The sequence below is a fragment of the Campylobacter sp. RM12637 genome (assembly GCF_020137645.1).
GTDB lineage: Bacteria > Campylobacterota > Campylobacteria > Campylobacterales > Campylobacteraceae > Campylobacter_E.
On record NZ_JACGAV010000010.1, the window covers coordinates 1 to 57,671 of the forward strand.

General features: G+C 27.3%; 59 protein-coding genes. 16 read left to right on the top strand and 43 right to left on the bottom strand.

Annotation, left to right across the window (positions count from 1 at the left end; all coding sequences use genetic code 11):
* The first annotated feature begins 292 nt into the window (after positions 1–292).
* Genes AVBRAN12637_RS06180 through AVBRAN12637_RS06195 form a run of 4 tightly spaced genes read left to right on the top strand, consistent with a single transcriptional unit; the run spans position 293 to position 3,666 of the window.
* Positions 293–670, top strand: a complete 378-nt coding sequence (locus AVBRAN12637_RS06180) for a winged helix-turn-helix transcriptional regulator (RefSeq protein WP_239803535.1) — start codon at positions 293–295, stop codon at positions 668–670.
* Between the two features lie 59 nt (positions 671–729).
* Positions 730–1,512: an MBL fold metallo-hydrolase gene (locus AVBRAN12637_RS06185; protein WP_336615515.1), complete on the top strand. Its 783-nt coding sequence runs from the start codon at positions 730–732 to the stop codon at positions 1,510–1,512.
* Positions 1,513–1,522: 10 nt separating this feature from the next.
* Complete coding sequence (locus AVBRAN12637_RS06190) at positions 1,523–1,711, top strand: heavy metal transport/detoxification protein (protein ID WP_214120494.1); 189 nt, start codon at positions 1,523–1,525, stop codon at positions 1,709–1,711.
* Positions 1,708–3,666, top strand: coding sequence for a heavy metal translocating P-type ATPase (locus tag AVBRAN12637_RS06195; protein WP_336615516.1), 1,959 nt, complete (start codon positions 1,708–1,710; stop codon positions 3,664–3,666). The genes AVBRAN12637_RS06190 and AVBRAN12637_RS06195 overlap by 4 nt, the downstream gene beginning before the upstream one ends.
* A gap of 17 nt (positions 3,667–3,683) precedes the next feature.
* Here the strand turns inward: AVBRAN12637_RS06195 and AVBRAN12637_RS06200 are convergent, their stop codons facing one another.
* From AVBRAN12637_RS06200 to AVBRAN12637_RS06305, 22 genes are all read right to left on the bottom strand, one after another.
* Positions 3,684–4,151 carry a tRNA (cytidine(34)-2'-O)-methyltransferase gene (locus AVBRAN12637_RS06200; RefSeq protein ID WP_336615517.1) on the bottom strand — a complete coding sequence of 156 codons (468 nt, stop codon included), beginning with the start codon at positions 4,149–4,151 and terminating at the stop codon, positions 3,684–3,686.
* The gene (locus AVBRAN12637_RS06205; protein WP_336615518.1) at positions 4,144–5,205 is read right to left on the bottom strand and encodes a CCA tRNA nucleotidyltransferase; all 1,062 of its coding nucleotides are present in this window, start codon (positions 5,203–5,205) and stop codon (positions 4,144–4,146) included. The genes AVBRAN12637_RS06200 and AVBRAN12637_RS06205 overlap by 8 nt, the downstream gene beginning before the upstream one ends.
* Positions 5,205–5,573: a CiaD-like domain-containing protein gene (locus tag AVBRAN12637_RS06210; protein WP_214117842.1), complete on the bottom strand. Its 369-nt coding sequence runs from the start codon at positions 5,571–5,573 to the stop codon at positions 5,205–5,207. Before AVBRAN12637_RS06210 ends, AVBRAN12637_RS06205 begins: the two co-directional genes overlap by 1 nt.
* A complete protein-coding gene (locus AVBRAN12637_RS06215; protein WP_214117843.1) occupies positions 5,570–5,812 on the bottom strand; it encodes a hypothetical protein in 243 nt (80 codons plus the stop codon). Before AVBRAN12637_RS06215 ends, AVBRAN12637_RS06210 begins: the two co-directional genes overlap by 4 nt.
* Complete coding sequence (leuB, locus tag AVBRAN12637_RS06220; RefSeq protein WP_336607318.1) at positions 5,812–6,849, bottom strand: 3-isopropylmalate dehydrogenase; 1,038 nt, start codon at positions 6,847–6,849, stop codon at positions 5,812–5,814. The genes AVBRAN12637_RS06215 and leuB overlap by 1 nt, the downstream gene beginning before the upstream one ends.
* A complete protein-coding gene (locus AVBRAN12637_RS06225; protein WP_214117845.1) occupies positions 6,846–7,322 on the bottom strand; it encodes a 3-isopropylmalate dehydratase small subunit in 477 nt (158 codons plus the stop codon). Before AVBRAN12637_RS06225 ends, leuB begins: the two co-directional genes overlap by 4 nt.
* 9 nt (positions 7,323–7,331) lie before the next feature.
* Complete coding sequence (locus AVBRAN12637_RS06230) at positions 7,332–10,295, bottom strand: S8 family serine peptidase (RefSeq protein ID WP_336615519.1); 2,964 nt, start codon at positions 10,293–10,295, stop codon at positions 7,332–7,334.
* Positions 10,285–13,041: a S8 family serine peptidase gene (locus AVBRAN12637_RS06235; RefSeq protein ID WP_336615520.1), complete on the bottom strand. Its 2,757-nt coding sequence runs from the start codon at positions 13,039–13,041 to the stop codon at positions 10,285–10,287. The genes AVBRAN12637_RS06230 and AVBRAN12637_RS06235 overlap by 11 nt, the downstream gene beginning before the upstream one ends.
* Positions 13,042–13,050: 9 nt before the next feature.
* Positions 13,051–13,368 carry an AzlD domain-containing protein gene (locus tag AVBRAN12637_RS06240; protein ID WP_214117848.1) on the bottom strand — a complete coding sequence of 106 codons (318 nt, stop codon included), beginning with the start codon at positions 13,366–13,368 and terminating at the stop codon, positions 13,051–13,053.
* Positions 13,353–14,009: an AzlC family ABC transporter permease gene (locus tag AVBRAN12637_RS06245; protein ID WP_336615521.1), complete on the bottom strand. Its 657-nt coding sequence runs from the start codon at positions 14,007–14,009 to the stop codon at positions 13,353–13,355. Before AVBRAN12637_RS06245 ends, AVBRAN12637_RS06240 begins: the two co-directional genes overlap by 16 nt.
* Complete coding sequence (locus tag AVBRAN12637_RS06250) at positions 14,006–14,164, bottom strand: hypothetical protein (protein WP_214117850.1); 159 nt, start codon at positions 14,162–14,164, stop codon at positions 14,006–14,008. The genes AVBRAN12637_RS06245 and AVBRAN12637_RS06250 overlap by 4 nt, the downstream gene beginning before the upstream one ends.
* A gap of 154 nt (positions 14,165–14,318) precedes the next feature.
* The gene (rmuC, locus tag AVBRAN12637_RS06255) at positions 14,319–15,878 is read right to left on the bottom strand and encodes a DNA recombination protein RmuC (RefSeq protein WP_336615522.1); all 1,560 of its coding nucleotides are present in this window, start codon (positions 15,876–15,878) and stop codon (positions 14,319–14,321) included.
* Positions 15,868–16,578: a 3-deoxy-manno-octulosonate cytidylyltransferase gene (gene kdsB / locus AVBRAN12637_RS06260; RefSeq protein WP_336614770.1), complete on the bottom strand. Its 711-nt coding sequence runs from the start codon at positions 16,576–16,578 to the stop codon at positions 15,868–15,870. Before kdsB ends, rmuC begins: the two co-directional genes overlap by 11 nt.
* The gene (gene thrC, locus AVBRAN12637_RS06265; protein ID WP_336615523.1) at positions 16,575–17,951 is read right to left on the bottom strand and encodes a threonine synthase; all 1,377 of its coding nucleotides are present in this window, start codon (positions 17,949–17,951) and stop codon (positions 16,575–16,577) included. Before thrC ends, kdsB begins: the two co-directional genes overlap by 4 nt.
* Entirely contained in the window at positions 17,951–18,241 is a 291-nt protein-coding gene (cutA, locus tag AVBRAN12637_RS06270; RefSeq protein ID WP_214120292.1) for a divalent cation tolerance protein CutA, read from the bottom strand. Before cutA ends, thrC begins: the two co-directional genes overlap by 1 nt.
* Entirely contained in the window at positions 18,213–19,154 is a 942-nt protein-coding gene (locus tag AVBRAN12637_RS06275; RefSeq protein ID WP_214150325.1) for a tetraacyldisaccharide 4'-kinase, read from the bottom strand. The genes cutA and AVBRAN12637_RS06275 overlap by 29 nt, the downstream gene beginning before the upstream one ends.
* Entirely contained in the window at positions 19,154–20,281 is a 1,128-nt protein-coding gene (locus AVBRAN12637_RS06280; protein ID WP_214117856.1) for a DegT/DnrJ/EryC1/StrS family aminotransferase, read from the bottom strand. Before AVBRAN12637_RS06280 ends, AVBRAN12637_RS06275 begins: the two co-directional genes overlap by 1 nt.
* Before the next feature lie 2 nt (positions 20,282–20,283).
* Positions 20,284–20,991 carry an NAD(+) synthase gene (nadE, locus tag AVBRAN12637_RS06285; RefSeq protein WP_214117857.1) on the bottom strand — a complete coding sequence of 236 codons (708 nt, stop codon included), beginning with the start codon at positions 20,989–20,991 and terminating at the stop codon, positions 20,284–20,286.
* Between the two features lie 38 nt (positions 20,992–21,029).
* Positions 21,030–22,820: a penicillin-binding transpeptidase domain-containing protein gene (locus AVBRAN12637_RS06290; RefSeq protein ID WP_214117858.1), complete on the bottom strand. Its 1,791-nt coding sequence runs from the start codon at positions 22,818–22,820 to the stop codon at positions 21,030–21,032.
* 3 nt (positions 22,821–22,823) lie between these two features.
* Positions 22,824–23,123, bottom strand: coding sequence for a flagellar hook-basal body complex protein FliE (gene fliE, locus AVBRAN12637_RS06295; RefSeq protein WP_214117859.1), 300 nt, complete (start codon positions 23,121–23,123; stop codon positions 22,824–22,826).
* Positions 23,124–23,134: 11 nt separating this feature from the next.
* Positions 23,135–23,626: a flagellar basal body rod protein FlgC gene (flgC, locus tag AVBRAN12637_RS06300; protein WP_214117860.1), complete on the bottom strand. Its 492-nt coding sequence runs from the start codon at positions 23,624–23,626 to the stop codon at positions 23,135–23,137.
* Positions 23,627–23,636: 10 nt separating this feature from the next.
* Positions 23,637–24,107: a flagellar basal body rod protein FlgB gene (locus tag AVBRAN12637_RS06305; protein ID WP_214117861.1), complete on the bottom strand. Its 471-nt coding sequence runs from the start codon at positions 24,105–24,107 to the stop codon at positions 23,637–23,639.
* A 138-nt stretch (positions 24,108–24,245) separates the two neighbouring features.
* Between AVBRAN12637_RS06305 and AVBRAN12637_RS06310 the strand changes: the two genes are divergently transcribed.
* The 6 genes from AVBRAN12637_RS06310 to AVBRAN12637_RS06335 all read left to right on the top strand — a co-directional run bounded on the left by AVBRAN12637_RS06310 (position 24,246) and on the right by AVBRAN12637_RS06335 (position 29,468).
* The gene (locus tag AVBRAN12637_RS06310) at positions 24,246–24,746 is read left to right on the top strand and encodes a Rieske 2Fe-2S domain-containing protein (RefSeq protein WP_214117862.1); all 501 of its coding nucleotides are present in this window, start codon (positions 24,246–24,248) and stop codon (positions 24,744–24,746) included.
* A 2-nt stretch (positions 24,747–24,748) separates the two neighbouring features.
* Complete coding sequence (locus AVBRAN12637_RS06315) at positions 24,749–25,969, top strand: cytochrome b (RefSeq protein ID WP_214142682.1); 1,221 nt, start codon at positions 24,749–24,751, stop codon at positions 25,967–25,969.
* Positions 25,969–27,039 (top strand): c-type cytochrome, encoded by a 1,071-nt coding sequence (locus AVBRAN12637_RS06320; protein WP_336608612.1) that lies wholly within the window; start codon positions 25,969–25,971, stop codon positions 27,037–27,039. The genes AVBRAN12637_RS06315 and AVBRAN12637_RS06320 overlap by 1 nt, the downstream gene beginning before the upstream one ends.
* A 197-nt stretch (positions 27,040–27,236) precedes the next feature.
* Positions 27,237–28,298 carry a hypothetical protein gene (locus tag AVBRAN12637_RS06325; RefSeq protein ID WP_336615524.1) on the top strand — a complete coding sequence of 354 codons (1,062 nt, stop codon included), beginning with the start codon at positions 27,237–27,239 and terminating at the stop codon, positions 28,296–28,298.
* A 201-nt stretch (positions 28,299–28,499) separates the two neighbouring features.
* Complete coding sequence (locus AVBRAN12637_RS06330) at positions 28,500–29,078, top strand: hypothetical protein (RefSeq protein WP_336615525.1); 579 nt, start codon at positions 28,500–28,502, stop codon at positions 29,076–29,078.
* A 12-nt stretch (positions 29,079–29,090) separates the two neighbouring features.
* Complete coding sequence (locus tag AVBRAN12637_RS06335; RefSeq protein WP_336608609.1) at positions 29,091–29,468, top strand: hypothetical protein; 378 nt, start codon at positions 29,091–29,093, stop codon at positions 29,466–29,468.
* Positions 29,469–29,783: 315 nt separating this feature from the next.
* On the opposite strand, the gene AVBRAN12637_RS06340 is transcribed toward AVBRAN12637_RS06335, so the two are convergent.
* The 4 genes from AVBRAN12637_RS06340 to AVBRAN12637_RS06355 form a co-directional block, all read right to left on the bottom strand.
* Positions 29,784–30,674 carry a radical SAM protein gene (locus AVBRAN12637_RS06340; protein ID WP_336615526.1) on the bottom strand — a complete coding sequence of 297 codons (891 nt, stop codon included), beginning with the start codon at positions 30,672–30,674 and terminating at the stop codon, positions 29,784–29,786.
* An 84-nt stretch (positions 30,675–30,758) separates the two neighbouring features.
* Entirely contained in the window at positions 30,759–31,385 is a 627-nt protein-coding gene (locus AVBRAN12637_RS06345; protein ID WP_214117868.1) for a helix-turn-helix transcriptional regulator, read from the bottom strand.
* Positions 31,386–31,454: 69 nt separating this feature from the next.
* Positions 31,455–32,648: a dicarboxylate/amino acid:cation symporter gene (locus AVBRAN12637_RS06350; RefSeq protein ID WP_336607311.1), complete on the bottom strand. Its 1,194-nt coding sequence runs from the start codon at positions 32,646–32,648 to the stop codon at positions 31,455–31,457.
* Between the two features lie 5 nt (positions 32,649–32,653).
* On the bottom strand, positions 32,654–33,856 hold the full coding sequence (locus AVBRAN12637_RS06355; RefSeq protein WP_336607310.1) for a MalY/PatB family protein: 1,203 nt from the start codon (positions 33,854–33,856) through the stop codon (positions 32,654–32,656).
* Between the two features lie 155 nt (positions 33,857–34,011).
* On the opposite strand from AVBRAN12637_RS06355, the gene AVBRAN12637_RS06360 reads away from it, so the two are divergent.
* The 4 genes from AVBRAN12637_RS06360 (at position 34,012) to AVBRAN12637_RS06375 (ending at position 38,377) form a co-directional block, all read left to right on the top strand.
* Positions 34,012–34,368, top strand: a complete 357-nt coding sequence (locus tag AVBRAN12637_RS06360; protein WP_214117879.1) for a RidA family protein — start codon at positions 34,012–34,014, stop codon at positions 34,366–34,368.
* A gap of 109 nt (positions 34,369–34,477) precedes the next feature.
* On the top strand, positions 34,478–35,467 hold the full coding sequence (locus tag AVBRAN12637_RS06365) for a GMP reductase (RefSeq protein WP_214117880.1): 990 nt from the start codon (positions 34,478–34,480) through the stop codon (positions 35,465–35,467).
* Positions 35,468–35,813: 346 nt separating this feature from the next.
* On the top strand, positions 35,814–36,302 hold the full coding sequence (locus AVBRAN12637_RS06370; RefSeq protein ID WP_336615527.1) for a hypothetical protein: 489 nt from the start codon (positions 35,814–35,816) through the stop codon (positions 36,300–36,302).
* Positions 36,303–36,733: 431 nt separating this feature from the next.
* Entirely contained in the window at positions 36,734–38,377 is a 1,644-nt protein-coding gene (locus tag AVBRAN12637_RS06375; RefSeq protein ID WP_214117882.1) for a methyl-accepting chemotaxis protein, read from the top strand.
* A 42-nt stretch (positions 38,378–38,419) separates the two neighbouring features.
* Here AVBRAN12637_RS06375 and AVBRAN12637_RS06380 read toward each other — a convergent pair whose 3' ends face one another.
* Genes AVBRAN12637_RS06380 through AVBRAN12637_RS06430 form a run of 11 tightly spaced genes read right to left on the bottom strand, consistent with a single transcriptional unit; the run spans position 38,420 to position 49,392 of the window.
* Entirely contained in the window at positions 38,420–39,178 is a 759-nt protein-coding gene (locus AVBRAN12637_RS06380) for a 5'-methylthioadenosine/S-adenosylhomocysteine nucleosidase (RefSeq protein WP_336615528.1), read from the bottom strand.
* Positions 39,175–40,539: a uracil-xanthine permease family protein gene (locus AVBRAN12637_RS06385; RefSeq protein WP_214117884.1), complete on the bottom strand. Its 1,365-nt coding sequence runs from the start codon at positions 40,537–40,539 to the stop codon at positions 39,175–39,177. The genes AVBRAN12637_RS06380 and AVBRAN12637_RS06385 overlap by 4 nt, the downstream gene beginning before the upstream one ends.
* Before the next feature lies 1 nt (position 40,540).
* Positions 40,541–41,659, bottom strand: a complete 1,119-nt coding sequence (locus AVBRAN12637_RS06390; RefSeq protein ID WP_336615529.1) for a GDSL-type esterase/lipase family protein — start codon at positions 41,657–41,659, stop codon at positions 40,541–40,543.
* Complete coding sequence (locus AVBRAN12637_RS06395) at positions 41,656–42,576, bottom strand: DUF459 domain-containing protein (protein WP_214149780.1); 921 nt, start codon at positions 42,574–42,576, stop codon at positions 41,656–41,658. The genes AVBRAN12637_RS06390 and AVBRAN12637_RS06395 overlap by 4 nt, the downstream gene beginning before the upstream one ends.
* Positions 42,576–43,913: an MBOAT family O-acyltransferase gene (locus tag AVBRAN12637_RS06400; protein WP_336607304.1), complete on the bottom strand. Its 1,338-nt coding sequence runs from the start codon at positions 43,911–43,913 to the stop codon at positions 42,576–42,578. The genes AVBRAN12637_RS06395 and AVBRAN12637_RS06400 overlap by 1 nt, the downstream gene beginning before the upstream one ends.
* 1 nt (position 43,914) lies before the next feature.
* On the bottom strand, positions 43,915–44,895 hold the full coding sequence (locus AVBRAN12637_RS06405) for a UDP-N-acetylglucosamine--N-acetylmuramyl-(pentapeptide) pyrophosphoryl-undecaprenol N-acetylglucosamine transferase (protein WP_214149782.1): 981 nt from the start codon (positions 44,893–44,895) through the stop codon (positions 43,915–43,917).
* Positions 44,892–46,073, bottom strand: coding sequence for an FtsW/RodA/SpoVE family cell cycle protein (locus AVBRAN12637_RS06410; protein ID WP_336615530.1), 1,182 nt, complete (start codon positions 46,071–46,073; stop codon positions 44,892–44,894). Before AVBRAN12637_RS06410 ends, AVBRAN12637_RS06405 begins: the two co-directional genes overlap by 4 nt.
* Before the next feature lie 2 nt (positions 46,074–46,075).
* Positions 46,076–46,297, bottom strand: a complete 222-nt coding sequence (locus tag AVBRAN12637_RS06415) for a hypothetical protein (RefSeq protein ID WP_214117890.1) — start codon at positions 46,295–46,297, stop codon at positions 46,076–46,078.
* Complete coding sequence (lpxD, locus tag AVBRAN12637_RS06420) at positions 46,294–47,229, bottom strand: UDP-3-O-(3-hydroxymyristoyl)glucosamine N-acyltransferase (RefSeq protein ID WP_336614035.1); 936 nt, start codon at positions 47,227–47,229, stop codon at positions 46,294–46,296. Before lpxD ends, AVBRAN12637_RS06415 begins: the two co-directional genes overlap by 4 nt.
* A 1-nt stretch (position 47,230) precedes the next feature.
* Positions 47,231–47,692, bottom strand: a complete 462-nt coding sequence (gene ilvN, locus AVBRAN12637_RS06425) for an acetolactate synthase small subunit (protein ID WP_214117892.1) — start codon at positions 47,690–47,692, stop codon at positions 47,231–47,233.
* Positions 47,689–49,392: an acetolactate synthase large subunit gene (locus tag AVBRAN12637_RS06430; RefSeq protein WP_214149784.1), complete on the bottom strand. Its 1,704-nt coding sequence runs from the start codon at positions 49,390–49,392 to the stop codon at positions 47,689–47,691. The genes ilvN and AVBRAN12637_RS06430 overlap by 4 nt, the downstream gene beginning before the upstream one ends.
* 267 nt (positions 49,393–49,659) lie before the next feature.
* On the opposite strand from AVBRAN12637_RS06430, the gene AVBRAN12637_RS06435 reads away from it, so the two are divergent.
* Both AVBRAN12637_RS06435 and AVBRAN12637_RS06440 read left to right on the top strand, forming a co-directional pair.
* Positions 49,660–51,231, top strand: coding sequence for a methyl-accepting chemotaxis protein (locus AVBRAN12637_RS06435; RefSeq protein ID WP_442862435.1), 1,572 nt, complete (start codon positions 49,660–49,662; stop codon positions 51,229–51,231).
* On the top strand, positions 51,228–52,004 hold the full coding sequence (locus AVBRAN12637_RS06440) for a tetratricopeptide repeat protein (protein WP_336607301.1): 777 nt from the start codon (positions 51,228–51,230) through the stop codon (positions 52,002–52,004). Before AVBRAN12637_RS06435 ends, AVBRAN12637_RS06440 begins: the two co-directional genes overlap by 4 nt.
* A gap of 21 nt (positions 52,005–52,025) precedes the next feature.
* Here AVBRAN12637_RS06440 and AVBRAN12637_RS06445 read toward each other — a convergent pair whose 3' ends face one another.
* The 6 genes from AVBRAN12637_RS06445 to AVBRAN12637_RS06470 all read right to left on the bottom strand — a co-directional run bounded on the left by AVBRAN12637_RS06445 (position 52,026) and on the right by AVBRAN12637_RS06470 (position 57,393).
* Complete coding sequence (locus AVBRAN12637_RS06445) at positions 52,026–53,345, bottom strand: DnaB-like helicase C-terminal domain-containing protein (protein ID WP_214117896.1); 1,320 nt, start codon at positions 53,343–53,345, stop codon at positions 52,026–52,028.
* An 81-nt stretch (positions 53,346–53,426) separates the two neighbouring features.
* Complete coding sequence (gene ispG / locus AVBRAN12637_RS06450; RefSeq protein WP_214117897.1) at positions 53,427–54,506, bottom strand: flavodoxin-dependent (E)-4-hydroxy-3-methylbut-2-enyl-diphosphate synthase; 1,080 nt, start codon at positions 54,504–54,506, stop codon at positions 53,427–53,429.
* Position 54,507: 1 nt separating this feature from the next.
* A complete protein-coding gene (locus AVBRAN12637_RS06455) occupies positions 54,508–55,227 on the bottom strand; it encodes a transporter substrate-binding domain-containing protein (protein ID WP_214117898.1) in 720 nt (239 codons plus the stop codon).
* A 9-nt stretch (positions 55,228–55,236) separates the two neighbouring features.
* Positions 55,237–55,941, bottom strand: coding sequence for a transporter substrate-binding domain-containing protein (locus AVBRAN12637_RS06460; protein WP_214119994.1), 705 nt, complete (start codon positions 55,939–55,941; stop codon positions 55,237–55,239).
* 8 nt (positions 55,942–55,949) lie between these two features.
* Positions 55,950–56,684: an amino acid ABC transporter ATP-binding protein gene (locus AVBRAN12637_RS06465; protein WP_214117900.1), complete on the bottom strand. Its 735-nt coding sequence runs from the start codon at positions 56,682–56,684 to the stop codon at positions 55,950–55,952.
* A complete protein-coding gene (locus AVBRAN12637_RS06470) occupies positions 56,677–57,393 on the bottom strand; it encodes an amino acid ABC transporter permease (RefSeq protein WP_250325159.1) in 717 nt (238 codons plus the stop codon). Before AVBRAN12637_RS06470 ends, AVBRAN12637_RS06465 begins: the two co-directional genes overlap by 8 nt.
* Positions 57,394–57,671: the final 278 nt, after the last annotated feature.

The following is a 57,671-nucleotide window of genomic DNA, read 5'->3' on the forward strand; positions in this document are numbered from 1 at the left end:
CAATGCTTTTTTATTCTTAGTAAAATCATAAGAATGAGTATGAGAATGGTCGTGATGTTCGTGGGAATGATTAGAATTATGGTGTGAATGATTATGGTGTGAGTGATTGCAAGAATGATTGTTTGAATGTTGTTTTATTGGTTTATGAATTAAGTCTTGATAGGTGCAAGTCATTGTTTTTCCTTTAAATTTAGTTTTAAGATAACTTTAATCCTTTTTAATTTTTATGATTATAATTCATATTTAAGTAAATGTAAATTACTTACGAATTTGTAAGTATAAAGGAGTTTTTATGCAAATAAATATGAATAATGTAACCTGTCCTTTGCAAATAGCTGCAAATATGATAAATGGAAAATGGAAAAGCATAATCATTTTTCAATTAAGTTTAGGTAATTCTTCTTTATCAAAATTACAAAAAGATATAATTGGAATTAGTCAAAAAATGCTTCTTGAACACTTAAATCAATTAAGAGAAAATGGCTTAGTAGATAAAATAACTTATGATGGCTATCCACTAAAAGTAGAATATTTTTTAACAAATCGTGGAAAGCAAATGTTAAAAGCTATTATTATTTTTCAAGAAATAGGCATTGAAGTTTTAAAAGAAAAGAAATTATTCAATGCTTTAAATGAAAAAAGCTTATCATACATACGAAAAAGTAAGTAATTTACAATTATTTTTAAAAAAGATAATATCTATCCTTTAATTTAAATTAAGGAGATTTTATGAATACAAAAGTTCAATTAATTAGAAGCGCTTGTGTAAAAATTACTATAAATAATGTGTGTTTTTTAATAGACCCTATGTTAGCACCAAAAGGCACTTATGAAGGTTTTGCAAATACTTATAATTCACATTTAAGAAATCCTTTAGTGGATTTGCCATTTAGTTTTGAAGAAATTATAAATGATGTAAATGCTGTAATAATTACTCATAATCACTTAGACCATATAGATGAATATACCTGTAAAAAATTAGATAAAAATATTAAAGTTTTCGTTCAAGATAATCAAGATTATAATTATTTTAAAGATTTAGGATTCAAAAATCTTGAGATTTTAAGCAATACTTTAGAATTTCAAGGAGTAAAACTAACAAAAACTAAAGCAAAACACGGAAGCGAAGAAATATATAAAAACGAAGAATTAGCAAGGCTTTTAGGTGATACTATGGGAGTTATTTTTAGTGCAAAAGATTGCAAAAGTGTTTATTTAATAGGAGATAGTGTTTTAACAAAAGATGTTGAAAATACTTTAAAACAAAATTATGATATTGTTATTGTAAATGCTGGAAATGCTATGGTTTTAGGATTTGATGATAGTATTATTATGAATGAAAACGATATTAAAAATATTGCTAAAATATCAACTAGCAAGATAATAGCCGTTCATTTAGAAGCTATTAATCATTGTATTTTAACTAGAAAAGCTTTAAAAGAATTTGTAAATAAGAATAATTTAAACGATAGAGTTTTAATCCCAGGTGATGGGGAAAGCTACATTTTTTAAAGGAGATAAAATGAAAAAATATGAGATTTTTAATGTAAATTGCAATCATTGTGTAAATAAGATAAAAAATGCTTTAGAAGAAGATTTTGGGACAATTAATTTTAGTGATGATTTAAAATATATTTTTATAAATGCGAATAAAGAAGAATTTGAAGATGAGCTTTTAGAATTAGGATTTAGATTAGGTAAATTAGTATGAAAAATATAAGGCTTTTTATTAACGGAATGCATTGTGTAAATTGTGCTAATTCAATCAAACAAGAAGCCTTAAAATTAGGCGTAATAGATGCAAGGGTTGATTTTATCAATAAATTTGGAGAATTTAGTGTAAATGATGATTTTGATAGTGAAAAGCTAATTTTTGCTATCAAAAAACTAGGCTTTGAAGTAAGCTTAGAAAAAATAAATGCAAAAAAAACTTACGAAGGCATTAGGCTAATTTTTTTAGCGATTTTTAGTGTTTTAACTTTTATTGATTTTAGCTTTTTATTCTCTTGTGTTTTTGCAAGTTTGGCTATTTTACTTTCGCTTGATTTTTATAAAAGAGTAATATTTCATAAAAGCTATGGAATGGATTTACTTGTAGTGCTTGGAATTAGCATTAATTATTTTTATTCATTTTTTAGTATTCATCATCATTTCTTTTTTGAAAGCACTTTTGTCTGCTTTGTGATTAGGCTTGGAAAATTTATTGAAAATAAAGCAAAAGCTAAAGCAAATTCTTTAATCACACCAAGCAAAATCCCTACAATAACCCTAGCAAACAATAAAATAATAAAAGCAAATCAAATAAATAAAGATGATGAGCTACTTATTAAAAACGGCGAAGAAATCTTAGTAGATGGAATATGTCTAAATGAAGCCTTAATTGATGAGAGCGTTATTAGCGGAGAAAGCTTTAGTCTAAGCAAAAAAATAGGAGAATTAGTTTATGCAGGTAGCATTAATAAGGGCGAATTATTAAAGATAAAAGCAACTAGCACTTATTATGAAAGCTCACTTGAAAAGCTTAAAGATGAAGCAATGAAAGCTAATAATAAGGATTTAAAAGCCTTTAAATTAGTTGATAAGATTAGCAAATATTTTGTATTAATAATTTGTATAATTGCTAGTATTACAGGACTTGTTTGGTATTTTATAGATTCTTCTAAGGTGTTTTTTTATGTTAGTAGTGTGTTGTTAATCTCGTGTCCATGTGCCTTAGGACTTGCAATTCCTATGGTAATAGTAATTTGCATTAATTTATGCTTTAAAGAAGGAATAATTTTAAAAAATCCAGAGCTAATTAACTCAATAAAAGATATAGAATGCTTTGTTTTTGATAAAACAGGCACACTTACAAATTCCGTGCAAAAAATATCACACGATTTAAGCGAAGCTGATTTTAGGCTAATTGCAAGTATTGAAAATACTCAAAATCACCCAATAGCTAAAAGTATTACGAATAATTTTACTGATTTTTTAGATTTAAATGGAACTTGCGCCTTAAAGGATAATTCTTTATTTTATACTGATGAGAATTTAAAAGTAGAAATAAAACCTTGCGAAAATGAGTTTTTGTGTTATAAAAATGATTTATATTTAGGCAAAATTACTTTAGAAAACGAAATTAATGAAAATGCAAAAGAATTAATTAGCTTTTTAAAATCACTCAATAAAAGAATAATAATAATTAGCGGAGATAGTAAAGAAAGAGTAGAAAATCTAGCAAACAAACTAGAAATTAGCGAATATTATTTTAGAGTTACACCTGAAAATAAAGCTGCGATAATAAAGAGTTTAAACGCAAAAAGCGTATTTATTGGGGACGGGGCTAATGATATTAAGGCATTAAGAACGGCTAATTTTGGCATATCATTTAGCAACGCAAATGCAATTGCTAAAAATAAAGCCGATGCGATATTGCTAAAAAATGATTTGATTAAAATCATAAAACTTTTTGAGATTTTTGATAAAGCTTATAGTAAGATTAAGCAAAATTTATTCATATCGTTTTTTTATAATTTCATAGGAATTGCTCTAGCTTGTGGGGTTTTTAGCGAGATTAATTTGCATTTAAATCCTGCACTTTGTGCTATGCTTATGAGTATTTCATCGCTTGTTGTGGTGTTTAATTCTTTGCTTTTGTTTAGAAAAAATAATTTATCTAGTTAGTAGTAACTAGATAAATACTAAATACTAAAATTTTTAAAATTCTGCCTTAAGGCTTCCGAGCTTAAAAACGCAACGCTTTGAGCTAGATTAAGCGACCTGCCATAGCTTTTCATAGGTATTAAAAAGGTGTTTTCATTACTTAAAATCTCTTTAATTTCAGGCTGTGGCAAACCAAAACTCTCACTTCCAAACACTATAAAATCTCCTTCGCTAAAATTAGCGTTAAAATAAGGATTTTTTGATTTTGTGCTAGCGAATTTCATTTTAGCAATATCATTATTAGCTAAAAAATCCTTTGTATTATCCCAAAAAATCGGCTCAAGTTTATCCCAATAATCAAGACCTGCGTGCATAATCTTTTTACTTGAAAAGTCCAAAAAATGAGGTCCAACAAGATGCAATTTAAAACCTAAGTTATAGCACATTCTACCTATTGTCCCTACATTTCCTGCAATTCTTGGCTCAACTAAAACTATATTAAACATTTTTCATATACTCCTTAATGGCTTTTTCTTCACATATTAGTGCTTCTTCTTTTGAGTTAATATTCTCATATACGACTTTTATTTTGTCATTATAAATTCCTAATTCTTTAGCTCGTTTTACAATATCCTTATTTAGCCCAAGCCACTCTCTAAGCGGCATTTTAATAGCAATTTTGCATAAATTATAGTCATTTAAATCATTAAAATTTGGCTCTTTTGTTAAAAAGAAAAGCATTTTTTTATAAGGCATAAATTGATAATATATATTAAAATAATCAATAAAATAAAAAAACATTAAAGCAAATCTTTTTTCCTTACAAACTAAATTCTTATTATCTTTAATCTTTTTTAAAACAGCAAAAAATTCATATTTACTAACGCTAAAACCAAAGCATTTTTCAAATAAATTTAGTTTATACAAATAATAAAGCCCAATTTCAGGGTATTTTGCTTCAAATAATTTTATTAATTCATTATAAATTCTATCCTTGCTAAGGTTTGAAATATCAATTTTTTTTAGGTATCTTAAATCCCTTTTCTTAGTCTTTAGCTTAAATCTTGCGATAAATTGAATAAATCTTAAAAGCCTTAGCGAATCTTCTTTGAATGTAGAATAATTCACTATTCTAATTAGCTTTTTTTTACAATCTTGAATGCCTTTATGTAAGTCTATTATTTCTTGTGTAAAAATATTAATCATTATTGTATTCATACGAAAATCTCTTCTAAGCGAGCCTTTGTATATGCTTTTTTCAACTTTTACACGAAAATCCGTATGTAAATCGCCTGTTTTTTTCTCTGTTCTTGCAAGTGCTAAATCATAATTTGCTTTTTTATATACAAAAAAACTTTTGCCTACACCTAAAGCGTTTAATTCTTTAGCAATCTGCTCCATTTTACTAGGACTTACATCATAAATCTCTATATCATAATCATTTGTATTATTACTTAGATAAATATCTCTAACACAACCACCCACAAAATAAGCTCTTTTTGTGTATTTTGATAAAATTGATTGTATTGTTAAAAAAGTCTCATCATCCCAAGGAAGCATTAATTTTTTAAACGCTCTTCAATACTTGCTAGTAAAAATTCAATAAAAGATATTGTTATTTCTAATCTTTTTTGTAAATCTTCTTCATTTTGCTTGGTATTTAAAGCTTCAAAAAGAACTAAAATTCTTTCTTTAATTTTCAATAAATATTGCTTTTCATAAGTTGATAGCATAGCTGTGCTAGTAGTTTCTTTAGCTCTTTGAATATCTTCAATCTTAGCTATTATCTCTTCTTCGCTACTGATTTCATTTACTGCTTTTACTTCATTTATTTGCTCTTCTTCAGTTTTTTCATATTCTTTTTTAATCTCTTCTGCTGCTACTTGAGATAATCTATCAATCATTTGTGATAATTCTTCATTATTCATATATTTATTAGCCACCTTTTAAACTCATTATATTCTTGTTCGCTTTTAGCATTCATAAAAAAATCATACATTAATAAATTAAGCTCAAGTTTATGCACCTTAGCACCACTTAATCTATAAATACCTTCTTTAGCTGCTTGATTGTTTTTATCACGCTTTAAAATATTTTTATATATTTCAAGGGCTTCTTCTCTTAGCCCTTGTTCTTCATAAATCTTTGCTGCGGTAATTGTTTGCATTAGCAATACTTCGCTACTAATTCGCCCATTTCTTGGGTATTTAATTTAATTTTTGCATTAGCTAAATCAGCACATCCATAGCCTTCGCTTATTACTCTTTTTACTGCATTTTCTATTTTTGATGCTGATACTTCATCGTTTAATGCAAATCTTAACATCATAGCAGCACTCAAAATCGTAGCAATTGGATTTGCTATGCCTTGACCAGCAATATCAGGAGCACTTCCGTGAATTGGCTCATAAAGTCCAACTTTTCCACCTATACTAGCACTTGCAAGTAATCCGATTGAGCCAACTACCATACTAGCTTCATCACTTAAAATATCTCCAAATAAATTCTCTGTTAAAATCACATCAAATTGCTTTGGATTTTTAATAAGTTGCATAGCAGCATTATCTACATACATATAGCTTAATTCAACTTCAGGATAATTTACAGCCAACTCATCGCAAACTTCTCTCCATAAAGCTGAAGTTTCAAGCACATTAGCCTTATCTACCATACATAATTTTTTGCGGCGTTTCATTGCACTTTCAAAACCAATTTTTGCAATTCTAATTATCTCATCACGAGTATAAACCATTGTATTATAAGCTCTATCTTCTAATTTTTCTCTAGGTTGTCCAAAATAAATTCCACCAGTTAATTCTCTTACTACAAGTAAATCAACGCCTTTTACAACACTAGCTTTAATAGTGCTAAGCTCTTCAAGTCCATCATATACAAAAGCAGGACGAAGATTTGCAAATACTCCTAAAGCTTTTCTAAGTGCTAATAATCCACTCTCAGGTCTTAAATGGCGTTCTAGCTTATCCCATTTTTCTCCACCAATTGCACCAAATAAAACTGCATTAGAATTTAATGCTACATCAATAGTTTCTTGTGGTAAAGGAACTCCAACCTCATCAATCGCAGCCCCACCCATTAAACATTCAGTATATTCTAAATCAGGGCGAACTACTTTTAAAACTCTTATAGCTTCATTGATTATTTCAGGGCCTATTCCATCGCCTTTAATTACACAAATTTTATTCATTTTGCAACCTTACTAGCGTATTCAATCAAACCACCCGCATTTAATAATTCTTGCATAAATACAGGGATTGGATTTATTTTATAGCTTTCGTTTTTTGTGATATTTTTAATAATTCCGTTTGTAATATCTATATCTAATTCATCATTTTCTGCAATTTTATCAGTATCGTTGCACTCTAATATTAAAAGTCCAGTATTGTATGCGTTTCTATAAAAAATTCTCGCATAAGTTTTTGCGATTACACATTTAATATTTGCAGCTTTAATAGCAATTGGTGCGTGCTCACGACTAGAACCACAGCCAAAATTCTCTCCTGCAACTATGCAATCATTTTCTTTAATTTCTTTAAAAAATCCAGGTCTAGCATCTTCCATAACATAACTAGCCAATACTTTTTCATCACTTGTATTTAAATATCTTGCGGCTATGATTAAATCTGTATCTATATTATCGCCAAACTTAAAAACTCTCATTAAAGCTCCTTAAAAATTATAATTAATACCCAACATAAACTTATTAGCAAAATAATCTTTAGCATAATTTAACTTATAATTTATCCCAAGATTAAGCCTATCGTTAAAAGAATAACCTAAACCTAAATTAATATTAGTTAATAGTTTTTTTGAAAAACCATTACTAATATCAATGCTATTTTGATAGCTTATATTTTTTGCCTTTAATAAATAATGTTTGTAAAAATTATATTCTAAATCAACACTAGCTAACAAGTTTAAATAATTTAAATTTTTCTTATACTCAAGTCCTATATTTGAATAAGTAAAAAACTTTTTAAAGCTATTAACACTTACGCTAAAATCATTGCCTAATTCATTAAAAGAATTTTGTTTATAAAAAATACCATTTAAAGCGACAAAAGGATAAAAATCATTCAATTTATAAGCAAATTTTAAAGTATATGCTAAAGAATTATCATAAAATTTCGCATAATTGCCAAATCTTTCTGTCTTATTTAAAGTATTAATATAACTTAATTTATTATTGATATAAAAATCATCTAAATTAAAATTCGCATTAGCAATTAAGCCAAGAGTTCTTGCATTGTTTTTAAAATCATCATTATAAATATTTGAATTATTATAAACAAAACCTAAAGCGAATTTAAAATCATCTTTTATTAAAGCATTGCTAATTAAAGTCTCATTTGAGCTTTCTTTTAAAGAATTAATTTTATTATATTTATAGCTTTGTTCTATATTAAAATCATCTTTTAAATCATTTGCTTGAATACCTTTAACCTTTGCAATATTCATTAAACTATTATCGTATAAATCATTAGCAAAAAGCTTATTTGTATTTTTTGCTAATTCGTCTTGAGTAGTATTTAAAATACTAGCATAAAACAAATCAGCTCTTCTTAAATTGTATTCAGCTTCGCTTAAATGCCCATCTAAATTAATATTATTATAAGCTAAATCATCGCTTGTTTTATCTCTTTTACCAACTTCGTATTCTAAATAATTATCAAGTTGATTAAACAATAATTGATAATTTTTGCTTGCAAAATCATTTAAATTATTAATTTTATTTAAATCAATTCTTTTAACCATAACGCTTACTTTATCATTAGTATAAGTTGGCTCATTAATTTCTAAAAAAGTTACTAATGATTGCACCGATTTAAATCTATTTTCAATGCTTCTTGCCGTTAGAATATCTACATTTTGACCTTGAGTTATATTCGCACCTGATTTAACACCTACTAAATTAAATTCCCCGTCTAATTTAGCATTACCTAAAACTCTAAAACTCTCGCCTAAATTAGAATAAATCTTGCTATTTGCACCTAATTCAAGGCTACCTAAAGTTAAACCTTCGTTTATTAAAACACTATTATTTGTAATACCACTTGCAGTTGTATTGCTTACTCTTAAAACACCATTTGTATTTGTAAAATGTGCTTGATTTTTCTTGCCAGTTAGCCACAATGTGCCGTTTTTAATCTCGCTATTACCTTTAAAAGTATTATCCCCACTTAATACTAAAGTCCCAATTCCATCTTTAATAAGACCAAAATCACCTTTAATATTATTTGAAAATACATATAAATTATCTAAATCCACATTAGCATAAAAGTCTTTTCTAAATTCAGCAACCCCATTCATAGCACGAGTAGGATTTAAAATCCCTACCCCAAAACGAGCCTTAATATCATCAGCATTATTTGTAGTGCTTGTAACCTTAAATGCAGTTGTAAATAAACTCTCTTTAATATTATCATTACTCATCCAAGGGTATTTTTCATAAATTAAAGCCGCCACACTAGCAGTTATTGGAGTGCTATAACTTGTGCCTTCAATTCCATTTATTTCAAAAGGAGCTGAAATACAATCATCCCAACCATTTTTCTTGCAAGTATTTCCGTGATGAAAAACTTCTTTAATTGCCCCATCATTATCTTGTATGTAAAAATGCTTACCATATTCATCTACTCTTGCTGCATTGGTTTTATATCCTAAAACAATTACCCAACCTTTTCTTAAAGGACTATCAAGTGGGATTGCGTGGGTTGTAAAAGGCTTATTAATATTATCAGTAATATTACCTGCTGCATTAAAAACTAAAGCATTATTTTTCATAATTGCCGTATAAAATATGCCTGTATTTGGACTTGAATAATCTAAATTACTATATTCATAAGATTGATTAAAAAACCTAACTCCACTATTTGATAAAGCATCAATTGTAGCGGCTAAATTAATATCATCGCCAATTTCACTTTTACTAATAGGATTTACTATATTTGCAAATTTAATCTCACTTGCAATTGTATTTGCAGTATTCATTACATTTTTGCCGTGTAAAATAGGACTATTATTGCTATCTTTTAAAATAGAATTTGAATAGTTTTTACTTATAAAATTATCATCATCTATCCTATTTGCCAATGAATTCCATTTAGTGTGATTTGTCTTTTTATAATCAAAATGCTTATTTACTAAGACATTTTTTAAATCATCAGTCCCCGAATCATTTACCCCGATAATTATTCCTTTTCCTAAAAAGCCTTGATTCCAATTAGGGCTAAATCCATAGCTAGTTTGATTATTATTTGACCTTGAAACTTCTTTGTTTGAATAGCTTGATGGATTATTTGCACTTTGAAAAGTAGCTAAATTTGTATCATAAAGCTTAGCAAAAACACTAATAGTAGCAGTATCAGTTTTAGTGTTTAACTTAGTGGCTATATTGGTTTTTTTAGGTGTATTAATTACAGGCAAATTAGAATAATCCGAAGTTATTTTGGCATTTTCAACTATGTTTTGAAAATTCTCATTAGTTGATACTTTAGCTGTAGGTTTATATGGTCTTGAAGTAGAAGTATCTTGTGAAGATTTTATATTAGGAGTTTGAGTATTAGCTTCGCCTCCACCACCACAAGCACTTAATAAAAATATAGAAGCAATTAATGATAGTTTAAAATTCATATAAAAATCCTAAATTAAATTTATTTGCAAAATAATTCTTAGCAAATGAATTATTATAATCAAAATTAAAATCCACTTTATCATTTAAACGATAAGATAAATTAATACCTAAATTAAATAAATATTGTTTATAAAAGCCATTTGATATTTTTAATTCATCAGAAAAATCATATTTAGCTAAAAAATAATAATCTTTATTGAAATTATATTCTAAATCAGCATAAGTTTTAAGATTTAGCTTTTTAAAAGCAAAATTAGAATTAATTCCTAAATTAGCATAATAAAAGTCTTTATTAAACTTATTAAACGATAAAGCTAATAGATTGCTATTTTCATTAAAGCTATCTTGAAAATACTTCAAATAATTTAACCTAAAATAAGGACTAATATTATTGTTTAACCCTAATTCACTTGAGATTAAAAAGGCTTTATTTTTAAATTTTGAGCTTAAATCAAATCTATTTGCATTATTTTTAATATCAAAATACGAAATCAAATTCTTAGAATAATAATCATCTAAATCTATTTTATAACCTACTAAAAAGCCTAAAGTTCTTGAATTGTTTTTAAAATTATCATTATAAATCCTAGCGTCATTATAAACAAAAGCAAGACCTAAATTATCAAAATTATTAGCTATTTTATATTCACTTGAACTTTCTTTTAAATCACTAATTTTATTGTAATTATAACTTACTCCAAAATTATCAAAACTTATTTTATTTAGTGATTTTATCCTTGCGATATTTAAAATTGAGTTTGTATAAATATCTTCTGCAAATAATAATTTTGTAGTAGATGCTAATTCATCTTTTGTTGTATTTATTATCGCATTTGCAATCATATTGTATTTTAAAAACTCATTTTCGCGTAAATCACCATTTAAATTCACTTCTTTATAATTTGCCGTATCCAATGGTAAATCAGGCTTTTTTGTTTCATAAAGTAATCTATCAAATTTTGAAAATAAACTTGTGTAATTTTTCTTAGCATAAGCATTTAATTCAGGTAAAGTATTTAAATCATCAATTTTATCTACCTTAATACTTAAATTATTTTTATCATATATTGGTTCGCTTAATTTCAAAAATGTAGAATTTGGTTTTATATTTTTAAACTCACCTTCAATACTTCCTGCTGTTAAGATATTTTCTCTTTCTTTATTTAAGGTATAGCCGTATTTAACCCCAACTACATTTAAATCCCCATTAAGAGTAGCTTTATTAATTACATTAAATTTTTCGCCTATATTTGTATAAACTACGCTTGTATCAGCTAAACTTAGATTATTAACTTCCATTCCTTCATTAACTAAAATTCCATTATTGGTTAAATTTGCAGCACTAGCATTACTCATTCTTAATATAGAATTATTAGTGATACTAGCTTTATTTGAATTACTAAGCCACAAAACACCTTTTTTAATACTTATATCTCCTGTAAAAGTATTTTTTCCACTTAAAGCAAGAGTTCCAATCCCATCTTTAATAAGCCCTGCATTACCACTAATATCATTTGAGAATACATATAAATTATCTATATCTACATTAGCATTAAAATCATGCCTTAAACTTGCAACTCCATTCATTGCTTTTGCTGGATTTATAATGCCTTCTCCAAAATGAGCTTTAACTTCGCTTTCACTTGCTCCATAAACCTTATAAGCCGTTGTAAAAATACTCTCTTTAATATTATCATTACTCATCCAAGGATATTTTTCATAAATTAAAGCACCAAGAGTTAAAATAGCTGGGGCACTAAAGCTAGTTCCTGCATTATTATTTATTAAAAAAGGAGCTGCTATACAATCATCCCAACCATATTTTTTGCAAGTATTTCCTGCAGAATATACATATTTTCTAACCCCATTATCCATAATATAATAAATATCTTTGTAATCTTTATTTGGTTTTTTATCATAATAACCAAGTGCAATTATCCAACCTTTTCTAAGTGGGCTATTAATAGGTAAAGCATGAGCTGAAAAATCTCCTGTTGTTTCCTCATTTCCCGCTGAACTAACTACAAGAGCATTATTTTGCATAATCGCTGGATAAAATACCCCGATATTATCTTCACTAGTATCTATTGTTTTTGTTCTTGCAAATGAGCGGTTAAAAAACCTTACCCCGCTATTTGATAAATAATCAATTGTAGCAGCAAGATTTACATCATCTCCTGAACTTAACTTATTTCCATCTGAATCAAGTAAAGGCAAAGGCACATTAGCAAACCTTATATCCTTTGCTAAATAACTTGCAGTACTCATTACTAGCATTCCATGAGTTGCTTTTGCGTTTGTTTTTTCATTAATCAAAACAGAGCTTTTGTAAGTGTTAGCAGTAAAATTAGTATTTTTTAATCTATAATCTAGTGATTTCCAATGTGCTCTATCTACTTCCTTATATTCATAATGATTATTAAAAGCTAATTTGCTTAAATCACTTGTCCCTGTATCTAGGATAGCTAAGATTATTCCTGTTCCTAAAAAACCTTGATTCCAATTAGAGCTAAAGCCTATATTTGTAACATAGCTTGATGAAGAATTTTGCGGTGTGAATTTTAAATAACTACTATTGTATAAACTATCTTCTAAATTAAAATTAGCAGTAGGCAAATAATTTGTATAATCTTTATTAATTGTGCTTTGATTATTTGAATTATTTGGCTCTACACTAGCAGCAGCACCGCCACCACCACAAGCACTCAAAAACAATAAACTAAGTAATAAAACACTATATCTCAATTTAAATTCCTAAAAAATAATTTCGTGTAAAACATAAAAAACACAAGTTGCTAAAATAATGCTAATAAAACCTTTTTTAAACATTATATGAGAGATTAAGGCAACAAGCCCAGCTACTAAATAATCACTTGCATAAGGTGGGTTTTCATAATCTAAGCCTTTATATAAAAAGCAAACTAAGATAACCATAATCAAAAGTGGCATATGTTTTTCAAGATACATTAAAAGCTCATTTGGTTTTTTTGTCCCAAAAAATATATAAGCTAAAGCCTTTAAAACAACAGCACTAAAACCAGCAATTAATAAAGCACTCATCGTATAAGACATAATTTCTTTCCTAAAATCAATATAAAAATTCCTGAAAAAATACAACTTAACATCATATATTGTTTATCTATGAAAAATAAACCTATAAGCCCAAGAGTTAAAGCTATGAAAAATACTTTATTTTCTTTATGTTTTATGTAAAGTTCGTAAGCTAAAACTATAAATAAAGCATTTAAAGAAAATCCTAAAGCACTATAATCAGCCTTAGCAAAACTTGCTATAAAATACCCTACAATACAACCAAAAATCCAATAAAAATGATTAAAAGTTAGAATTAATACGGCAGTTTTTTTATCATAATCTTTTGCACTAAGTAAGGCAAAACTCTCATCAGTTAAAGTAAAAATCGCATAGTATCTTATAAAGCCTAAATCTCTAAAATATTTTAAAGCTCCTAAAACATAGAAAAAATGTCTAAGATTTAGCAAACTTGAAGCTATTAAAATCTCTACTAAACTAGCACCCGAACTAAGTAAAGATAATAATAAAAATTGCAATGACGCAGAAAAAACAAAAACAGCAGCCACAAAAACTTCAAAAAAACTAAAAGAATTTGAATAAGCAAGAATGCCAAATGCAATACCAATTACTATATAAGCAACAGCAACGGCAAAAGTATCAATTAAAGCTTGTTTTATCATTTTGTATACTTTTTGATATATTCATCTACATTGCTTACTTCTTGTTTTTTTATAACTTTTTCTTGTTTTACATTATTATCATCATCTTGAAAATATATGTAATCAATCCCAAAAAGTATTCCTATAAATATAATTAATGGTATTAAAAAAATCATTTTCTCTCCTAAATGTATGCTTATAAATAATAACAAATTTTTTTAAAAAAACAATTCAAAAATTTTAAAAAAATCCCCTTAAAATAGAACTTTTAAAAGGATTTATAATTTATTATTTAATTCATAAAACTTTTAAAAATAATTAATACTTTAATTATTTTTCATCAATCAATCTAGTAATTTCACTATCTTTTAAATCTTTTGCTAATTCGCTTAATTCTTTTTTGTTTTTAATACCTAAGGCTTTTAGATTTTCTAAACGAGAACTAATACTACCTTTACCATATAAATGAGTATCAATTTTTAAAAAACCATTTTCGCATTGTTTTTTTAATTTTTCATAATCTTCATAAAAACTAGCGTATTTATCATAAAATTTACCAAATTCATTAAAGACTTTTAAAGCGTTTTGATTTACTTCATAGTTTTTCCAGCCAAAATAAATCATTTTAAGTCCCATAAAAAGCGTAGTAGGACTTACTAAAAATATCTTTTTAGCTTCGGCTTTTTTAAAAATCTGTGAATCACTTTCTAAGGCTAAATCTAAAATATTTTGATAAGGCACAAATAAAATCACATATTCATTTGCAAAATCAACTGCTAATTCATAATCTTTTTTCGCAAGTTCATTTATCCTAGCATTTAAATTATTTGCAATTTCATCTTTATAAACTTCTAAATTATCACTACTTGGTAAAGAGAACTTAGAATCAATAATAACGCATTTGTTAGGTTCAAAATACACAATCGCATCTGGTCTTTTTGTATTATTATCACTATCTTTAAAGCTTTCTTGCATAAAAAAATGCTCGTTTTCAATAAGCCCACTAGATAATAAACACTGCTTAAGCATAATCTCGCCAAAATCCCCACGAGCCTTTTTATCACCTTTTAAAATATTAGCAAACTCATCAGCCTTTTTGCCTAAATTCTGACTTGTTTCAAACATTGTTTTTATATTATTTTCTATGCTTGTATTTTGCTTTAATAAAGCTTTTTCATATTCGCTAATTTGCTCTTTTAAAGGGCTAAAAATCTTGTTTAAAAGCTCATTTGAATTATTTAATAATACTTTTGTGTTTTCTTCATAAATTAATTTTGAGCTTTTTTCATTTTGCTCTTTTAGGTTATTTTCTAAGGTTTTTAAAGTATTTTCATATTTTTCTTCTAAAGATTTTAAATTGTTTTCATACAATTTTACTTTTTCGTTTAAAGCTTCGTTTTTAGCATTTTCTAAATGGTATTTAGAAGATAAATTATCTAAAATATCTTTTGTATTTTTTAAGTTTTCGCACTCTTTTTCAAATTGCTCTTTAGTATTTTTAAGCTCTTCATTTAGCCTTGAAAGTTCTGTATTTAAAATTTCATTTTGATTACGCTTGTTTGCTACTTCAGCATTTATAAAATTATTCTCGTTTTTTAATTCTTTATAATCATTTTCAAGATTATTTATTTTTTCGCTTAAAGCCGAGTTTTGAATATTTAAATTATTTCTTTCATTTTCAATTTGCACTAAATTATTTTTATAATTATTTAATTCTTGTTTTAAATTCTCACTCAAAACACTCAAATATTCTTTATCTTTAGCAAGAGATAAAAACTCGTTTTTAAGCGAGCTTTCACTCTTAAAAATATTTATATAACGAATATAAAAAATAATGCAAACTATAAAAAATACAATACTAATAATGGCTAAAATTAGCTCATTTGTCATTTTCTAAAACCTGCAATAATCTTTCGTAATCAGCCTTTGTATCAATACCAAAAGACTTTGTATTAATCTCGCACATTTTAATGATTTTGCCATTTTCAATAGCTCTTAATTGCTCTAATTTTTCAATATGTTCTAAGCTTGATTTAAGAGTTATAAATTCTTTTAAAGACTTAGCTGTATAAGCATATATGCCTAAATGATGATTGTATTTTACACCCTTTTTATCTCTATCGTAAGGAATTGATGCTCTTGAAAAATATATAGCATTTTGCTTAGTATCAAGGACTACTTTTACCATATTTTCATCACTTGGAGTATCTTTTATAGTATAGCAACTCGCCATAAAAAATTCATTCTTAAATTCATTGCAAAATTCTTTAAACTTAATTAAATTGCTAAGCTCAAATAAAGGCTCATCTGCTTGAAGATTTATAATTAACTCATCATCATTAAGACCTAAAATATCAACGCATTCAGCTAATCTTTCAGTCCCACTTTCGTGAGTTTGCTTTGTTAAAATAGCTGTTAAATTATATTCTTTTGCCAATTCTAATACCTTAGAACTATCAGTAGCAATCACAACCCTATCAGCCTTACTAGCATTTAAAGCTGTGTAAATACACATAGGAATGCCTTTGATTGGCACTAAAATCTTTTCACTAAAACGACTTGATTTAAGTCTAGCAGGAATTATAATCATTGTTTTATCCATTCTATTATTGTTTTTTTAATCTCATCTACTTTTATATCTTTTGCATAATAATTAGTTGAATTTAAAGCATTTAAAAGACTATCATTAAGCTTATAATTATACTTTTTAGCCAAATCTTTAATGCCGCTTAATTCATCTTTAAATATGCCTAAAGCTTTTTGAATACTAGGGGTAAATTTAGTCCATTCAGCAGTAGAACAAATCACATTAAAACTATCATCAAGAGCATTAATCGCTGTTGCTGTATGTGGGTCTAATAAATAATTTTTATAAGCTTTAATATTTTCTAAAGTTTCGGTATCACTGCATTTATAAGCTATAAAATGTTCTTTTAATCTAGCAAGTTCATCTTTAGTAATTTTAAAATATTTATCACTTTCAAGACTTAAATATAATTGTTTAGTTCTACTAGCTCCGAAGAAATAATACATTAAGCGTTCAAGATTTGATGATTTTAAAATATCCATAGCAGGAGAATAAGTGCATTTAAACTCACGATTTCTTAAATCATATTCACCTGTAGTAAAGAAATCATAAAGAATTGTATTTTCATTGCTTACGATTTTGATTTTATCTATATTTGCACCCATTTGCTTAGCATAAAAACAAGCAAGTGCATTACCGAAATTCCCACTAGGAATTATCACATTTATTGGGTTTTTGTATTGAAGACTAAGATAATAATGATATAGCAATTGATAAGTAATTCTTCCGAAATTAAGTGAATTTGCAGCACTTAGATTTAAGCCTTGATTTTTTACAATTTCTTTAAATTCTTTATCATTTAATAGATTTTTTAATGTGCTTTGAGCATCATCAAAATTACCATCAATTGCTAATACTAAAGAATTACCATAATCTACATTAGCCATTTGACGCTCTTGAACAGCACTTGTTTTTCCTTTTGGGAAAATACAAACTACTTTTGAGCTTTTGTTTTTACTAAATGCACTAAGAGTTGCTGGGCCTGTATCTCCGCTAGTAGCACAGATAATTAAATGTTTATCATTATCCATAAGTCTTGCAAGTGGTGCTAATGCTAAGTCCTTAAAAGCTCTAGTTTTTCCGTGAAATAATTCACATATATCAGTTTTACTATCAAGTTTTTTGATAACAAAAGGCTCTTTAGTATCAAAATCTAAATATTCATCTAAACTATTTTCAAAACTACTCAAATCATCACTCAAACTTGAAAAAATCTTTTTAGCAAATTCTTTATAACCCAAACCTTTTAATTCATCTTTATTAAATACTTGCAATTTACTAGGGCAAAACAATCCCCCATCGCTTGAGAGTGGATTTTTAAGTGCATTTGCAAAATCACTTGTAATGTTTTCATCTCTACTTGAATAAAATATCATTATTTCTCCTTTAAAAATTCTAAATACTTATCTTTTGCTTTAAATTTATAATACACAAACTCAAAACATTCGTAATTATGGTGTTTTTTGATTATTTTATAAACCTTTTTTATATTTTTTGATTTTATTTCTAAACTAAACTCATCATCATTAATAATTTTTCCGTCCCATTTATAAATACTTGTAATTTTAGCAATATGAATACACTTGCTAAGCTCTTTTTTGATTATTTTATTTGCAATTTTTTTAAGCAATTCTAAATCATTGCTGGTTGTCTTTATAAGATACATTAAATTCCTTTAAATAATTAAATATAGCTGTTTTTAACTCATCAAAAATTATTAATTCTTCATCAATTAATATAGTTTCTAAATTAAAATCTTTTATTTTTACATAATCTTTTTTAGTTAGCAAAATATATTTTGCATTGTGCTTTTGCATAAGATTTATTAGCTCTTCTTTATTAAAGCTTGAATGGTCGTTATAAAAATAATAAGCTTTTACTAAATCTTTATATTGCAATAATCTAAAAGGCTTTGCAATAGCTGATATTAAAATCATATCTTCTTTAATGTCTTTAATAAAAGAAGTCCTTTTAAAATGTAAATCTTGATAAGCATTAAAATCTGCAAATTTTTCATAACTTTTAGGAAGTCTATAAGCTCCACTTGGAAGGGTAAAATTATATTTATATTTTATATTTGAGTTTAATAAAATATCAAATTTTTTTATATTTGTCTTAGAAAAAGCATCATCTAAAATAATACATTTTGCACCCAAACTAATAGCCTTTTGAATGCCTTTAATTCTATCTTCACTAACTATCACATTTGCTTTTGTAAATAAAGCGTGTTCTAATGCTTCATCACCTGCGTTTAAATAATCGCTTAGAATTTGATTATGCAATTTTACTACAAGCAAACCTTTGCTTTTGCGTTTATAACCACGAAGAATAATAAAAATATCATCGTTATAAATAGGATAAAGCATATCGCTTAAAGCCTTGCAAAATGGGGTTTTACCATTACCGCCTACGCTGATATTTCCTACGCTAATTATTGGAATTTTAAAATCATTTTTCTTTGTAGATTTAAAGTTTTTACTAGCAATAAAAGAATATATATAAGAAAATGGCAAAAGAGTGAAAATTAAAATCTTTTGCCATAAATTAGGATTAAAAAAATATCTATCAATAAAACCCATTAAATCCAGCTTGAATCAAGAGTTTTTATAGCATCACAAACTCTTTTTACATCTTCATCGCTAAGATTTATATGAATTGGTATTGATAAAATCTGAGCATAGTTTGCTAAAGCATTTGGAAAATCATTGATTTTTAGATTATATTTTTGTTTATAGTAGCTTAAGAAATTTAAAGGTATGAAATGAATTCCTGTATTTATCCCCATTTCTTTTAGCTTTTTAGCAAAATTATCTCTATTTTTATCAACCTTTATGATATATCTTAAAAATGTGTGTTCTGGGGTTGTTGTAGGCAATTTAATATGCTTTAAACCCTTTAACTCTTCATTATAAATATTTGCTATTTCTCTTCTTCTTTTTAAGTAATATTTATAATTTTTTACTTTAGATAAAGCTAAAGACGCACATACTTTAGTGATTTCATACTCGTGTCCAATATCTGTTACATCATAAAAATATCCAAGATTGCCATCATCTCCCCAAGCATTTGATGAAATTCCATTTGAGTTTAATAATTTTGCTCTTTCATAAACTTTTTCATCATTAATTACTAAAAATCCGCCTGCAAACACAGGGTCTTTTCTCATCGCATTAAACCCAAAAGAAGATATTAAATCCTTAGTTCCTACTAATTCGCCTTTATACTCCATACCAAGTGCAAAACCACAATCATTTATTACAGATACATTGTATTTTTCACATAAAGCTCTAATTTCATCAAGTTTTGCTGCAAGCCCTGCGGTATGATTTACAAAAACTGCTCTTAATTTCTTGTGATTATGTTTAATTAGTGCTTCTTCTAAACTCTTTATATCAATATTAAAACTATCAAGCTCAACATCTACAAAAATAGGTTCAGCATCAAAATATCTAATACTTTGAGCAATTGTTGGAAATGAATTTACAGAGCAAATTACCTTATCTCCACGCTTTAAATCAATCGCACTTAAAGCTAAATGGTGTGCTGCTGTGTGATTATTGGTTAAAACTATACGAGAACCTTTATAAATTTCACTTAAACTATCTTCTAATAATTTAATACTATTTATATCATTATCTAATGATTTAATTAAAAACTCTTTATCATCTTCTGTAATTACATTTAAAAAACAAGAAATTTCTTTCATATTTATGACCTTTTAAATATTTTTATATTTTCTCTTTTGAACTTATTTTTATTTATTCTATCTAATAGTTTTATATAATTATTATCAATTATATTTTTTTCATAATTTTTTAAAAACTTATCAATTTCTGTATAAGTAAAACCAATATCGCTCTCATCATCTTGACCTTCATAAAGGTCTGCGCTTGGTTTTTTACTAATTATATTATTAGGTAGTTCTAAAAATTTAGCAAACTCAAATAATTCACTCTTGTAAAAATCGCCTAAAATATTAAAAGCACAGGCTAAATCTCCCCAAATAGTGCCATATCCTAACATTAATTCACTCTTATTGCTTGTCCCTGCTACTAATAAATTATGCTTAGCTGAATAATCATATAATAAAGTCATTCTAATCCTAGCTGCAAAATTTCCTATTAATACCTTGTCATTAGAACCACTTGCTTTAATAAATTCATCTAAAATGTTTTGAATATTTATAATTTCATATTTTAAAGCATATTTATTTGCTAAATTAATAGCGTCATCAAGATTTGTTTTATTTGAAATATTAGTAGGCATTATAAGGCAATGTGGCTTTTTTTCGCACTCGCTTAATATTCTTAATACAATAGCACTATCAAGCCCACCACTAAGCCCTAAAACAGCACCATTAAAATTTTTTAATATTTCATTAGCAAATGAAATCATTTGATTTTTAATATTTTGCATTATTTATCCGTTTTTAGGGGCATTTTATAAAATAAATATTAATCAATTCTATTATAACTTGGCTTTAAAAAACCATCTTCTATTAATTGATTAATAGCAAGTGCTGCAACAGGTAAAGCTGTTTGGGCTGCATAATATCCTTCTTTATCTTTATCAGGACTCATTACTAAAACACCAATTGTGTATCTATTGTTTTCATCATTTGCAAAACCGAAGAAATTTGCATTATATTCTCTTTCATATTTTCCACTAACACTAATTCTTGCTGTTCCTGTTTTACCACCTACGCTAATTCCTAAAGGCCAATATTTTGCTAAAGATTTTTGATTTGCAGTTTTTATTAATATCCTATTCATCTGCTTTGCAATTTCAAGTGGCAAGACTTCTTTTTCTGTTTTAGTATATATTTCTTTTAATTCCTTATCTTCATTATAATATTTAGCAATTTTAGGACTAATCCAAATTCCACGATTGTTAAATACATTATAAGCTGCTAAAAGTTGTATAAAGGTGGTTCTAAAACCATATCCATAAGCCATAGTATTTTTTTCTACTTCATAAGTTTTTTTAGCATCTTTTATAAAACCTGCTTTTTCATAAGGCAAGTCAATACCAGTTAAATTTCCTAAATTAAATTCCAAATAACCATTAATTAATTCTTTTACATTTTCTTTATTAGAAATTTGAACCATTCCTATATTTGATGAATGAACTATAATATCTTCAGCAATCATACTATCCATAGGATGTGTATCTGTTATGTAAAACTTATCAAGCTTCATTCTTCCGCCATAAGTCTTTACCCATTCAAAAGGGGTTATGCGATTTAGTTTTAATAAATTAGCAAAAGCAATTGGCTTAATTACCGAGCCTGGTTCGTATTCAAATTCTACAGCGTCAGTATTTAGATACGATAAATCACTTTTTCTATGATATGGGTCATACCTTTTGCTAGTTGCTAGTGCAATTACACTTGCATCTTTGCTATCTAAAATGCCTATTATTACTTGCTTAGCACCAAAATTTTTTCTAGCAACACTTGCTATATTTTCTAACCCTTTTTGAAGCTTTAAATTTACATTTAAATATACATTACTACCATTAATTCTATCACTTAAAAAACTATCAGAATTTATGATTATATTTCCACCAATATCCTTACTACCTGTTATTTTATAATCACTTTTAGGGCTTAAATACTGCTCATAATATTTTTCCAAACCTTTTTTTGGAATATTTGAATATATTCCATCTTCTAAACTTAGTTGAGAATAACCAAGAATTGGGGTTAAAATATCTCCTTTAGAAAAAACTCTTTCTTCTTTATGTTCAATTATCTCAAGTCTTCTTGTGCTTACTTTTCCATTTGCATTTTTAAAGGATTTAAAAAATCCTGAAACATAAAGTTTTTTAGATAATTCTTGTAAATAACTTGCAGCTTTTGAATCAATTTCTTTTGATAAAACAAAATTATAAACCTTTTTTTGCTTTAAAGCTTTTAATAATCTTGCTTTAATATCTTTCATTTCTTTATCATCAATAAAGGCATAAATCTGAAATAATTTTAAAAAATAATCTAATTTATCTAAATTAATACTTCTAATATCAATTTCAGCTCTATAAATTCTTCTACTAGTTACTAATGTATATCCATCAGCACTAATAATATCTCCATTTAAAGCACCTACTCGCTCACCTCTTTCAATACTACCTACATTCCTTTCATTAGTTTTGCTTCTAACAAAAGAAAAAATAATAAAAAAAGAAGCGAGCAACAAAAAAAACAATACTATAAAAGTCTTTTTACTAGGCTCGTAAGGTGTTTGCATTTTTTATATTTGAGTTCTACTTATCTCTTTGTATGCGTTAATAGCTTTATTTCTAACTTCTAACATAAATTTCATACTTGTTTCAGCCTTGTTAATAGCAATAGCTGCTTGATGTAAATCTTTCACATTTCCAGTAGCTACATCAGCCATAGCTTTATCTGATACAATTTGTTCTTTATTTAGCTCTTCTAATTCTTGTTTTAAAGCATCTGCAAATGAAAAACCATTATCAACTTTATTAGAATTTGATTTGGTATTTTCAATACTTTGAATCAAACTTGGATTGATTTTAATATTATTCATATTTTAAATTCCTATCTTAATAAATCAATAGCACTTTGAGCTATTGTTTTAGCACTTGTAAATGCTGCCACATTTGCTTGATAAGCCCTTGTTGCCTCAATTAAATTACTCATTTCTACAACAGGATTTATATTAGGATATGCTACATATCCTTTAGCATTTGCATCGGGATGATTTGGCTCGTATTTTAATATAAAATCCTTATCATCTCTTACTACTTTATCTACTACTACACCCATAACAGCAGGCTTTGCTTCAGGAAAATTTACAGGGTCATTTAAAGGATTTTCATACTCAAAAAAACTATTTTTAGAATTAATTTCTTCATTTAAAACATCATCAAAATTAACGGCTTTAAATACTACATCTTGCCTTCTATAAGGACCACCTTCATTTGTTCTAGTAGTATTTGCATTAGCTATATTTGAGCTAATTAAATTCATTCTAAATCTTTGAGCGCTTAGTCCATATCCACTAATATCAAAATCGCTTAAAAATGCCATAAATTATCCCTTAACTTAATTTAGAACTACTCTCAATTATAGTTCTTACAACTTCACTTTGTTTTTTTAGCACAGAATCAAGCGCACTAATCATAATTGCGTTTTTGCTTAATTCACTTGTTTCTACATCTAAATCAACGGTATTTGCATCATTTCTTTGCAAATGTCCATCTCTAGCAAAAATAGTTCCATTTTCGCTATTTTCAAATTCTAATGGTTGTAAATGCCTTTCATTAGTAACTGCTAGTTTATTACTCATACCTTTTCCAAAATGCATAAAATTTGTAGCTGCAATTTGTGCATTTTGTGTAGTTTTGTAAAGTTTATTTGCATTTTCGTTTAAGGCTGTTTCAAAATCAATATCTCTTGATTTATAAAAAGGAGTATCAATATTAGCTATGTTTGAGCTAATTAATTTATTTCTTAAATCTCTACCGGCTAAGGCACTTACAATCAATGGTTTAGATTTATAAAATTCCATTTTCTCTCCTTAAATTAAAATGCAAAAATCCCATAGCAAATAATATTCCAAAACTATTAATAATAATATACTCTTGTAATATTTACCCAATTTTCACTAAACTAGCTATTTATTTTCAAATTTTATGAAAGGATAAGTATGGCTAGTAGAAGAAGCTTTATGGGCTTTACATTAGGCGCTGCTGCGGCTGTTGGTGGTGTTTTTACACTAGTGGGTATGAAAAAAACTTGGGATCCACTTCCTAGTGTAAAAGCAGCAGGTTTTACAACCGTTGATTTATCGCCTTTAGCTGATGGAGAGCTAAGAACTGTTGAATGGAGAAAAAAACCAATATTCATTCTAAAAAAATCAAGTGATATGGAACAAAGCAATACAGATATAATAGCAGGAGATGCAAGATATACGGTAGTAATTGGACTATGCACTCATTTAGGTTGTATTCCAGCATATCATTCAGCTGATAAAGAATTTGTTTGTGCCTGTCATGGTGGAAAATTTAATGTAAGCGGAAAAAATATGTCAGGACCACCTCCTAAACCACTTGAAATTCCACCTTTTTCAATTGATGGAACTAAATTAGTTTTAGGAGAAGTTGGCAAAGAGTATGAAGAAATTATGAAAAATGTAGGAAAGGCTTAATCATGGCACATTTTGAAAAATCAAATGGAATTGTTGATTGGCTAGATCAAAGACTTGCTATCAAAAAATTTATGCAAGTTATGATGACACAATACTGGATTCCTAAGAAAATTAACTTTTTATGGGCAATGGGAGTAATTTTACTTACTATGTTTGCAATACTATTTATTACAGGACTTTTACTTGTAATGTATTATAAACCTGATGTTGCACTTGCTTTTGATAGTGTAAATAAAACTATTATGCAAGAAGTTGAATATGGTTGGCTATGGAGACATATGCACGGGGTTGCTGCGTCGGTAGTATTTTTAGTAATGTATATACACTTATTAACAGGTATTTATTATGGCTCTTATAAAAAAGGTCGTGAAATCATTTGGATAAGCGGTATGGTATTATTCGTATTATTCTCTGCTGAAGCATTTAGTGGTTATATGCTACCTTGGGGACAAATGAGCTATTGGGCTGCTATGGTTATTACTAATCTTTTTGGTGGTATTCCTTTCATAGGACCTGAATTAGTTGAATGGATTAGAGGTGATTACGCTGTTGGAGATGCTACATTAAATAGATTTTTTATGCTACATGTTTGCTTATTGCCAATAGTTGTTATTGCATTTGTTGCAATTCACTTTTATGCTTTAAGATTTCCACATGTAAATAACGAAATTGCTGAAGAAATTGATTTTGATTTAGAAGCTGAAAAATATTTAGCTGGCAAGAAAAAAGAAGCGAAAGTTATATCGTTTTGGCCTGATTTCTTATGTAAAGATATTTTTTATGTTTGCTTATTTATGATTTTCTATTTTTATCTAGTATGCTTTCACTATGATTTTGCTATGGATCCAATTAACTTTGAACCAGCAAATGCACTTAAAACTCCACCACATATTTATCCTGAATGGTATTTCTTATGGAGTTATGAAATCTTAAGAGGATTTTCTTATGAAGTTGGTCTTGCTTGCTTTGGTATAGCTCAAGTAATTTTCTTTGTATTACCATTCCTAGACCGCTCAAATGTAGTAGCGCCTGCACATAAGCGTGGAGCATTTTTTGTATGGTTTTGGCTATTAGTAATTGATATGATTGTTCTTACTATTTATGGTAAATTACCTCCTGTTGGAATTAATAATACAATAGCAACTATTGCTTCTGTTACATTTTTAGCATTATTAATAGTAGTTTTACCAGTAATTACTCTTATGGAAAGAAAGGCTAAGTAATGAAAGAGTTAAAAATATTTGCAATATTAGTTATATTCACAGGTATTGTTTATTGGGGAGTTGAGCCTTACGCTCATTCACAAATGCACGAACATACTAGCGAAGTTAATTTTGATTTTAAAGCAGGCGATATAGCTCAAGCTGAAGTTGAATTAAAAAAAGCTAATGAAAGTGGTAAAAAAGATGATATTGATTTTGCTACAAAAAAATTAGAAGATACTAAAAAACTTTGGGCTAATGTTGATAAAATAGCTAGTTTAAAAACTGATGTTGAAGCTGGAAAGGCTGATTTTGAAGCTAATTGTGCTAGCTGTCATAGAGTTGAATTTGATGAATTAGTAGCTGCTGATGATGGAATTAGCGCTCAAGGTATTATTTATCCTGATTTAAGCACAGCAGGAGCTATTTATGATAGTAAATTCTTAATGGCAATTTCTCTTAATCCTGCACTTGCTATGAAAAATAACAAAAAATATAATGATGAAAATCCACACCCTATGATGACAGCATTTTTAGAAGATGATGGCAGTATAAGTGATGAAAATGCTCAATCAGTTGCTAATATAGTAGGATATTTAAATAGTATCGGAAAAGCTGCTCTTGAAGCAAAAAAAGCAAAAATTGCTAATGAAATAAATGCAAGTAAATTAAGCGATAGCGAAAAAGTTGCAAAAATTAATTTTGAGAACAAAAAAGTTATCTTTGAAGAAGCTTGCGGAAGATGTCATGATGTTAAATATGATGGTTTTATTGCTAAAGTAAATGGCGGAGATTTAAAAGATTATATGGGTTCAACGCCACCTGATTTATCAATAATAATTCGTGCTAAAGGAGATGAGTATTTACATAAATTTATAAACGATACTCAAAAACAACTTCCAGGAACTGCGATGCCTAGAGTTGGACTTAACGAACAAGCTCAAAATGATGTTGTTGCTTATTTAACTAGCGTTGGAGATAGTAAAAAAGCTGAACGCGAAGATTTAGGATACAAAATAATGGCTTATTTTGCATTATTAGCAATATTAGCTTATGCTTGGAAAAACGCAATCTGGAAAGAACTACATTAAAAAATTAAGCTAGGTTTTCCTAGCTTAATTTCACTATAACTACTCATATTCATAAAAACACATTAAAAGTATTAAAAATATTTAATTATCCATTTTAAATTCTAAGAATTTAAAAATCATATTTTAACTTTTAAACACATTTATAAACCAAGAAATATTCTTAAATAATGCTATGATATAAAAAATAAAGGAGAGTTATGTTTAAAATATTAATGATTTTACTAATTACAAATATTTATTCATATCAAATAAATAAGTTAAAAATAGAGCTAGATAGCATTTATAAAAGCTTTCCTTATATTACAAAAGAGATAAAGCAAGACCAAGATGAATTTTTAAAAAACATTAGTAATTGTAAAGATGATAATAATTGCATTATAAATTCTTATAAAACTAGAATAAAAGAGCTTAGCACTAGTCTTGAAAACTCAAAAACCTATCCTAAAGAATTAATAGAACATATAAAAATAATTCAAGAAAACTCAATAGAATGCAATAAATATAACTATATGCGATATGAGCATGGACAATTTATTGATGAGCCAGAAAAATGTAGAAAATTACCAAAACTAAATAATTTTTGGCAAGATTTTTTTAGATATAAGGATATAAAAATAAAGCCAAAAATTATAGATGCTAAGCCTTACGCAAGCCAAGAAGTAAAAGACACTCTTAAATACTGCTGGGATTTAGGGCTTGATAGAAAAGTTTATAAGTATATAAAAGATTATAGTTCAAATGATAGCAATGATAATGTTAATTATCGTTTTATAGAAGTTGATAAAAATGGCGAACTTTATATTATAAGTAAAATTAAAGGTAAAAAATACATAGAAAAACATAAAAGTATAACTATAAGTGATGTAATTTTAAATGATAAAAATTACTTAGCTTTATCAGGAGAATTTGGAAATATATTGTTTATAGAAAAAGATTTTTGCAATCACCCTATTAAAAATAAGGATTTATTAAAGCTTTTAAAAAAATCTAATAAGATGAAAATATCAAATAAATATTACGAAGAAGCAAAAGAAACTTTTATTATAGAGTATAAGGGTAGTGATTATATTTTAAATTATCATAATTTTAATAATTTAAATCATATTAGATATGACAATTATTATAGTATAACTTTTATTGATATTTTAGATATGGTATCTAATGTAATTTATCAACCATATTCAGAAAAAACTATTGATAGATGTAATAAATTTAAAATTTTTGGCTGTGAAATAAATCTAAAAAAGGAGAAAAAATGAGTTGAAATAATCTGTATTAAAATTTTACAAATATTCAACTTATAAAACTCCTAATAAAGGCAAATGTTAAACAATAAAAAATATTTAATTATCCATTTTAAATTCTAAGAATTTAAAATCATATTTTAACTTTTAAACACATTTACAAACCAAGAAATATTCTTAAATAATGTTATGATATGAAAAAATAAAGGAGTTTAAATGCTTAAAAAAATTTCTTTATTACTTATGCTAGTTTTTAGTTTAAATGCTTTTGAATTTGTTCATAAAGATAAAATACCAAAAACTCCTATATATACTTTATTTAATTTAAGCGAAAAAGGATCTAAAATTGAAATAATCTTTAAACCACAAAGAAAAGATATAGGAAAACATTTAGGGTTTTATGTTTTTTATCCTACGTATTTTTGCTATGGTAAAATAGGCAATAAGGATTATCGTATAGTTAATTTATATGACAAAAAAATAGTAGATAATATACGAGATAATCCTTATTATCCACTTGCACTTGATATTAAAATATATGAGCTTACTAAAGATGGTAATGAGATATTAGTATTTGATAAAGTCGCTACACCAAATGATGATACATACGTAATAGGTAGTTCAATTATGAATATTAAAGGTGAAGAAGTCAGAATGGTACAAAGACATTCTAGAATTTATTTTGTACCTGAGAATAAAACATATAAAGCAGTCATTACAAATCTAATAGATGATGATAATATAAGGGGTGATTTTACAAAAATCGCAATCACAGCTTATAGAAGAAAAGTTTAATAAGGAGAAAATTTGAGCGAATATTTAACTTCTAGTAATTTTACGCCTTTATTTTATTTAAAAGATAAAAACGCTTATATTACTAGCTTAGTTCATTCTAGCGCTTTGTTTATTTGCTTTTGTGTTTTTATGTATATTGGTAATTTTTCTATGAAGGTTTCTAGTATTAATTTATTTATTATTGCTGCATATTTTGATGAGCGATATTTACATTATAAGTTTAAAAAACCTAATATTATATATTTTCATAAGGATTTTATTTATTGTATTAATCATAGTTGTAGGCAAAGAGATGAGCTTAATGAGAAAGAAAAAACAATATATTTAAAAATGCTAAAATCTATAAAACCTGCCTTAATATTCAAAGCAAACAACAATTATATAAATTAAATAATTTTTTGAGTATATTTTATATTTTTATGAGTGTTTGTAATTTTATACTTTTAGTATTTTTTAAAAATATTTATAAAATTTTTACTTTAAATAATCAAAGATTTTATGATACTTTACTAATAGAAGATGATGAGAATATTATTTGTATTTATATGAATAATTCTAACTATTCGCTTTTGTATGAATATTTTTTAAATAATTTTAATATTGATATAACAAAGCTTAATGTTAAAATCAAGCCCTTTTTATTTCATTCGCACTTAGTTTATAAATACACTTAAAATAAGCAAATTAATCACAATAGCTTTTATATTAATTAGAATTTGATTTGTTTAATTTATAAAAATTAATATCATTTATTTTCACACATTTTATTATATTTTTATCTACTAATTCATCTAACATTTTTATATCTTTTTCATCAATTTCTTGTGAACTTAATGGTCTTAAACTAATAGTTTTAAGCAAATCATCATATTTATTTATATTAGTATTTCTACTCATAATATTAACTTTTATATTAGTTATCAAACTAGCCAATTTACTTAACTTCTCAAAACTTGCAGCCTTTACATTATAATCACTCGGTCTATCAATAGTTCCTAAATCAAGTCTAGTTGCTTTAATATCCTTTAAAATATCATTTAAAGCAATAAAATCCTTTTCATCATCATTAATACCATCTAAAACCAAGCATTCTAAAATCAACTCACCTTTATAAATTTGACTAAATTCTTTTATACCTTGAACTATTTTATTTATATCTATATTTGTCCTATCAATTTTGCGAAATACCTTAGGATTTACACTATCAATGCTTAATTTAACGCTATCAAGATTTAATAATGCCTTTTGAATATTTTTATCAAAAATTGTGCTTGCATTACTCAAAATTAATGATTTTGCATTCTTTTTAACTTCATTTATTTTTATAATCAATTCATCTAAATATGGATATAAAGTAGGTTCGCCATTTGCACTAATGCTTATATAATCGCAATCTTTATGTATTTTCAAAGCTTCTTTTAGCTCATTTATTATATATTCAACACTTAAATTTGAATTATTTTCATATTTTAATTTAGCTTTTCCAAGCTCACAATATAAACAATCAAAATTACAGCATTTCTCATTAGGGCTTAAATCTATACCCAAAGATTTTTTAAATCTTCTTGAATTAACTGGGCCAAAAATTACTTTCATAAAAATACCTTTAATATTAATTACTATTGAGATTTTAGCACTAAATACTAATGGAATTTAATTTAATCAAGCGTTTATGCTTGATTAAAATTTTTGTTTAGATTTGTTTATACAACGATATATGCTTGATTCTGAAAGGTTTAAAAGATTAGCTATTTCTGTAATTGAGCCTTTTATATTAAAAATACCTTTTTCATAGATTTTATCTACTATTATTTGTCTTTGTTTTGGTTTTAGATTAGTATTTTTTAGCTCATTTACGCTAAGCCCTGTTAATTCTTGAATTAGCTCATTTAAATCAAGGCTCAAAACTTCTTCATAAGCAGCTTCTTCTACAGGTATATCACTACCTAATAATTGTGCTGCTATATTTTCCATTCTACTTTTATCGTAGTTTATACATAGCATTCCACTTAATTTATTGCCTTCTTTGATAAAAAATGTGCTACCTCTTATATTTTTTCCACCTGCACTTGCTTTATAATTGCTTAAAAAATCTCTTTCTTCATAAATCTTTTTATTAACAAGCTCAAGTGCAAATCCTGTAATAGGAGAATTAATACTTCTTCCGCTTATGTGATTATTAGCAATTTCTGCAATACTCATTCCATCATCATTTATATCGTGCAAAACTATTTCATAATCCTTGCCTAAAGCTTGTGCTAAAAAATGCACTAATTTTATATATTCTGTTCTTGTTTGTTGATTCATAAAGCCCTCGGTAAATGTTTTGTAAATTATAGTTGCGTAAAGTAATTATAAGCCCTATTTTAGGGCTTATTAAAATTTAGTTTTATTAACTATTTTATCTACCAGCATAGCTGCACTTACATCATTTGTAGCATTTATAGCAGTTGCTGGTGCATCTGTTATAGTTCCTATTAAAACCATAACCGGTATTGCTTCTGGTGGAAATCCAAATGCACTAATTATAAATATCTCTCCAACATATCCACCTGCAGGTATTGCACCCATAACACTTGAAGCTAATACAGAAACAAAGATTGCCGTAATTAAATTATCAAAAGTAAATAAATCTACACCGAATACAGAACACATAAAAGTAATTTTCAATATAGTAATTAATACTGCTCCACTTTTATGTAAATTACAACCAAAAGGAACAACTAAATTTTTAACTTCATCGCTAATTCCTATATTTTTTCCTGCAATTAAATTTGAAGGAATAGTAGCTGCACTTGAGCATGTTCCAAGAGAAACCAATGTTGGAGTAATTATATATTTAAAATATTTTTTAGTCCCACTAAATCCTCCTGCTAAATATGCAAGAATGAAATTAGAAATAAAATAATAAATAATCGCAGCTATAAAATATACAAATATTGCTTTTGATAAATCTGCAGTTACCATACCTTTGCTAGTTCCAATCAGAACTGCAAAAAAACAACCCAATCCAAGTGGTGCAAAAAACATTACAAAAGAAACCATCTTTACAATAACTTCATTTAACTGTGCAAAGAAATTAATTACAATATCTGAAGTATCTTTTAATTTTAATAATGCAACGCCAAAAATTAAACTAAATACAATTAGTGCTGTAAGATTTGACCTTGAAAATAATTCATAAAAATTACCAACACTAAACATTGATAAGAAATCACTATTGCCTTTGCTAAATTCACTAGCAGTACCAAAATTATATGTATTAGCAACTTCATAAAATTGAGTAAAAAATAACATAAATAATGCAGCTATAATTTCACTTAAAGCAAAAATAACCATCATAACAAATATTATTTTTCCTAACTTTGAATTACTTTGAGCATTAGTTATTGAACTAACTAATGATATAAAAATCATAGGAACTACTAAACAATAAAGAAGATTTAAAAATAAATTAGCGATAGGCTCAAAAATTTTAGCTCCTTCTCCCATAGCATTACCTATTAAAGAACCTAATAAAATAGCCCCTAATAAAATAAAAGACGATTTATAATTTTTTAAAATTTCCATAACAATCACCTATAATCTTTCTTACTTAAATTATCAATCATTCTATTTACACATTCTTTTATGTATTTAGGATCAGTTGCTAAATTGATTCTTACAAAGCCTTTATAGTTTGCACCAAACCATTCACCAAAATCAATAGCAATTTTACAATCATCTTGAATAAATTCTTTTGTTCTTTCCTTGTTTACTACAGGATTTAAATTAAGTAGAGTCAAATAAGTACCCTCTAAAGGAGTTATTATAATATTTTTAGTTTTATCATTTTTACTTAATTCTTCCTTTAAATAATTATAATTATGTTTTAAAACATTTAAAAGTCCTTTTCTCCATTCTCTACCATGTTTATAAGCTAATTGAGTAGCCAATAAACCTAATATATTTGTTTCAATTTGATTGTATTTTTTAGCAAAATTATCGTAGCTTTTTCTTAATTTTTCATCAGGAATTATTATGTGAGAGTTTAGCAAACAAGCTAGATTAAATGTTTTTGATGCAGCATTTAAAACTATTAAGCTATCAAAATAATCTTTAGCGTTATCTAGTGCTAATGCAGAGATAAATTTCTTATCACTAATTTGTAAATCTTGATGAATTTCATCACTTATAATTAAAACATTATATTTTTTAAATAAATCAAAACATTTTTTTAATTCTTCTTTACTCCAAATTCTACCTGCAGGATTATGAGGAGAGCAAAAAATAACCATTTTTACATTATTGTTTTTAATATCTTCTTCAAGCAAATTAAAATCAATACTAAATTCACCTGTTTTATTATTATAAACAAGCTCGTTTGCAACTATTTTTCTATTATTATCTCTTATACTATTCCAAAATGGATAATATACAGGAGCCATTATTAAAATACTATCATTTTCTTTTGTAAATAAATTCACTAATTGATATATACTATTTACTACACCAAAATTAAATCTAATCCAATCCCTTTTTAATTCTACATTATGAATATCTTTCATCCAAAGAATAAACTCATCATAATATTCATTTGTAGTGTAAGCATAACCAAAAGCCCCATGTTGTATTCTTGCTGAAAGTCCATCTAAAACTGCTTTTGGAGCAGAAAATTCCATATCAGCAACCCACATTGCAAGTAAATCAGAATCACCGAAACGTTCTTGCAATTTATCCCATTTTAAACAATCTGTATTTTTTCTAGAGATTAAATTCTCATCTAAAAATTTTCTCATTTTTTCTCCTTTTTTAAGATTTTTTTATTAATTTTTATAATTTTTGCAAAAAAATTATTAAAAAATCCTTAATTATAACTATTTTTTATAGTTTTAATAATTTTTAATATTTTTTTGCTAATATTTTTGCAAAATTTTTCAAAAAAGGAGAAAAAATGAATTATCCAAAGGCTATTGGACCTTATAGTGTGTGTGGTAAATCAGATGATTTAGTATTTGTTAGTGGTCAGCTACCAATTGACCCTAGTACAGGAGAGTTTGTAAAAGGCGATATTAAAGAGCTTACAAGACAAAGTTTAAGAAATATAAAAGCTATCTTAAACGAGCAAGGTTTAGATATGAATAATGTTATAAAAACAATGGTTTTATTAGCTGATATAAATGATTTTGCAGCAGTTAATGAAGCTTATGCTGAGTTTTTTAAAGAGCCTTTCCCTGCTAGAAGTGCATTTGCAGTAGCAGCATTACCAAAAGCATCAAGAATAGAAATAGAAGCGATAGCTAAAAAATAATTCCGGTGAAAATCCGGATTTAAATTCCGTAAAGTATTTTTACTTTTAAAATCAAGTTTTTATTAATTGTTTATAAGATAAAATCAGTTCTTTAATTTAAGGAGATGAGATGTTAAATAATTTATTAGTATTTGATTATGAAGACGTGCAATTAATCCCTGCAAAATGTATAATCAATTCAAGAAGCGAATGCGATACTAGCGTAAGGCTTGGTAATAGAACTTTTAAACTACCTGTAGTTCCTGCAAATATGCAAACAATCATTGATGAAGAATTAGCGATTTCATTTGCTAGAAGTGATTATTTTTACATTATGCATAGATTTGAGCCTGAAAAAAGATTAGACTTTGTAAAAAAAATGCAAGAATTAGGGCTTTTTGCGTCAATTTCTGTTGGCATTACTCAAAAAGAATACGAATTTATTGATGAATTAAAAGCAAATGAGCTATATCCTGAATATATTACAATTGATATTGCTCACGGACATAGCGACAATGTAATTAAAATGATTAAATACATTAAAAGCACATTAAAAACTAGCTTTGTAATAGCAGGAAATGTCGGAACTCCTGAAGCTGTTAGGGATTTAGAAAATGCTGGAGCTGATGCAACTAAGGTTGGTATTGGACCTGGTAAGGTGTGTATTACTAAGCTTAAAACCGGTTTTGGAACTGGTGGTTGGCAGCTTGCAGCACTTCGCTGGTGTGCTAAAAGTGCTAAAAAGCCAATAATTGCTGATGGTGGTATTAGAAATCACGGAGATATAGCAAAATCAATTCGTTTTGGAGCTACTTTTGTAATGATAGGCTCATTATTTAGCGGACACGAGCAAAGTCCTGGAAAAACCATAGAAATTGATGGCAAAAAAATGAAAGAATATTATGGCTCAGCAAGTGAATTTCAAAAAGGTGAGCGTAAAAATGTAGAAGGTAAAAAAATGTATGTTCCATTTAGGGGAAATATTTTTGATACCTTAAATGAAATGAGAGAAGATTTGCAAAGCTCAATTTCTTATGCAGGTGGAAAAGAACTTCGTGATATTAGAAAAGTTGATTATGTAGTTGTTAAAAACTCAATCTTTAACGGAGATACTATCTAATTAATAAATTTTCCTAATTTAGCTATAAATTAGGAAAATCCATATTCTATTAAATAATTTTTTTAATTTAAATTACAAGCTAGTAATTATTTTGATTAAGCACAAAATATAATATTTTGCCTTATAACGACATTTAATATTTAATTCACATAAAAAAACTTATTTTTAAACTATCTAATTAATCTTATTAACTTTTATTAATGGGGGGGGGTATTACAATAAATTTTATTTCATTAAAGGAGTTAAATATGCATAAAAATTACGATGCTATCTAAATAATTTATTTTAAAACTAAAAAATATAAAAAATCTAAAAATTAAAAAAACTATTTTGAAAGGAAAAAACAATGAAAAAATTATTAAGTTTAACAACTATGGCAATGATTGCCTTAACAACTCCAACATTAAATGCTGATACAACAGCTAACACTACTAAAACAGTAAAAAAGAATGATGCATCTAAAACTGTAGATTATTCTAAAATGAACTATGAACAATTAAAAAAAATTGTTACAAAAACTATTGAGGAAGATACGCCAATTGCAATAGAAGCTGACAATATACACACAAAAATATATTCAACAAAAGGATCTGAAGCAGATTATAAAAAAATAGTAGCTTTACATGATAAAATTGTTAAAAAAAGAGCAAGTCTAATCGCAGAATTAGATAAACGCAGGGAAAAATACGATATAAATCATGAAAATAATCGAGAAGCTTACCTAGCATATGTGGATTTATATAGTGATGTACATAAAAATATAAATTTAACGAAAATGTACATAGAACTCTATAGAGCACATTTAGATAAAATAAATAGACTAAATAGCTATTAAAATTAAAATAACTTTTAAAAATTAAAAAGGACTTATAATGGGATTAGGTCAATTTTGGTATAAAACAAAAACCTAATCCATAAGCTATCTTGCTAAATTAATTAAAATCATTAAACTAAAATTGAAATTATCAAAAAACCTTTAAAAAAAATAGATTTAAGCACCTTAACACACAAAAGCTATTAATTAAAAGGCTTATGCAATTAATTCCTAATTTAAATTCTTTTAATTTTAAAATATAAAAATCATCATAAGATATTGATTTTAACGCTATTAAATATATGAATTTCAACTAAAATTCCTAGTTTATATGCTTAAATTAAACTTAATTAATTCATATATTAAATTATCATTATAATTTTTCTAATTTTTATTTTGCTAATTAATAATTTTTATTATAATAAAATAAATTTAATTTAAAAGGAAATAAAATGTTAGGGAAAAATCTTTCTTTAAAAGCTCAATTATTCATTGGTTTTGCTAGTATTCTTGCATTTATTTTAATCATATTTTTTAGCGGATATATTAAAATTAATAGCGTAAATAATGATTTAAATGAAATTAGCGATGTAAATGCTGTAAAACAAAGGTATGCAGTTGATTTTAGAGGTAGTGTGCATGATAGAGCAATAGCTATTAGAGATGTTGTTTTATTAAGTGATAAAAACGAGATAAATAATGCTATATCTTTAATTGATAAATTAGAAAACAATTACAATGTAGCAGCTAATAATATGGCAAAAATATTTGCAAATGCTAATTTGGTAGATGATAAAGATAGATTGATTTTAGAAAAAATTAAAGGCGTAGAAGCAAAAACTCTTCCTTTAATAAAAGAAATAATTCAATATAAAAACAATAATGATACAAATAAAGCTCACGAAATATTATTATCTCAAGCAAGAGATAGTTTTGTTACTTGGCTAAATGTTATTAATGAATTTATTGATTATCAAGAAGCAAAAAATCAAGCATTAACAAAACAAGCAAGAGGGACAATTAGCAGCTTTTTAAGTAGTAGTATAGCAATTAGCATAGTTGCATTTTTAGTAGCGATTTTCTTAGCACTTTATATAACAAGATTGATTATTAGCTCACTTGGTGGAGAAGTAAAAGACGCAGTTAAAGCAGTAATTAGCATATCACACGGGAATTTAGATACTAAAATTGATACTAAGTATAAAGATAGTATGCTATATGCTTTAAAAGAAATGGAAAATAAATTAAAAGATATTGTAGGAGAAGTAATTCATTCTTCAAAAGAATTAGAAAATAGTGCAAAAGAAGTAACAAATGCTTCAAATAATGCTAGTAAATTATCAAACGAACAACAAAACAAATCAAGAGAATCTTTAGAAAATATAAACAATGCTAGAATAGCTATGCAAGATGTATTAAATATAGCAAATCAAACTAAAGAAAATTCTCAAAAAACGGTTGAATTATCAAATAATGGAATTAATTCTATGAGAACTACAATTAAAGAAATAGAAAAAATCACAGAAACCGTGCATTATTCTTCAGAGCAAATCAAAATGCTAGATAAACACTCAACCGAAATTAGCAATAGTGCAGAATTGATTAAAGAAATCACAGAGCAAACAAATCTTCTTGCATTAAATGCTGCAATTGAAGCAGCTCGTGCAGGAGAGCATGGGCGTGGATTTGCAGTTGTAGCTGATGAGATTAGAAAATTAGCAGAAAAAACTGACACAGCAACAAATGAAATATCAAATATGATTTCAATAATACAAAGCGAAACTCAAGCAACGGTTGATGCTATTCAAACAGCAGTTCCACAAGTAGAAAGCGGAATGAGACTAGCTAATGAAGCTAATTTGATTTTAGAGCAAATCAGCCATCAAGCAAATGATTCATTATTAAAAGCTAATGAAGTAAGTAACGCTGCTAACGCACAAGTAGAAAAACTTCAAAGCCTAAATAACGATATGATAAGTATCACAAAAAGCTCTGAAAATACCAATAAATCTATGCAAGAAAACACACACGCAGCAAATAGCTTAAAAGAAATTGCAAATACCTTAACACAACATATAAAATATTTTAAAATATAAAAAGATTTTTATCCTAGTTTTTGCTAGGATAAAAATTAAATATCAAAACTTATCAATAATCTTTATTAATAATTCTTGTAATTTAATAGCAATACTAGGAGTATAATCAATATCTTCAATCAAATTATCAGATACAATTCTAATAGCTAAAAACGGTACATTAAAAGCTTTAGCAACTTGAGCAGCAGCTACACTTTCCATCTCTTCAACGCTTGCATTATAGGTTTTATTCCAAAGATGAAGCATTAAGATTTCTTTATTAAACGCATCAGCACTAGCTATATTTACCTTTAAAACCCCTTTAGGAGCTAGGCTTATAAATTTATTTACTAAAGTTTCATCACTTGTAAAATACTCATTTTTTAAATCTTCATTATTTGTATCTAGCAAAGTTAGTGGAGCTATCATTGGCTCTTTTGCTAAAGGATTGATAGTATATAAACTCTTAGGAGTTTTATAAGAATTTGCATTATAAATTCTATCTCCTACAACTATATCTCCTAATTTAAGACCTTCTACAATAGCACCTGCTGTGCCTTGATTTATAATAATATCAGGCTTAAAATAAGTTATTCCTAAAGTTGTGGCTGCTGAAGCATTTACAAGACCTATTAAAGTCCTTGATACTACAATATCTCTTCCTTTAATTTTGCCTTCATAAAATATATAGCTACCTATTTTAACTACCTTTTTATCACTCATAGCATTTACTAAAGTATCAATCTCAATAGGCATTGCACCTTGAATTAAAATCCTAGCAAAAATAAAGCTAGGAATTAATAATATTAATAGTTTTCTCATTTATTATCCTTAGGTAATAAAATCTCAAGCAATATAGCACTAAATCCTGCAGTTGCAACTGCTGAGCCAAATAGATTTTTAAACACATCAGGTAAATGCTCTAAAATAAGTGGTTGAGTGCTTACTCCTAAACCTAGAGCAAGTGAAATTGAAAGTATCATAACAGAACGCTTATTTAATTCTTCTCTTGAAATTATCTTAATTCCAGTTGCAGCAATTGTTCCAAACATTACTAAAATAGCACCACCAATTACAGGTTCAGGTATTCTTAAAGCAAACTCTGCAACAATAGGAAAAATCCCACAAATCATAAGCATAATACAAACAATATATCCAACATAACGACTTGCAACCCCGCTTAGTGCAATTACTGCGTTGTTTTGACCAAAACAAGAATTTGGAAAAGTATTAAAAAATGCTGATACTAAAGAGTTAAACCCATTAGCAAATACCCCACCCCTTAATCTTCTTTCGTATATTTCGCCTTTCATTGGCTGATGACTTAGCTCACTTGTAGCACTAATATCGCCAATGGTTTCTAGTGAAGTAACTAAAAATATTATCGCAAATGGCAAAATTAGGCTAGTTTCTATGCTAAGACCATAAAATAATGGTTCAGGAACTATAAATAAATTAGCCGAATGCACATTACTTAAATCAAATCTACCTAAAAATGTAGCAAGTATTAAACCAATAATAATTGAGAAAAATAAAGCTCCAACCCTAAAAATAGGCTTTTTAAAAGAGTTAAATACTACAATTGATAATAATACTACTCCACTTAAAGCTAAGTTTTCTAAACTTGCAAATTGTAAATTCGCAGGAATATCCTTGCTCATACTAGCAAATCCACCACCTGCACTAATAAGTCCTGCACTAATTAAAGTAAGACCTATTATCATTACAACAATGCCACAAACTAGATTTGAAATAATTCTTTTTACATATTTTAAACTGATTGATACTAGCATTTCAGTGATACTACATAACATAAGAGTTCCAAAAATTGCTGCTAAAATCTCTGCATCACTTAGGTTTTGATTTCTTAGCACCAAACCACCTGTAATGATTGCTGAAACGAAATTAAAGCTTGTTCCTTGAACACTTAATAAACCTGAACCAATTTGAAATTTTCCAACCTTTAAAGTCATCATTTGAATAAATCCAGCCACCCCACTAGCAAATAATGACATAGAAATAATCCTAGTAGCATTTTCAGGGCTAAGTCCTAATTCTTTTCCTATTAATAATGAAGGAGTTATTACTGCTACAAACATAGCTAATAAATGAACAAGTGCAGCTAAAACAGCACGCACAAACGGAGGCCTATCTTCTAATTTATATATTAATTCATCTTTCATTTTATTCCTTTGTAATCTTTAAAAACTCTAATAACCTAAATGCTACATACTCATAGCCCGACTTAGTAAGATGTGTATTTTTTAATGATTTTTTATCATTTATCCAAGCAATTTTTCCCCCTTCTTTTTGCATTAAATTATCTATATCAAAAATATAAACACCACTTGTCTTTGCCACTTGTTTGATTAAAGTTTTTACTAAAGCATTATTCTCTCCTTTAACATAGTTTTTATTCACAAATAATGTTGGTTCTGGCGGGATTAATAATATTATTTTTGATTTTTTTGTTTTGAAAAGTTCTATAATATTTAAATAGTTATTAATGAAATTCTCTTGATTAATCTTATTTGACACACTCTCATTTGTGCCAAAAGAAAATATTATTAAATCATAATCTAATTTCTTAGCAACACTTTTAGCTAAGTTATAATCTATTCTTGAATAATTAAAAATACTAGCTCCATTAATACCTAAATTATCAATATAACTAGAATTATTAGTAATAAAACCACCGATTTTATTTGCCGTTGTAGAAAAATTAATCTGATTTGTATTTTTTTGATAATTTTTTATATTCCAAATTCCTGATTTAAATTCTAAATACTCAACATTATTAGCCTTGAATTTAAGATTTATATTAATTTCACATTTTGTATTGCAATTTGCATTAATTCCACCAAAACTTAAATTAGTTTTTGTATTTATCAAATACTCTACATTAAATCCTAAATTATTATAATCTGCTAAATACTGATTGTGCCATTTAGGTAAAATCGCAGGAACAAATCCTAAAGAGTGAATATTTAAAGCCTTTCTAAAATATTCGGGAATATAATCACTTGCTAAATGAGAATCTCCTATAAATGCTATTTTTTTATAAGGAATTAAAAGATTGCTTTTAGGTTTTACTTGGATTTCTTTTGGTTTATCAGACTGAAAATTAACTAAATTTGTTTTAACTTTTGCTTCTTTGCTTACAAGAATTTCATTTTGGCTTTTTTGAGATATTTTAGGGGATTTATAAATCTTATCTGTTTTTATCTCTTTTATAAATAAACTATCCACATAACTACAAGATGAAAAAAATATAACTATACTAAGATAAATAATAATTCTCATTGTATTTCAACTGTTTTAAAAAAATCTTGTGAAATCAACTCATACCCAAGTGGAGTAAAGTGTATGCCATCATTTGACCTAATCCTTTTGCTTTTGCCATCTATCTTGATATAAAAATCAAAATGCTCGGTTAATACAGAATCTAATTTTATGAATTGATAATTATTTTTTTTAGCCAATTCATAAAATACTTCATTTAATATTTTTATTTTTTCATTTTGCTCATCGTTTTTAACTACAGGTAATTCATACCAAAAAATATTAGCGTTATAATCTCTTGTAATTTTTACAAGTTCATCAATTCTTTTTGTATAAAAACTCTTCCATTCACTATCGCCAAATTTTAATACCTTGTTGTTTTCATTAGCATTCCATAAATCATTTACACCTACTAAAATTACTACATTTTTAATTGCACTTTCTTGTAAAGAAGATTTTAAAACCTTTGCATAATCATAGTATTTTTTTCTAAGTAATCCTGTGCTTTGCTTTGCTAAATTCTCACATTTAATATTTTGTTTTTTTAAAGAATTGCATATACTTAGCCCAACACCTTGCATTAAACTATCGCCTAATAAAATTACTCCATTATTTTTACTTAAAACTAATTTTTGATTATTGCGAATTTCTTGCTTAGCAATTAGCTTAATCATATATAAAGTATCAAGATAGCATTTATGAAATACCTTTATTTTATTATTGTTTTCATTGCTTATTTGTGGTTTTATTTCTTTTACCTTTGTAAAAAACACATTGTATTCTAGGTATTCTTTAAATTCATTGCTTTTTTTAAAAAATGCAAAATCTAAATCTATATTTTTATGATAATTTACTTCATAATATTCTTTTAAAGAGTCGTTAAATAAGCTAATAAAAATAATGCTTGAACTAATAATTATTAAAACAAATTCTCTCATTAAAACCCTGCATATATAAAGTTAGGAATTCCACTTGGCATATAAATAAACACAATTAATAAAACTAGATTAATTACAATAATTTTTATAAAAATATTTAAATGTCTTAAAATATTTACAACCAATGCTAAGTGGTTTTTAGAATAAAAATTAATTATAAATAAAACAAATACTACTAAAAATATATAAATTTCTCTTTTATCAATGAAATTAAATTTCAAGAAAAATGAAAAATATTCTCTAACCTCATCAAAACTCACAAAATAAAAAAAGCTCCAAACAATGCTAATATAAGTAAAAGTTATAAATGAAGCTACAAATTTATTAAACCTATAAGAAAATAAAGAAATAAAAATCAGCCCTAAAGCGTGAGCTAAACCCCATAAAGCAAAATTATACGAATTTCCGTGCCAAATACCCGAAATAACAAAGGCAATAATAATATTTAAGCTTGTTCTATTTACCCTATTTCCACCAAGTGGAATATAAATATAATCACGAATAAAACTTGATAAACTAATATGCCATCTTTTCCAAAAATCTTGAATGTTTCTAGCTTTAAATGGATTATTAAAATTCTTAGGCAATTTAAAGCCAATCATTAAAGCAAATGCGGAAACTAAATTAATATAAGCACTAAAATCTAAATATAGTTTGATTGAATACAAGTAAAAACAATTTAATAAACCTAAAAAACTTAAATTATTTAAATCATTTAAAAATGCGTAAAAATACTTATCCACAATAGGTAAAATCAAAAATACTTTTACTAAAGCAAACAATAAATTAGCTAGTATTAAATCCTTGTGTTTAAAGCGTTTTAAAGTATTAAATTGCTTAATAAAATCAACATATCTAAATATAGGACCGCTAACAAAAGTAGCAAAAAAACTAAGATAAGTAAAAAGCGTTAAATAACCAACTGGCTCTTGTTTTTCTTTATAAACCCAAACAATATAAGTAATTGCATTAAAAGTATAAAAACTAAGCCCTAAAGGAAAAATTATATCAGCAATCATAATATCAAAATAGCTTAGAACATAATCAACACTATCTTTAATACTTGAATAATATTTGAATATACATAGATTTAACACTATAAAAAATATAGCAGTATAAAAGATATTTTTAGTATTTCTAACATAAACGCTCAAAGCAAAAAAATGAATAAAAAAGCTAAAAACAAGCACTACTAATAAGCAATAAGGATTAAATAAATATAGTATTAGTATATTAAACCCTAATAATAAAGCATTTTGCTTATTTTTGCCTAGCAAATTAAATACAATGAAAAATATAAATATTAATATTAAAAACTCAACAGAAAAAAAGCTCAAATCAATATTCCTTTAAAACATTTGCTAAGAATTTAGCACCATTTACATTTTCATATTCATATAAATTATTAGCGTATTCTAAGGCATTTGTTTTAAGCAAATTCAATACAAATTCTTTATTTAAATTCTTTTCTTCACAAATAAATGCTAGTTTGTTTTCTACTAAATGCAAGGCATTAAAATATTGATGATTTTTATAAGCATATTTATACGGCACAAAAAGTGTTGGCAAAGCTATATTTATTAGCTCAAAACTAGCACTAGCACCTGCTCTACTAATAGCAAAATCAGCTTCTTGCATATATTTATCAATCTCTTTTGAAAAACCTATTAGTGTTGGTTTAATTTCGTATTTCTCATACGCTTTTTCGTATTTATCATACTCTTTAGCACCACATTGATGAATTAATTTAATATTTAATTTTAATAATTCAGGATAAAGCTCTAATGCAAAATCATTCAAAAATCTAGCTCCTTGAGAGCCACCTATTATTAAAATCGTTTTAATTTCGGTTCTTTTTCTTTTATTGAGTGCAAATTTTTCTTGCACAGGGTAAGGGCAAAACTCTTTTTCATAAGCTGAAAAAAACCTTTTAGCAAATGGTTTTGTAAGGCGATTTGCAAGACCCATTTTTGAGTTTTGTTCGTGAATTATTAGTGCTTTAAAACTAATAATTGCAGCTATACTAGCAGGCACACTTGAATATCCACCAACGCTTAAAACACAAGTAATTTTATGCTTTTTAAATATTTTAAGGCATTCAAATACTAAAGCTATTAAAGAAAATAAAACTTTAATCTTGCCTAAAATTCCTTGATTTACGAAACCACTACTTTTTAAAAAATAGCAATTGCTACCTTCAAACCATAAACTATCTTGTCCTTTAGTGCTACCTATATAAACAAACTCATCTAATTCTTTTGACACAGCTTTAGCTACTGCTAAATGCCCGCCTGTTCCACCACCAGTAATTGCTATCATTCTTTATTTTCCAAATTAATATTTTCTCCTGTATTTTTAAAAATACTTAATAATATTCCAATAGCTATAGAATTAGCCAACATAGAGCTACCCCCGTAGCTTAAAAACGGCACTGCAATTCCTTTTAAAGGAATTAAAGAAATAATTCCACCAATATTCATTAAAAAAGTAGCCATAATACAAATACCATAGCCTATACAAAACAAATAATTTTGCTTATTTTTCATATAAGTTGATAATTTTAATACCGAAGCTATTAAAAAACCAAATAATAAAGAAACAAACAAAAATCCTAAAAATCCTATTTCTTCGGCAATGCCTGATAGGATAAAGTCAGTATGAACCTCACTTAAAAATCCTAATTTAAAAACCCCTAATCCAAATCCTTGCCCTAATAAATCTCCATTTGTAATAGCATTTAAACTATGTGATATTTGATAAGGCTCACTTGAATGGGCTATTTTAAGACTTTCTTGAATGCTTTCAGGGAAAATTGGTAAAACAAAATCTTGAATACTACCCCACCACTCAAGCCCTCTTTCAAGTCTTCTAGGATTATAAGCTATTAATGAAATTCCAGCAGCAATTGCAGCTAAAAATAAATATAAAATATTTCTAAACCTAACCCCAGCAGCTAATGCCATAATAAACAATGTAACAGCAGTTACAACACATTGTCCTAAGTCATTTTGAGTAATATAAGCATAGCCAAAAATAAAACAATATATAGCTATAGTTGGAGCTAATAATCGCAAATCTTGTAAAAATTTTCTTTTATTTTCATCAATCTTTCTTGAATATGTAAAAGCCAAAAAAGCTATAAAAGAAATTTTTACAAATTCTAATGGTGCAATGGAAAAACCAAAAAGCCTAATCCATCTTCTAGCTCCTTTAGTTTCAACAACTAACGAAGCAGGTAAAAATGGTAAGACAAAACAAGCTAAAACACTGCAACCTAAAATAACATATAAAATTCTATAACAAGCCTTTTCGCTAATTAATTGAAAGGTAAAAATAATAAGCACTCCAACAATCGCAAAAAGGGTTTGAGAAAATAAAAAACCATAAGGAGATTTTTGTCCCCCATAGTTAAAAAAACCCATAGAAAAAACAAAAACTATGCTAAACATCATAAGTATTAGCACTATTTCAAAAATTCTTAAATGGGTTTTAATCAATTTTATTGCCTTTTGCCACTAATTGATTGTAAAGCTATTATTAATTCATCTAAATTTTCATAAGGAATATGAACTTTCCATTCTGGAATATTTTCTTTTAAACACACAGCTATGCTTAAAACATCATTGCTACCATCTCCATAAGGGTTTTTAATATTAGCTAATGATATTTTGCCACTTTGAGTGCCTTTGAGTAAAATTGAACTAATTAGTTCAGCCTTCATTTATTAATCCTTTTTAATTTTGCTTGCATTTTTAGCCACTCACCTTGCTCCATTATAGGAAATCCACCATAAACCTTGCCACCAGCTAAATCTTTACTAACTCCGCCCCTAGCAGCAATAATAGCACCATCGCCAATTTTTAAATGCCCACTCGTTGCACTCTGACCGCCCATTACAACAGCATTTCCAAGCTCACTTGAACCCGCAAGTCCTGTTTGAGATACTACTAAGCAACCTTGACCTAAAACACAATTATGTCCTATTTGAACTAAATTATCAATTTTAGTGCCTGTTTTTATAAGTGTTTTTGAAAACACTGCTCTATCAATACAAACGCACGAACCAATCTCAACAAAATCTTGTAATTCTACATAACCATTATGATAGATTTTAAAATGTCCTTTGCTATTACTTGCATAGCCAAAACCATCGCTTCCAATAACACTTCCAGCATGAATTATACAATGATTTCCTATTACACTATCATTGTAAATTGTAACATTTGGGTATATTATTACATTATCTTTAATACAAACTCCATCGCCAATATAAGCACCTGCTAAAATAGTGCAATTACTTCCTATGCTAACATCTTTACCTATATAAACATTTGGCATTATTGTTGTATTTTCGCCTATAATTGCGTCTTTACCAACTCTAATTAAATCCTTAGAAAATACCTTACTAAACAATGCAAAAATATATTTTGGGTCTTCGCAAATAACTGCTTTTACATTTGTTGGTAAAAGATTTGCTAATTTTTCACTAATTAATACTGCACCTGCTTTAGTAGTTTTTAAAGCATCACATTCTTTTATACAAAAACTAAGCTCGTTTTCATTTGCATCTTCTAAGGAATTTAGATTTGAAATTTGCATTTCAAATTCTATTTTAATTCCTATATTTTCACATAATTCTTTTAAACTTTTCATATTAATTTTCCATCAAAACAACGCCGCTTCTAGCACAATCTTTAGGATTGTATTTTTTAATCGTCTTTAAAAAATTATCCACTCTATCGCTAGTATCATTTACGCAAATTGTCATATATTCATCATTTGAGTGAGCTATTGTTCCATTATAGCCTTTTAATAAACTATCAAGACCAGCTAGATTTTGGTCTATATTGATTTTTACCAAAACACATTCACGCTCAACAAATTCGCAATCTTCAAAAACTTTATAAGTAGAAATTAATTTGTGAAGTTGTTTAGTAATTTGCTCAAACACAGCTTCATCTCCACTTGTAATTATATTAATTCTTGAAAACTCTGTCCCTGCAATAGGAGCAACAGTTAAGCTATCTATATTATAACCACGACCAGAAAATAACCCTACTACTCTACTTAAAACCCCGTGTTGGTTTTCTACAATAACGCTTAACGCCCTTCTCATTTGCTATCCTTTGTGATTAATTTTTGTGGTAATATCATATTATAAATTGCAGCACCTGCTGGAACCATTGGTAAAACATCTTCAAATCTTGAAATAACAACATCAATCACGCAAGTTCTAGGGCTTTTTAAACATTCATGATATGCTTTAATAAATTCATCTTTACTCTTTACTCTAAAGCTATCACAGCCAAAACTTCTTGCTAACATTTCATAATCAGGTTGCACATCTTCAAGATTAGTTTCTGAATATCTTTCATTATAAAATCTAGTTTGCCATTGGCGAACCATTCCTAAATAAGCATTATTTAAAATAATATTAATTACTTTTTTACGCTCTGCAGTTAGTGTCATTAATTCTTGAATATTCATCAAAAACGAACCATCGCCAGCAAAATTAAGAACTACTTCATTATTTTTTGCAAATGCAACTCCTAAAGCAGCAGGAATTGAATATCCCATAGTTCCTAAACCACCACTTGTGCTAAGTCTTCTTGGCTCATTGAATTTAAAAAATTGTGCTACCCACATTTGGTGTTGCCCTACATCGGTAATAATATTTGCATTAGGAGTAATTTTCGCACATTCATTAATTACCCATTGTGGTTTTAAGATTTCATCGCTATCTTCATAACTAAATGATGGATATAAACTCTCGTGTCTATCTAAAACACTATGCCAAGTTGATAAATCAAATTCAAATTCTTTTACCTCATCTAAAAGATCGCTAATAACACTACCAACATCTCCAACTATAGGAAAATCAGCTTTAATGATTTTAGAAATTGAAGTTGGGTCAATATCAATATGAGCAATTTTTGCTAATTTTGCAAACTCGCTAGTTTTACCTGTAATTCTATCATCAAATCTAGCACCTAATGAAATTAATAAATCACATTCGCTCATAGCCATATTAGCTCTATAACTTCCGTGCATTCCTGCCATTCTTAGATTATACGGATTATCGTGTTCTAATACCCCTAAACCCATTAAAGTGCAAACCGCAGGAACTTTAGTTTTTTCCACAAATTTACGGATAGCCTCGCTAGAATTTGAACTAATACAACCACCACCTATATATAAAAGTGGTTTTTTAGCTTCCATTAAAGCACTTGCTAGGCGCTTAATTTGTCTTGGATTGCCTTTATAAGTTGGCTTATATGTTTTCATATTTACTTCACTAGGATAAACAAATTCGCCTTTAATAGCTGTAATATCCTTTGGAATATCAATATGAACAGGCCCTGGACGACCACTTCTTGCTATAAAAAAAGCTTCTTTTAAAACTCTTGGTAATTCTTCAATAGTTTTTACTAAATAAGAATGCTTTACACAAGGCCTACTCATTCCAACTGCATCAATTTCTTGGAACGCATCAGTTCCTATTAGCGAATTTGCAACTTGAGCTGAAATTAAAACCATAGGAATACTATCAGCATAAGCTGTAGCAATCCCTGTTAAAGTATTTGTAAATCCTGGACCACTTGTAACAATAGCAACTCCAACTTTACCACTAGCCCTTGCATAGCCATCTGCTGCGTGAGCTGCACCTTGTTCGTGACGAACTAAAACATGTTTAAAATCATTTTGTTTATATAATTCATCATAGATATTTAAAGCTGCTCCACCAGGATAACCAAAAACTACTTCAACACCTTCTAGCTTTAAAGCTTCACAAATCATCTTTGCACCTGTAATCATACTGCCTCCATTAGGTTTTTTCTTAGGATTTAATCAAATTTTGCTTATTTAATAATTAATACAAATTAAAAAGAATGAAAAATGTAAAAAAAATAAAATTTAATTAATAAAAATTTATCTAATATATTTATTATTTACAAAAAATTAAAAGGATTTAGAATGAAAATTTCACTTAAGATTAGTATATTGGTATTTTGTTCATTATTGCTATTAGTAGTATCACTTAGCTTTAATTCTAGTTTAATGTTTGATAAGTTAGAAAACAAAATGCTAACTGAAATTGAAAACGAAAGCATATATCTTAGAAAAGAACAAGTAAAAACTTTAGTAGAAAGTATGGTTCAATATACAAAAACAACATATAAAGATTTAGAAAATCAAAACAAATTAAAAGAATTTAATGACATATTAAAAAACAAATTAGATGAAGTAAGATACGATAACAATACTAAAGGATTTTTAGTATTTCAAGAAGATGGTTTAGTTGTGTATCACACACTAAAAGATTGGATTGGAACTAATAAAATTAATTCAGTTGATACCAATAATAAAGCTTTCATACAAGATATAATCAATGCTGGAAAAAATGGTGGTGGCTTTAGCGAATATGAGTTTAAATATAAAGATAAAACTACTAAGAAATTCTTAGCATATTCATTACAAGATAAAGCTAGTGGCTTGATATTTAGCACTGCAGTTGATTTAGATAGTGTTTATACATTTTTAGATAAAAACGCAAAAGAATTAGGCGAAGAACAATTTAAAGAATTAATAAAATTTATAATTATTAGTGCAATTATTTTCATAGTTTTAATGCTTATTGCATATATTTTCGCAACTTTATTTATATCAAAACCTTTAAAAATATTAGAGATTAAAGCAAAAGATTTAAGCAGTGGAGATGGGGATTTAACTAATAAATTAGAAGTAAAAGGAAATGATGAAATAGCTCACGCTTCAAGTGCTATTAATGAATTTTTAGAAAAAATAAGAATTTTAATCAAACAAGCTAAAAATATTTCTAACGAAAATGCTTCAATAGCAAGTGAATTAGGCAATACTAGTCTTCAAACAGGAAAACGCGCTGAAGAAGGCAGTGAAATAGTAAATCAAATAGCTAAAAAAGGACAAAATACCAAAGAAAGCTTAGAAATAGGAGTTCAAAAGGCTAAAGAAGCTACTATAAAATTAGATGAAGCTTTAAATATGATGGAAACTTCAAATAAAGAAATTAATATATTAAGTAATAAAATTATAAATAGTGCAAGTATTGAAAGCGAACTTGCTATGAAAATAGAAAAGCTTAGCACAGATGCTGATAATGTAAAATCAGTATTAGAAATCATTAACGAAATTGCAGACCAAACAAATCTTCTTGCACTAAATGCCGCTATTGAAGCTGCACGTGCAGGCGAGGCAGGTCGTGGGTTTGCCGTAGTAGCTGATGAGGTTAGACAATTAGCTGAAAAAACACAAAGAAGTCTTAGCGAGGTGAATGCTACTATAAGCATTATAGTTCAAGGTATAAAAGACGCAAGTGAGCAAATGAGTATTAACTCAAACCAAATGCAAGATTTAAGTAATATTGCAAATTCTACTAAAGATAATATGAATATTATGAAAAATAGCGTAGCAGAAGCTATTAGCTCAAGTGAAAAAACCGTGAATGATTATATAAATACAAGTAAAGATATGGAAGAAATTCTAAATAATTTAAACAATATGAATACAATAACGAACGAAAACGCAAGAAGCGTTGAAGAAATAGCTGGTGCAGCAAATCATCTTAGTGAAATGACTGAAGAGCTAAATAAAAAATTACAAGAGTTTAGAACATGAAAAAGATATTATTTTTAATTAGTATGAGTTTAGTATCAATGGCTGATTATTTAAGTGATTGTGAAAATAGCAAAATCCCTGCTGCTTGTTATAATCAAGGTGTAGTTGAATATAATCAAGATAATTTAGGTCTTGCTATAAGACATTTTACCCTAGCTTGTGATGGCGATATTTATAATGCTTGCTACAATTTAGGGGTAATTTATAGTAAAAATAACGAAAAAGATAAAGCAAGTAAATATTATGAAAAATCTTGCGATAATGGAAATTATGAAGCTTGCTTTTATGCAGGGATTAATACTCAAGATTTTAATAAATCAAAAGAATATTTAGCAAGAGCTTGTGAAAATAGCCATAAAGACGCTTGCTATAATTTAGGAATACTATTTAAGAAAAATCAAGAATTTGATAATGCAAAAATATATCTAAAAAAAGCTTGTGATGATAATTTAATCCCAGCTTGTTATGGCTTAGGCAATTTATATGCTAATGAAAAAAATAATAACTTAGCTATTAAATATCTATCAATTGCTTGTTCTGCTAAAGATTATAATGCTTGTTATAATTTAGGTAATGTATATTATGAATTAAAAGATTATGATAAAGTAGCTAGTTTGTGGAATCAATCTTGCGATAATAAAGACGCATATGCGTGTAATAATTTAGGCGTTATGTATCATAAAAAAGATAAAAATATGGCTAAATTGTATTATAAAAAATCTTGTGATTTAGGAAACAATATAGCTTGTGAAAATCTAAAAATACTTGAATAATTTAGGAATTTATTTCCTAAATTAAAATTCTTCAGTCTCGCTTGGTTCGTTGTCTTTTCTAAACTCAAGTTGTAAAAATTTCGCTTTAGAAGCTTTAAAATCAAAATGAATTTCTTTTAATTCCCCACTTCTATTCTTAGCAATATCAAGTATAGCGTGGCGTTCTGCTAAAATAGTCGGATCATCATCAGCCTTATTAATAAATAATATCAAATCAGCATCTTGTTCTATACTACCACTCTCACGAATGTCTGAGAGCATAAGTTTTTTATTCATCCTAGAATCCACCGAACGATTAACTTGAGAAAGAGCTAAAATAGGGATTTTTAATTCTAATGCAAGTAATTTTAACCCCCTACTAATCTCGCTTACTTGAATATGTCTATCAGCCCTTGTATTTAGTGAGTTCATAAGCTGAATATAGTCTAATACACATAAACCTATATTGTTATGCTCTTCTTTTAATCTTCTTAAAGATGAGCGAAGAAATTCTATATTTAAATTACCCTTATCATAAATATATAAAGTCTTTTCGCTAAGCATATTCGCACTCATTTGCATATTATTTATCTCATCTTCTGTTAATCTATCTCCTGTTAAGATATTTTGCAAACCTATTCCTGTATCTTGTGCTATTAATTTAGCCATTATCTTATAAGCTTCTGTTTCAAGACTATAAAACACTACTCCAACATCTTTTTTAAGTGCATTTAATAAAATATTTAAAGCAAATGTAGTCTTACCCATACCAGGACGAGCTGCAAGAATTATTAACTCCCCTGCTTTAAAGCCCTTTGTATAATGATTTAATAAAGAAAAACCTGTATCAACTCCGATTACATCTTTATCAATTATCTTACTAACCCTATTTAATTCTTCATAAAACTCATTAACAGCAGTTCTTGAGCTTTTTAAAGTATTATCACTAACGCCTGATACTAAAGAATAAATCTTAGCATTTAAATTATGCGTATAATCAATACTATCTTGCACACTGCTTAGCTCTTGTGTGCTTGTATTCATTAAAGAATTAAGCTGGTCTTTTACACTTAAATTCCTTAACATTTTTGAATATTCATCAACTTCTATGAAAGAATTTTGCTGCTCAAGTGCAGTCCAAAAACTATCCTTTGCACTTGCAAAAGAGATTTTTACTAATTTTAAATCCACACTCTCTCTAAGTCTTCTTTTATTTAATATAAACTCAAATATATCAGCGTGTAATCTATATGAAAAATCACTTGGCTTAATAATACTTGCAGCTATATCTATATTTTCATTATTTTCTATACAAGCTAATAAAATACTTTGCTCTAATTCAATATCAAAATACTTACTCATAATTCTTCCTTAATTCTTATTTTAATCTCTCGTAAAAATTAAAGAAATTAAAATAAGAATTTGAAATAGGAATTTCAAATTCTATTCTTCGTGAAGTTTTGCTTCGTCTAATACTTCATCTAAAAATCTATCTACTAAAGTATCATATTTGCATTTTGCAACCACTTCGCCGTGTCTTATTACTAAGCCTTCATTTTTACCAAATGCAATCGCTACATCAGCTCCTTTAGCTTCTCCTAAAGCATTTACAACGCAACCCATTACGCTTATATTTAATGGTGCTTTAATGTGTTTTGTCTTTTCTTCAACCACTTTAATAGCACTTAACAAATCGCTTTGAATTCTTCCACAGGTTGGACAAGAGATTATATTTATACCGCTTTTTTGCACTCCGCTATCTTGCAAAATCGCTTTAGCGACCCTTATTTCTTCGCTAAGCTCTCCTGTCATAGAAACACGAATAGTATCGCCTATGCCATTTAATAATAACTGACCTATAGCAATTGAGCTTTTTATCGTGCTATGAAACTTAGTTCCTGCTTCAGTTACTCCTAAATGAAACGGATAATCACACAATTCTCTTAATCTCGTATAACTTTCTATTGTGCTTTGTGCGTCTGAAGTTTTAATACTTATTTTAATATCCCTAAAATCAAAATCTTCAAGTAATTTAATATTATAAACAGCACTCTCAAGTAAGGCTTTTACACTTCTGCCGTATTTGTTTTCAAATTGCTTTTCAATACTTCCGTGATTTACACCAATTCTTATAGGAATATTTCTTTGCTTACAAGCATTTACTACTTCTTTTATATTTTCTTTGCCACCGATATTTCCTGGATTTATTCTAATCCCATCTATAAATTCAGCACAATATAAAGCTAATTTGTGATTAAAATGAATATCTACAATTAGTGGCAGTGGGCTTTGCTTTTTAAGTTCTGCTAAAGCCCTTGCATCTTTTATATCCAAACACGCAACTCTTACTATATCAGCACCTGCTAATTTTAACTCAATTAATTGCTCTAAACATCCATTAATATCTTGAGTTTTTGTAAATAGCATTGATTGAACGCTAATTGGAGCATCACCACCGATTTTAACCCCGCCTACACTAATTTGCCTAGTTTTAAATCTAGGCTTAAAAAAATCACTTCTCATATTAATTTATATTGTATTTTTTAAGTAAAGCTTCATATTCGCTAGTTTTTATAAATTCTTCTAAAGCTTTATTTAATTTCTCTCTTAGCTCTACATTTTCATTTTTGCTAAACGCTATAGAAAATCCTTCTGTGCCATCATCTTCATTATAAAATTCAGCTAAATTAGGATATTTTGCTAAATATTCTCTTGCTACAAGTGCATCAAATGCTAAAGCATCTAATTTTTTATCATTTAAAGCCATTACTAAAACAACAGGATTTTCATTAGGTTGCACTAACGCACCTACTTGTTTTACTGCTGCTTCTTGAACCGTGCCTAATTGCACTCCTACTTTTTTACCTTTTATATCATCTTTAGTTGCGATACTACTATCTTTATGCTTTAGATAAATTGTCTTAGCTTTATAATAAACATTGCTAAAATCACAAGCTTTTTTTCTTTGTTCGCTTGAACTCATAGCACTCATAATAGCATCAATCTTACCTGCTTTAAGTGCTGCAATAAGTCCATCAAAACTCATAGCTTTAAATTCATATTTTATACCAGCAATTTTTGCTAAATTATCAAATAATTCAGCATCAAAACCACTAATCTTATCATCAACTAACATATCAAATGGGGGATAATCAGGAGAAATCCCAACTTTATAAACCTTGTCATTTGCATATAAACAAGCACTAAAAATCAGTGCAAACACTACTAATAAAAACTTTTTCATAACTACTCCTTATAGCCCGTATTTTTTGATAAGCTCATCATACTTACCACTTGCTTTTACTTCTTCAAGGGCTTTATTAATTATATCAATTAAGTCTTTATTTTTATCCTTTGCAAATGCAAATGCAAAACCTAAAGCCCCGTCATTTTCTTCATAAAAACTCTCAATTTCAGGATTTTTTGCCATAAATTTCTTAGCCACAAAAGAATCAAAAACAACCGCATCTATTTGCTTATTCACAAGGCTCATAACAACCACTGCTGAATCTTCGTGTAAAATCACATTAGCACCTAGCTTTCTTGCAGTATTTTCTTGAATTGTGCCAAGTTTAACTCCTGTTTTAACACCTTTTAAATCTTCTTTTGTAGTGAAAATATCGCCCTTTCTTTTAAGATACATAGTTTTTCCAAAAAAATAAGGATTAGAAAAATCACAATTCTTCATTCTTCTTTCGCTAATACTCATTCCTGAAGCTATCATATTGATTTTACCAGCTACTAAAGATGGAATAAGCCCATCAAAACTCATATTAACAAATTCAATCTTAAGATTAGCAACCTTTGAAATCTCATTTACTAAATCAACATCAAAACCACTCAATTTACCATCAACCATCATATCAAACGGAGCGTAATTTGCCGAAATACCAACCTTAACAACTTCATTTGCATAAGCAAATAAAGTTATAAATAAAGCTAAAAAAATCTTTTTCATATCTAATCCTAATGATTTAAAACTTTGTTTAAAAACTCATTTAATCTAGCATTTGTGCTAGAGTTAAATACAACTTGTGGCGTATCATCTACTGCTATTTTGCCACTTTCCATAAAAAATACCCTATTAGCTACATTTTTTGCAAAACCCATTTCGTGAGTTACTAATATCATAATAGGAGCATTATCTCCACTTGCTATTTCTTTAATAAGTCCTAAAACTTCTCCTACCATTTCAGGGTCAAGCGCACTAGTTGGCTCATCAAATAATATAACTTCAGGCTCCATCATAAGGCTTCTTGCTATTGCTATTCTTTGTTTTTGACCGCCGCTTAATTTGTGTGGAAAGAACTCTTCTTTATCAGCTAAACCAACTTTAGCTAAAAGATTTCTAGCTTTTTTAATAGCTTCATCTTTGCTTAAAATATTTAAACTAACAGGGGCTAAAATCAAATTATCCAATACATTTTTATTTGCAAATAGATTAAAATGCTGAAATACCATTGATACTTTTTGTCTGTGCTTATTAATATCAATTTTTTCATCTAAGATATTTTCATTATTGATTAAAATCTCTCCACTACTTGCAACTTCAAGTTTATTTAAACATCTTAAAAATGTGCTTTTTCCACCGCCACTAGGTCCAATAATAGCAATAATATCGCCTTTATTAATCTCTACACTAATATCTTTTAATACTTCTAAATTCCCGTAATTTTTGCATAAATTAGATATCTTAATCATTTCTTTTTAGCCTCATTTCTAATAATCTTACAAAACAAGTAAATACTTTAACACTAGCATAATACACAACACCTGCGAAAATATAAGGCTTAGGGTCGTATAAAAGTGATTGAAAAATCTTGCTTTGAAAAGTCAAATCAACAACGCTTATAAACGCAACTACTGAAGTTTCTTTAAACAACGATATAAACTCATTTGCTAAAGCAGGAATGATATTTTTAACAGCTTGTGGAAAAACTATCATTTTCATAGCTTGAAAGTGTGATAAACCCATAGACCTTGCTGCTTCCATTTGACCTTTATCAACGCTTTCAATCCCACTTCTAATAATCTCTGCAACATAAGCACTAGAATTAAGTCCTAAAGCAATAACAGCTACAAAAAATACATTTTCAACTTGAGCAAAAACCACAAATGCAAATATCATTAAAAGCAGCATTAATGGCATACCCCTAATTAAATCTAAATATTCATTGATTAACATTGTTAAAAATCTATTCCTAAGCACCAATAAAAACGCTAATAAAAATCCACCAGTAAGACCAATAATCAAACCAAGTGAAGTAAGTCCTAAAGTAGTGCCATAACTTTTAAGATAAGCTAAATGCTCTGCTTCGCTAAGTTCTTTAAATGGATAACAATAATAAGTAGTAATAATCACTATTGCAAGTGGAAAAATTACTTTAAAAATATTTTCTAAATTCTTCAATTTTTTTCCTTTAAACAAAATAATAAAAAGTGTAAAAACACAACTAAAAAAACGATTATAAATTAATGAGTATTATGTAGATGACGAAGATGATGACGGATAGTAAGATATTTGTTGTGTTTGATTAAATCTATAATTTTCATCTTTTCGTCCTTTAAAAAAAATAAGTTTGATTATCTCTTTTTTAGCTTAATGATTTATTAAATTTATTAATTTTTAAGCTTAAAAACTTTTTTGTATTTTTTTAAGATATTTAAAATAAGAATTTAAATTAATGT

Excerpts from the sequence above, each read along its gene's own strand:
- lpxD (WP_336614035.1), bottom strand. The coding sequence starts at position 47,229 with ATGAAAAGTTTAAAAGAATTATGTGAAAATATAGGAATTAAAATAGAA.
- AVBRAN12637_RS06205 (WP_336615518.1), bottom strand. The coding sequence starts at position 5,205 with ATGCTTCCTTGGGATGATGAGACTTTTTTAACAATACAATCAATTTTA.
- AVBRAN12637_RS06360 (WP_214117879.1), top strand. The coding sequence starts at position 34,012 with ATGAATTATCCAAAGGCTATTGGACCTTATAGTGTGTGTGGTAAATCA.
- AVBRAN12637_RS06455 (WP_214117898.1), bottom strand. The coding sequence starts at position 55,227 with ATGAAAAAGTTTTTATTAGTAGTGTTTGCACTGATTTTTAGTGCTTGT.
- AVBRAN12637_RS06290 (WP_214117858.1), bottom strand. The coding sequence starts at position 22,820 with ATGCAAACACCTTACGAGCCTAGTAAAAAGACTTTTATAGTATTGTTT.
- AVBRAN12637_RS06180 (WP_239803535.1), top strand. The coding sequence starts at position 293 with ATGCAAATAAATATGAATAATGTAACCTGTCCTTTGCAAATAGCTGCA.
- nadE (WP_214117857.1), bottom strand. The coding sequence starts at position 20,991 with ATGCAAAATATTAAAAATCAAATGATTTCATTTGCTAATGAAATATTA.
- AVBRAN12637_RS06230 (WP_336615519.1), bottom strand. The coding sequence starts at position 10,295 with ATGAATTTTAAACTATCATTAATTGCTTCTATATTTTTATTAAGTGCT.
- AVBRAN12637_RS06330 (WP_336615525.1), top strand. The coding sequence starts at position 28,500 with ATGCTTAAAAAAATTTCTTTATTACTTATGCTAGTTTTTAGTTTAAAT.
- ispG (WP_214117897.1), bottom strand. The coding sequence starts at position 54,506 with ATGAGAAGTGATTTTTTTAAGCCTAGATTTAAAACTAGGCAAATTAGT.
- AVBRAN12637_RS06195 (WP_336615516.1), top strand. The coding sequence starts at position 1,708 with ATGAAAAATATAAGGCTTTTTATTAACGGAATGCATTGTGTAAATTGT.
- AVBRAN12637_RS06380 (WP_336615528.1), bottom strand. The coding sequence starts at position 39,178 with ATGAGAAAACTATTAATATTATTAATTCCTAGCTTTATTTTTGCTAGG.
- kdsB (WP_336614770.1), bottom strand. The coding sequence starts at position 16,578 with ATGATTATAATTCCTGCTAGACTTAAATCAAGTCGTTTTAGTGAAAAG.
- AVBRAN12637_RS06190 (WP_214120494.1), top strand. The coding sequence starts at position 1,523 with ATGAAAAAATATGAGATTTTTAATGTAAATTGCAATCATTGTGTAAAT.
- AVBRAN12637_RS06250 (WP_214117850.1), bottom strand. The coding sequence starts at position 14,164 with ATGATTTTTTTAATACCATTAATTATATTTATAGGAATACTTTTTGGG.
- AVBRAN12637_RS06215 (WP_214117843.1), bottom strand. The coding sequence starts at position 5,812 with ATGCAAACAATTACCGCAGCAAAGATTTATGAAGAACAAGGGCTAAGA.
- AVBRAN12637_RS06310 (WP_214117862.1), top strand. The coding sequence starts at position 24,246 with ATGGCTAGTAGAAGAAGCTTTATGGGCTTTACATTAGGCGCTGCTGCG.
- fliE (WP_214117859.1), bottom strand. The coding sequence starts at position 23,123 with ATGAATAATATTAAAATCAATCCAAGTTTGATTCAAAGTATTGAAAAT.
- AVBRAN12637_RS06365 (WP_214117880.1), top strand. The coding sequence starts at position 34,478 with ATGTTAAATAATTTATTAGTATTTGATTATGAAGACGTGCAATTAATC.
- AVBRAN12637_RS06185 (WP_336615515.1), top strand. The coding sequence starts at position 730 with ATGAATACAAAAGTTCAATTAATTAGAAGCGCTTGTGTAAAAATTACT.
- AVBRAN12637_RS06435 (WP_442862435.1), top strand. The coding sequence starts at position 49,660 with ATGCTAACTGAAATTGAAAACGAAAGCATATATCTTAGAAAAGAACAA.
- AVBRAN12637_RS06280 (WP_214117856.1), bottom strand. The coding sequence starts at position 20,281 with ATGAAAGAAATTTCTTGTTTTTTAAATGTAATTACAGAAGATGATAAA.
- AVBRAN12637_RS06315 (WP_214142682.1), top strand. The coding sequence starts at position 24,749 with ATGGCACATTTTGAAAAATCAAATGGAATTGTTGATTGGCTAGATCAA.
- AVBRAN12637_RS06350 (WP_336607311.1), bottom strand. The coding sequence starts at position 32,648 with ATGGAAATTTTAAAAAATTATAAATCGTCTTTTATTTTATTAGGGGCT.
- AVBRAN12637_RS06405 (WP_214149782.1), bottom strand. The coding sequence starts at position 44,895 with ATGATAGCAATTACTGGTGGTGGAACAGGCGGGCATTTAGCAGTAGCT.
- AVBRAN12637_RS06385 (WP_214117884.1), bottom strand. The coding sequence starts at position 40,539 with ATGAAAGATGAATTAATATATAAATTAGAAGATAGGCCTCCGTTTGTG.
- AVBRAN12637_RS06440 (WP_336607301.1), top strand. The coding sequence starts at position 51,228 with ATGAAAAAGATATTATTTTTAATTAGTATGAGTTTAGTATCAATGGCT.
- AVBRAN12637_RS06275 (WP_214150325.1), bottom strand. The coding sequence starts at position 19,154 with ATGGGTTTTATTGATAGATATTTTTTTAATCCTAATTTATGGCAAAAG.
- AVBRAN12637_RS06390 (WP_336615529.1), bottom strand. The coding sequence starts at position 41,659 with ATGAGAATTATTATTTATCTTAGTATAGTTATATTTTTTTCATCTTGT.
- flgC (WP_214117860.1), bottom strand. The coding sequence starts at position 23,626 with ATGGCATTTTTAAGCGATTTTGATATTAGTGGATATGGACTAAGCGCT.
- AVBRAN12637_RS06375 (WP_214117882.1), top strand. The coding sequence starts at position 36,734 with ATGTTAGGGAAAAATCTTTCTTTAAAAGCTCAATTATTCATTGGTTTT.
- AVBRAN12637_RS06200 (WP_336615517.1), bottom strand. The coding sequence starts at position 4,151 with ATGTTTAATATAGTTTTAGTTGAGCCAAGAATTGCAGGAAATGTAGGG.
- AVBRAN12637_RS06395 (WP_214149780.1), bottom strand. The coding sequence starts at position 42,576 with ATGAGAGAATTTGTTTTAATAATTATTAGTTCAAGCATTATTTTTATT.
- AVBRAN12637_RS06465 (WP_214117900.1), bottom strand. The coding sequence starts at position 56,684 with ATGATTAAGATATCTAATTTATGCAAAAATTACGGGAATTTAGAAGTA.
- AVBRAN12637_RS06325 (WP_336615524.1), top strand. The coding sequence starts at position 27,237 with ATGTTTAAAATATTAATGATTTTACTAATTACAAATATTTATTCATAT.
- ilvN (WP_214117892.1), bottom strand. The coding sequence starts at position 47,692 with ATGAGAAGGGCGTTAAGCGTTATTGTAGAAAACCAACACGGGGTTTTA.
- cutA (WP_214120292.1), bottom strand. The coding sequence starts at position 18,241 with ATGTATCTTATAAAGACAACCAGCAATGATTTAGAATTGCTTAAAAAA.
- AVBRAN12637_RS06210 (WP_214117842.1), bottom strand. The coding sequence starts at position 5,573 with ATGAATAATGAAGAATTATCACAAATGATTGATAGATTATCTCAAGTA.
- AVBRAN12637_RS06305 (WP_214117861.1), bottom strand. The coding sequence starts at position 24,107 with ATGGAATTTTATAAATCTAAACCATTGATTGTAAGTGCCTTAGCCGGT.
- rmuC (WP_336615522.1), bottom strand. The coding sequence starts at position 15,878 with ATGACAAATGAGCTAATTTTAGCCATTATTAGTATTGTATTTTTTATA.
- AVBRAN12637_RS06355 (WP_336607310.1), bottom strand. The coding sequence starts at position 33,856 with ATGAGAAAATTTTTAGATGAGAATTTAATCTCTAGAAAAAATACAGAT.
- AVBRAN12637_RS06340 (WP_336615526.1), bottom strand. The coding sequence starts at position 30,674 with ATGAAAGTAATTTTTGGCCCAGTTAATTCAAGAAGATTTAAAAAATCT.
- thrC (WP_336615523.1), bottom strand. The coding sequence starts at position 17,951 with ATGATATTTTATTCAAGTAGAGATGAAAACATTACAAGTGATTTTGCA.
- AVBRAN12637_RS06345 (WP_214117868.1), bottom strand. The coding sequence starts at position 31,385 with ATGAATCAACAAACAAGAACAGAATATATAAAATTAGTGCATTTTTTA.
- AVBRAN12637_RS06245 (WP_336615521.1), bottom strand. The coding sequence starts at position 14,009 with ATGATAAAACAAGCTTTAATTGATACTTTTGCCGTTGCTGTTGCTTAT.
- AVBRAN12637_RS06445 (WP_214117896.1), bottom strand. The coding sequence starts at position 53,345 with ATGAGTAAGTATTTTGATATTGAATTAGAGCAAAGTATTTTATTAGCT.
- leuB (WP_336607318.1), bottom strand. The coding sequence starts at position 6,849 with ATGAATAAAATTTGTGTAATTAAAGGCGATGGAATAGGCCCTGAAATA.
- AVBRAN12637_RS06370 (WP_336615527.1), top strand. The coding sequence starts at position 35,814 with ATGAAAAAATTATTAAGTTTAACAACTATGGCAATGATTGCCTTAACA.
- AVBRAN12637_RS06320 (WP_336608612.1), top strand. The coding sequence starts at position 25,969 with ATGAAAGAGTTAAAAATATTTGCAATATTAGTTATATTCACAGGTATT.
- AVBRAN12637_RS06240 (WP_214117848.1), bottom strand. The coding sequence starts at position 13,368 with ATGTCTTATACGATGAGTGCTTTATTAATTGCTGGTTTTAGTGCTGTT.
- AVBRAN12637_RS06460 (WP_214119994.1), bottom strand. The coding sequence starts at position 55,941 with ATGAAAAAGATTTTTTTAGCTTTATTTATAACTTTATTTGCTTATGCA.
- AVBRAN12637_RS06430 (WP_214149784.1), bottom strand. The coding sequence starts at position 49,392 with ATGATTACAGGTGCAAAGATGATTTGTGAAGCTTTAAAGCTAGAAGGT.
- AVBRAN12637_RS06415 (WP_214117890.1), bottom strand. The coding sequence starts at position 46,297 with ATGAAGGCTGAACTAATTAGTTCAATTTTACTCAAAGGCACTCAAAGT.
- AVBRAN12637_RS06225 (WP_214117845.1), bottom strand. The coding sequence starts at position 7,322 with ATGAGAGTTTTTAAGTTTGGCGATAATATAGATACAGATTTAATCATA.